A 57,671-nucleotide genomic window follows, 5' to 3' on the forward strand; every position below is an offset into this window, starting at 1 on the left:
CGGGGGGTGAGCGTCCGGTGCGGGTGCCGCTGTCCTTCGCCCAGCAGCGCCTGTGGCTGATCGACCGGATGGAAGGCCCCAGCGCCCTCTACAACCTGCCGCTCGTCCTGCGCGTGGCAGGGGAGTTGGACACGGCCGCGCTGGAGCTGGCCCTCGGTGACGTGGTGGCCCGGCACGAGAGCCTGCGCACGCTGATCGCCGAGGAGGACGGCACCCCGTACCAGCGGATCCTGCCCGCCGAGCAGGCCCGCGTCCGGGTCGAGCTGCTGCCGCCCGGCACCGAGCCGGCGAGCTGCACGGCCCGCCCCTTCGACCTGGCCGCCGACCTTCCCGTCCGCGCCCACGTCATCCCGGCCGGGTCCGGGGAGCACCTGTTCGCCCTCGTCCTGCACCACATCGCCGGGGACGGCTGGTCGATGGGCCCGCTGCTGCGCGACCTCGCCACGGCCTACGCGGCCCGCACCGGCGGCACGGCCCCGCAGTGGGCGCCGCTGCCCGTCCAGTACGCCGACTACGCGCTCTGGCAGCGCGAGCTGCTCGGCGAGGAGGAGGACGGGGAGAGCCTGCTCTCCCGCCAGCTCGCCCACTGGCGCGAGGCGCTGGCCGGCCTGCCCGAGGAGCTGTCCCTGCCCGTGGACCGGCCGCGCCGCGCGGCCGCCTCCCACCGCGGCGAGCGGGTCGTCGTGCCCTACGGCGCGGAACTCCACCGCGCCCTCGGCGAGTTGTCGCGCGAGCACCGGGTGACGATGTTCATGACGGTGCAGGCGGCCCTCGCCGCGCTGCTCACCCGCCTCGGCGCGGGCACCGACATCCCGATCGGCTCGGTGGTGGCCGGGCGCTGCGACGAGGCGCTGGACGACCTGGTCGGGTTCTTCGTCAACACCCTGGTGCTGCGCACCGACACTTCCCCTCGCTCCGCTGGGGATACCCCTACCGGCTCCCCGAGCTTCACCGAGCTGCTGGCCCGCGTCCGGGAGACCCAACTCGACGCCCACGCCCACCAGGACGTGCCCTTCGAGCGCCTGGTGGAGGAGCTGAACCCGGCCCGCTCGCTGGCCCGCCACCCGCTCTTCCAGGTGGCACTGCTGCTGGAGGGCCAGGGCGACCGCGCGCCGCTCGCCCCGGCCGGCCTGGACGCCTCCGTGGAGTCCTCCGCCGGGACGGTCGCCAAGTTCGACCTGAGCGTGGGCCTCGGCGAGTCCTTCGACGCGGACGGCGCGCCCGCAGGCCTGGAGTGCGCGATCGACTTCGCCACCGACCTCTTCGACCGGGAGACGGTCGAGGCCGTCGCCGTCCGCTTCGGCCGGCTGCTGGCGGCGGTGGCTGCCCGGCCCGAGCTGCCGATCGGCCGGATCGAGCTGCTGTCGGCCCAGGAGCTGGCCGCGCTCCCGACCGCCGGCGGCGCCCTGCCGGACGAGGTCCCGCTGCTGCCGGCCGCCTTCGCGGCCCAGGCCGCCCGCACCCCGGAGGCCGTCGCCCTGGTCTGCGGCGACACCGTGCTGACCTTCGCCGAGCTGAACGCCCGGGCCAACCGGCTCGCCCACCACCTGATCGGGGAGGGCGTCGGCCCGGAGTCGGTGGTCGCCCTCGCCCTGCCGCGCTCGGCCAGGAGCGTCATCGCGATCCTGGCCGTCCTCAAGGCCGGCGGCGCCTACCTGCCGCTGGACGCCGACCACCCGGCCGACCGCACCGCCGACACCCTCGCCGACGCGGCCCCCGCCCTCGTCCTCACCGACGGCGGCTGGCCGAAGCCGGAGGCGCTGGCCGGCGTGCCCACCCTGGACGTCGCCGAGGCGACCGGACCGGACACCGACCCGGCGCCGCGTGCCTCGGCCGACAACGCCGCCTACCTGATCTACACCTCCGGCTCCACCGGCCGCCCCAAGGGCGTCGTGGTGCCGCACGGGAGCATCGCCGCCCTGCTGGCCGCCCACCGCGGCGGGCTGATCGCCACCGCCGAGGCCGCGCACGGCCGACTGCGGGTCGCGCTCACCGCCTCGCTGTCCTTCGACGGATCACTGCAGAGCCTGCTGTGGCTGTTCGCCGGGCACGAGCTGCACCTGATCGGCGACGAGCTGCGCCGCGACCCGGCCGCCCTGGTCCGGCACGTACGCGCGGCGGGCATCGGCGCCATGGACGTCACCCCGTCCTACGCCGAGCAACTCCTCGCGGAGGGCCTGCTGGAGGAGACCGCCCCGCCGGTGCTGGTGCTCGGCGGCGAAGCCGTCGGGCAGCAGCTCTGGACCGCCCTGCGCGAGGCGCCGGACACCGCCGCCCACAACCTGTACGGCCCGACCGAGGCCACCGTCTACACCCTCGGCCGGCCCGTCGACGCCGCGGAGCGCCCGGGGCTCGGCGGCCCGATCGCCGGCGTGCGGGCGTACGTGCTGGACGAGTACCTCAACCCCGTCCCGGTGGGTGTGCCGGGGGAGCTGTACCTGGCCGGCGCCGGTCTGGCCCGCGGCTACCTGGGCCGTCCCGGCCTGACGGCGGAGCGCTTCGTGGCCTGCCCCTTCCAGCCGGGTGTGAGGATGTACCGCACCGGGGACCTGGTGCGCCGCACCCGCGACGGCGGCATGGAGTACCTCGGCCGCACCGACCACCAGGTGAAGATCCGCGGCTTCCGCATCGAACTCGGCGAGATCGAGCACGTGCTGACGCTCCACCCGCAGGTGGGCGCCGCCGCCGTCCTGCCCGACGCGGACGGGCTGCGCCTGGTCGCCTACGTGGTCACCGACGGCCCGCTCGACCCCGTCGAACTGCGCGCCTTCGCCGCCGGCCACCTGCCCGGCTACATGCTGCCCGCCGCCGTCGTCCCGCTGCCCGCGCTGCCCCTCACCGGCAGCGGCAAGCTCGACCGGACGGCGCTGCCCGCACCGGACTTCGGACAGCTCGCCGGCGGCCGTGCCGCCCGGACGCCGCAGGAGGAGCTCCTCTGCGCGCTGTTCGCCGAGACCCTCGGCCTGGAGGGCGTCGGCATCGACGACGACTTCTTCGACCTCGGCGGCCACTCCCTGCTCGCCATGAAGCTGCTCGCCCGGGTCCGCACCACCCTCGGCGCGGACCCCGGCATGCGGGCGCTGTTCGAGGCGCCCACCGTGGCCGGGCTCGCCCGGCGGCTCGACCACGGCCCGGCGGCCGACGCGCTGGACGTCCTGCTGCCGCTGCGCACCGGCGGCGACCGGGCCCCGCTGTTCTGCGTCCACCCTGCGGCCGGCATCAGCTGGGTCTACTCCGGGCTGCTGCGCCACCTCGGCCCCGAGCAGCCGGTGTACGGCCTCCAGGCCCGCGGCCTGCGCGGCGACGCACCGGCGAGCGTCGCCGAGATCGCCGAGGACTACGTGCGGCAGATCCGCGCGGTGCGTCCCGACGGCCCGTACCACCTGCTGGGGTGGTCCTTCGGCGCGGTGGTCGCGCAGGAGATGGCCGTGCGGCTGCGGGCCGAGGGCGCCGAGGTCGGCCTGCTGGCCCTGCTCGACGGCGCCCCGGCGGCCCGCAGCGCCGACGCACCGCCCGTCGAAGCCGCCGACACCCTCGCGGAGTTGCTGCACTCGCTCGGCTACGACCCGGCGGACGGACGGGGCCTCGCCGGTCTGCGGGCCGTGCTCGGGGAAGCCGTGGCCGTGCTGCCGGAGGTCTTCGACCGGCACCGCAAGCTGATGGCCGAGCACGTGCCCGACCGCTACCGGGGGGATGCCGTCTTCTTCGGGGCGACCACCGGCAAGCCCGCCGACTGGCCGTACGAGCAGACCTGGCGGCCGTACCTGGACGGCCGGATCGAGAGCCACCGCCTCGCCTGCGCCCACGGCGAGCTGACCCAGCCGGAACCCCTCGCACGGATCGCCGCCGTGCTGGCCGAGAAGCTTGGAGCGTGACCCGCGATGACCACCACCGTCCCGATCGAGTCACCGGCGCCGCCGGAGCGGCCGCGCAGCCGGTGGGGCCTGTGGGCCCAAGGGGACTTCCGCCGGCTCTGGATCGGTGAGACCACCAGCACCCTCGGCACGGCCGTCGGGAGCGTGGCGCTGTCCCTGGTGGCCGTGGTCACCCTGGGCGCCGGCCCCTTCGCGGTGGGCGTGATCAACGCCGCCGCCTGGCTGCCCTGGCTGTTCCTCGGCCTGCCGGCCGGTGCCTGGGTGGACCGCTGGCCCCGGCTGCGGGTGATGCTGGTCTGCGACCTGCTGCTGCTCGTCCTCTTCGGCAGCGTCCCGGTGGCCGCCTGGCTGGGGGCGCTCTCCCTCGCCCAGCTGGTGGTGGTCGCTCTGCTGACCGGGGCGGTGAAGGTGTTCTTCTCCACCGCCTATGGGGCGGTGCTGCCCACCCTGGTGGCGAAGGCCGACCTGCTGGAGGCCAACGTCAAGCTGCGCTCCGGGGCCTCGGCGGCGGACATCGCCGGCCCGGGAGTGGCCGGTCTGCTCGCGCAGGCCTTCGGTGCCGCCAGCGGGATGCTCGCGGACTCGCTCACCTACCTGGTGTCGGCGCTCTGCCTGCGGCGGATCAGGACGGAGGAACGCCCCCCGCCGGTGTCCGAGCGGCGCGGCATCCCGCGCGAGATCGGCGAGGGCGTCCGGTTCCTGCTGCGCGATCCCTACCTGCGCACGCTGGCCTGCTTCGCGGCGGTCGGCAACCTGGGACTGAACGGCATCCAGGCGGTGCAGACGGTCTTCCTGGTGCGCAGCGTGGGGGTCGAACCGGGCGCGGTGGGCGCGGTGTTCGCGCTGGTGAGCGTCGGCGGGCTGGCCGGTGCGGTGCTGGCCGGGCGGATCGCCCGCCGGCTGGGCACCGCGCGCGGGCTGCTGGTCTGCGAGCTGGTGGTCGCGCCCTTCATCCTGCTGCTGCCGCTGGCGGGCGAGCGGCTGCCGCTCGTGGTCAGCGCGCTCGCCTGGGCGGTCGCGGTCTGCGGCGTGGTGGCGGGCAACGTCCTGGCCGGCAGCTTCTCCCAGGCCTACTGCCCGCCCGGGATGATCGGCCGGATCCGGGCCAGCTCCGCGACCCTCAACTACAGCGCGATCCCCGTGGGCGCCCTGCTCGGCGGCTACCTCGGCGAGGTGATCGGCGCCCGCAGCACCATCTGGCTGATGGCGGGCGTGCTGCTCTCGGCCGGCGGGGTGCTGCTGGCCAGCCCGCTGCGCGGCCTGCGCGACTTCCCGACCCGGCCGTCGGCCCCCGTCGCCTGACCGCCCCGCCCCGCCCGCGCCACCTCCCGACCCGCCCTCACCCGGAGGACCCCGATGACCCGCACCGCCCGCCCGCGCCACTACCTGATGTGCCGTCCGACCCACTTCGACGTCACGTACGCGATCAACCCGTGGATGGACCCCGCCAAGCCGGTGGACACCGACCTCGCGGTCACCCAGTGGGAGCGGCTGTACGCCCTCTACGGCGAGCTCGGCCACCGGGTCGACCTGATCGACCCGCTGCCCGGCCTGCCCGACATGGTGTACGCGGCCAACGGCGCCACCGTGGTGGACGGCAAGGTGCTCGGCGCGCGCTTCCGCAACGCCGAGCGGGCCGCGGAGGGCCCGGCCTACCTGGAGTGGTTCCGCGCCCGGGGCTTCGAGACGCGCGATCCGGAGCACGTCAACGAGGGCGAGGGGGACCTGCTGCTGACCGCGGGCTTCGTGCTGGCCGGGCGGGGCTTCCGCAGCGTGGCCGACGGGCACGCGGAGGCCCAGGAGTTCTTCGGGCGGCCCGTGGTCGGCCTGGAGCTGGTCGACCCGCGCTACTACCACCTGGACACCGCGCTCGCCGTGCTCGACGGCGACGAGATCATGTACAACCCGGAGGCCTTCTCGGCCGGCAGCCGTGCCGTCCTGCGCCGGCTGTTCCCGGACGCCCTTCTGGTGGACGGCGCCGACGCGGCGGTGTTCGGCCTCAACGCGGTGAGCGACGGCCTGCACGTGGTGCTGCCGGAGGCGGCCGTCGGCCTGGCCGTGCGGTTGCGGGAGCGCGGCTTCCGGCCGATCGGGATGGACCTCAGCGAGCTGCTCAAGGGCGGCGGCAGCGTGAAGTGCTGCACCCTGGAGATCCGTTCGGCGCCCTGAGCGGGCGGCGCCGAGCACCGGTGACCACCGGTGCTCGGCTGTAGATCGGCCGTTGAACGCGCCCGGCCAGACTGGTGCCACACCACGACGGAACCCCTTCCCACCGGGGAAGCGAGCCGAGGGAGCACCAGAGATGACGCAGCGTCCGGCCACCGCCCGCACCCGCCTCCGGATGTTCACGGTCGGCCTCGGGGCGGTCGTCGCCCTGGGCACCGGCCTGTCCGCCACGGTCGCCGTGGCGCAGACTGCCGACACCGGCGCGGCGACGGTGGTGAGCGGCGGCGCGACGCCGACGCCCACCCCGACCCCCACCCCCACCGCGACCGGCGGCACCGGCGACTGGAACAGCACCGGCTCCTGAGCACACCGGCTCCTGAGCGCACCGGCTCCTGAGCGCACCGGCTCCTGAGCACACTGGAACCGACAGCAGGATCGATTCCTCAGCAGCCCGAGGACAACCGGTCGGCGGCCCGCCACCCGTCCGGGACCGACCGGGCCGAAGCGGCCGAACCCTCCCCCCGGGGCAGCAGCCCCGCCACCTCCCGCGCCTCCGGCAGCCCCAGCCGGACGAAGATCCGATGGGCCTCCCGCAGCCGGCCGTACGCCTCGGCCTCGCGCCCGAGGTCGGCCAGCGTCCGGCCCAGCACCACCAGCGCGTGGCCCTGGTCCCGCTCGGCACCCAGCTCCTCGCACAGCTCCAGCGCCTGCCCGGCGTGCTCCAGCGCCTTGTTCGTCCGGCCCAGCGACCGCAGACTGTCCGCCATCCGGTAGCGGGCGTGCGCGGCCCGGGCCCGCAGACCGGCCGCCGAGGCCACCGCCAGGCACTCGCCGAACCAGGTGACCGCCTCCTCGTGCCGCTCCAGCCCGTGCAGCGCCAGCCCCAGCACGTACAGCGTGTACGCCCGGCCCGGATCGTCGTGCCGGGTCCGCAGCTCGGCCAGCACCTCGTGGCAGATCGGTACCGCCTCGGCGGCCCGCCCGCTGCGCACCCGGGCCAGCGCGGCGTTGACCGTCGTCACCAGCGCCCCGGAGCGGTGGCCGAGTTCGCGGGCCAGCGCCAGCGCCTCGTCGTAGTGCTCGACGGCCTCGTCGTAGCGGCTGAGGAACTGGCAGACCAGGCCGAGGTCGTTCAGGGCCTGGCGCAGGATCACCGTGTCGCCCGCCGAGCGGGAGGCGGCCACCGCCAGCCGGGAGGCCGCCTCCGCCTCCTCCAGCCGGGTGGCGGCCAGCGCGACGTTGCCGCGCAGGAAGTGCGCCCGACCAGCTGCCCGGTGGTCGGCGCGTCGGACCGCGGCCGAGGCCAGGGCCTCCGCGGTGGTGGCCAGCCGGCGGCTGGGCGGGGCGAGGAGGAACGGGGTGAGCGCGATCAGCAGGTCGATCGCGGCGCGCAGCGGCTCCGGTGCCGCCCCTTCGGCCGGAGCCGACGGTGCGGTGGCGTCGTCGTCCGTGACCGTCCAGCCCGCCACCTGCGCGGCCAGCGCGATCGCCCCGGAGCCCTCCGCCTCGGCCCAGGCCCGCGCCCCGTCCGGGCCGTCCAGGGGGACGCCCGCGCTGCGGGCCGGCCCGAGCGCCCCGGCCGCCGGATCCCCGGGGACGGCGTGCTGGAAGGCCGTGCACGCGGTGGCCAGCAGGTGGTCCAGCATCCGGTCGCGGGCCGCCACGGCCGCGCCGGGATCGTCCGGACGGCGCCGGGCGAACGCGCGCAACAGGTCGTGGAAGCGGTAGCGGCCGGGGAAGGGCGACTCCATCATCGCCACGTCCACCAGGGCCTCCAGCAGGTCCTCGGCGTCGTACTCGTCCAGGTCCAGCAGGGCGGCCGCGGCCTGCAGCCCGAGGTCCGGGCCGTCCACCGAGGCGGCCAGCCGGAACGCCCGGGCCTGGGCGGGCGTCAACTGGCGGTAGCTCAGCTCGAAGGCGGCCGCCACCTCCAGGTCGCCGATGCGCAGCTCGTCGATCCGCCGGCGCTCGACCGCCAGCCGGCGGCCCAGCGTCTGCACCGTCCAGCTCGGCCGGGCGGCCAGCCTGGCCGCCACGATCCGGACCGCGAGCGGGAGGTGGCCGCAGACGAGCAGCAGCTCCCGGGCGGCCTCCGCCTCGGCGGCCAGCCGCTCGGCGCCGATGGTGCGGCCCAGCAGTTCGAGCGCCTCCTCGGGTTCGAAGACGCCGAGGTCGGCCTGGACGGTCGCGGGCAGGCCGGACAGCCGGGTGCGGCTGGTGGTGAGGACGGCGCAGCCGACCGCGCCCGGCAGCAGCGGTCTGATCTGCGCGGTGTCGTGGACGTTGTCGAGCACCAGCAGCAGCCGCCGGCCGTCCACCACCGAGCGGAACAGCGCCGAGCGGGCGTCCAGCCCGTCCGGCACCGCGTCGGCCGGCACGCCGAGCGCGACCAGGAAGCCGCTGAGCACCGCCTCCGGATCGGCCGGAGTGGCGTCGGCGCCCCGCAGGTCGACGTAGAGCTGCCCGTCCGGGTAGGCCTCGCGGACCCGGTGGGCGACGTGCAGGGCCAGCGCGGTCTTGCCGACCCCGCCCATGCCGACCACGGTCGCGATCACCAGCGCCTGCTGGCCCGGCGTGCCGAGGGCCCCGCCCAGCCGCTCCACCAGCACCGTCCGGCCGGTGAAGTCGGCCGCGTCGGGCGGAAGCTGGGCCGGTCTCGGGGTCGGTGCGGCGGCCCCGGCCGGGACGGTGGCGGGCACGTCCGGCACCGCGGGTCCGGCGGGCGGGTCCGGCGACTCGACCCCGGGCACGGCCGGCTCCGCACTGCCGGCGAGGAGCGCGACGGACGGCGTCGGAGCGGCGAGCGACGGGTCGCCCTCCAGGATGCGCTGGTGCAGCAGGTCCAGCTCCGCCCCGGGCGCCACCCCCAGTTCGGCCAGGAACAGCTGGCGCGCGCCCCGGAACACCGCCAGCGCGTCCGCCTGCCGCCCGGCCTGGTACAGCGCGCGCATCAGCAGCCCGTACGCCCGTTCGTGCAGCGGGTGCTCGGTGGTCAGCGAGGTCAGCTCCGGAATGCACCGGGAGTAGCGCCCCAGCGCCAGGTCCAGGGCGATCCGCTCCTCCAGCAGGGTCAGCCGCAGTTCCTGGAGCCGCTGGCGCTGCCGCTGCGCGAACGGACCGGGGATGCCGGCCAGCGGCTCGCCCTGCCACAACTCCAGCGCCTGGTTCAGCAGGTCGCGCGCCTGCTGCGGCTCTCCGGCGGCCGCCGTGCGCTCGGCCTGCGCGGCCAGCTCCTCCGCCTGCGCCGCGTCCACCGCGTGCTTGGGCAGCACCAGCCGGTAGCCGTCCCCGACCGAGGTCAGCACGGCCGGCGCGTCCGGCTCCTCGCCGTGCAGGACCTTGCGCCACCGCCAGGCGTAGGTGCGCACCGTCGTCATCGCGGTGCCCGGCGGCTCCTCACCCCACAGGGCGTCGATCAGATCGGTGGCGCTCGCACCGTGGCCGGGCCGGAGCAGCAGCACCGCCAGCATGGCCTGCTGCTGGGGGCTGCCCACCTTCAGCACGGTCACGCCGCGCTGCGCCCGCATCAGACCCAGGACCGAGAACCGGAAATCATCCATTCCTGCACCTGCCCGCCTCATGTGCTCGCCCCCGCCCGCGCACGTGCCGCCCCCCGAATTGATGAGCCCCTATCAACCCACGGCACCCGGTGGGATGTCGAGGGATCGTCGACCCGGCGGTGATCCGGTGTTGATCGGCCGTCACCACAATCGGTGGTGTGGCGCCCGCAGTCGGCCCGGCACCAACCGTCGGACCCGCCACGTCCCCGGCCGCCCGGCCGCCGTCCGGGCGACCACCACGGCTCACGGAGGCGGACGCCCATGAACACCGACCTGCTCCACCGGCTGCTCGACGTCGACCCGGTCGCCGGACCGGTCGAACTGCTCCACCGTGCCCGCGGCGAGCGCCACCTCCCGTACCTGGTGCTCGCCGCGCTCGCCCGGGACGGCGTCCGGATGGGCGAGCACGCCCGGGCCGAGCTGCGGCGCGCCCGCGACCGGGCCGACTGTTACGCCGGGATCGCCCGCGAGCTCGCCGACGCCACCGGGGTCCGCCCGATCCGCGACCTGCCACTGGCCGGCTACTACCCGCCCGACCTGCCCCGGCCGCTGGGCGGGCTCAGTCTCGTCAGCCCCACCGAGGCCACGCTCTGGCAGGCGGTCAACCGGCTGGTCACCGACCACCCGGTGGAGTCCGTGGAGGTCACCCTGCTCGGCGAGCGGCCCCGGCACACCACCGTCACCCTGCGCTGGCCGGCCGAGGACCCGCTGCTCGACCCGTGGTACCAGGTACGGGTCGCGACCGCCGCGCTCACCGGCGACCTCGCCACCGTCCCGGTCCGCCCCTACCTGGCCGCCGACGACCACGTGGAGTGCCTGATCGCCCTCGCCGAGGAGGGGCTCGGGCGCGCCTTCCTCGCGGGCGACGTGATCGACGTGGCCCACCTCGCCGGGCAGCCCTTCGAACCCGTCGAGACCGCCGCGGTGGTCGCCGCCTACCGGCTCGCCCCGGAGGCCGCGGCCCTCCTCGACCTCGCCGCCGAGCACGTGTCGCTGGGCTCCCTGCGGGACGTGCGCACCGTCCTGGAAGCCGAGGTCGCGCCCGAACTCCGCCGCCGCCGGACCCTCGCCCACCCGCTCCGGCCCCGCCACGGCACCCTGTTGCGCCGCACCGTCATCCGGCACCGCTGGGACGAGGCCCTGCTGCTGCCGGCCGGCGCCGCCACCCTGCTGCTCACCCCGGTCGCCGACTACCTGCTCGGCCCGGAGGGCACCCGGCCGACGGCGCCCGAACGCACCGCCGCCCTCGCCGCCCTGCGAGCCTGGGACGAGACCGCCCCCGGCAGCCCGGACCCGGCCCGGTGCACCGGCCTGTCGGAGCCGCGCCACCGCTGAGCGACCGCAGGCGTGGGTGGGGGGCTTGGCGGCCGGCCCGGGGAATCTTGTATGGTTCCTGGCGAATCATCCAGAGGGGTGGAGGGACCGGCCCTACGAAGCCCCGGCAACTCCCCGGTCGACCCGGCGTCCGAAGTACGCGCCGTGCCGTCCGGGATCAGTGCCAACTCCGGCCTGTCGCCACTGTGGCGCGGGAAAGATGAGGAGACACGGTGCTCTCTGTGCTGTCCTTCGCCCGGGCGCTTCCCGCCCCGGCGCTTTCGCGTACCCGTCTCGTGCCCGGCGCAGGCAATCGGCCGACTTCTGCGGCCCGTCCTCGCTGACCACCCCCGGCTCCCCGCCAGGAGCCGCCGTGAGCAGCGCCCACCCGCTGCTCCCGGGCCTTGAGACTGGAGTACCCCACCCATGGAGAACACGAGCGGCGTCGGCGTGCTCGACAAGGTCACCTCGATCCTCGGCATCCTGGAGGCCGGTCCCGCCACCCTGGGCGGCCTCGTCGCCGCCACCGGCATGGCGCGGCCCACCGCCTACCGGCTGGCCGTCGCCCTTGAGCACCACCGCCTGGTCACCAGGGACATGCAGGGCCGGTTCATGCTCGGCCCCCGGCTCGGCGAGCTCTCGGCGGCCGCCGGCGAGGACCGGCTGCTGGCCGCGGCCGGATCGGTCCTCACCCAGCTCCGGGACGTCACCGGCGAGAGTGCCCAGCTCTACCGCCGGCAGGGCGAGGTCCGGATCTGCGTGGCCGCCGCCGAACGTCTCACCGGCCTGCGCGACACGGTTCCGGTGGGGATCACCCTCCCCATGAAGGTCGGCTCCGCCGCCCAGGTCCTGCTGGCCTGGGAGGAGCCCGAGCGCCTCCACCGCGGGCTGCAGGGCGCCCGGTTCACCGCCACTGCCCTGAGTGGCGTACGGCGCCGCGGCTGGGCCCAGTCCGTCGGCGAGCGCGAGCTCGGGGTCGCGTCCGTCTCCGCGCCGGTCCGCGGCCAGTCCAACCGGGTCGTGGCCGCCGTCTCGGTCTCCGGACCGATCGAACGGCTCACCCGCCACCCCGGCGCCCACCTCGCCCAGGCCGTCGTCGAGGCGGCCCACCGTCTCACCGAGGCCCTGCGCCACCCGTGACCGACCCGCCCTCTCGGGGCGCACCTCCGCTGCCCCGGGCTCAGGCCCGGGGCAGCAGGACGGTGCGGGAGGGGCGGGGTATCCGGCTGATCACCGCGCCGATCAGGGTGCCGATCGACACCCCGAACACCGCCGACACGGCTGTCAGCACGGACTGCGCGCCGTTGCCGACCTCGATCTGTGCGGTGTTCAGCAGACCGAAGGAGCCCGGCACCACGATCCAGAACGCCGGGAGGTAGAGCACCTGCCAGAGCGGACCGCCCGGCAGCCAGTGCACCAGCGTGGCCGTGGCCGCGGCGGTGACCGCGCCGGCCAGGCCGCCGATCGCCGCGCCGTGCGCCGACCCCACCACCACCTGGACCGTGACGCTCGCCGCGATCACCACGACGATCCACGGCACGGCCGAGGGCGGGGTGTGGACGTTGACCACCACCCCCGCGACCGCGAGCGCCAGCCCCAGGGCGATCACCCACCAGCTGGGCTTGGCCACCTGCACGTTGGCCAGCGCGGCGGCCGGCATGCCGGCCGCGGTCGCGGCCGCGGCCACCCCGGCGAGGAACAGCGCCAACTGCACCGCGCCGGACACCAGCCGGGCCGTACCCGCGCTGGCCGCACCCGCGGCGATCTCCGACAGCCCGGTGACGAGCAGCCCGCCCGGCAGCAGGATCGCCAGCGTGGCCACGATGGTCCGCAGCGGACCGTCCAGCAGCGAGGCCCGGGCGAGCAGGAGGACCAGCAGCGCGACCAGGAACCCGGCCGTGACGGGCAGCAGCGGCCGCAGGTACGGCAGCCGCCGGGCGAGCACGGTCAGCCCCACGACGATCAGCGAGCCGAGCCCGGCCGCCAGCACGTTCGCCGCCGCCGGCTGCAGGAAGAGGCAGACCCCCACCCCGACCGGCAGCGCCCCCAGGTCCGCCACCCACGCGGGCCGGCGGGCCGGTGCCCGCCGGATCCCCTCCAGCTCGGCGAGCGCCCGTGGCCCGTCGAGCTCGCCCGCCCGCAGCCGGTGCACCAGGTGGAGGACGTCGGCCGTCTGCTCGAACCGCAGGGCGGCGCCGACCGGCTGGAACCGGGTGGCCTCGTCCGCCCCCAGGGCGACGAACAGCCCGTTGGTCAGCGCGGCGACCCGCACGTCCGGAGCCCCCATCGACCGTCCCAGTCCGCGGAGTTCCTCCTCGACGTCATGGACGGGCAGGCCACCGCCCAGCAGGGCTTCGCCCAGTTCGAGCAGCAGACGGCGGAGCGGGTCGGGCGGGGCTTCGGTGCCCCTGACCAGGAGAGACGTGCTTGGCATGGCAGGTATCGTCCCATCCCGCCCGATTCGGTCCGACTGTGCCCCGGTCTGTTCGGTTTCCCGCCGCGCGCACGCCGTCCGCCGGCGACGGCCGGCCCGGGACACGAGCGCGTGTCCCGGGCCGGCATCCGACCCCCGGCCAGTAGCATCCCTTCAAACCTCTTGGGGATGCTTTCCGGCGAATCGGCGACGGTTCGACCGCACGCAGGAACACCGTCCGCCGGCGTTGGGGGAGATGTGACCGTCGTCGCCGCCGTGGCCCGCTCCACCCGGGTCCGGCCGCTCTCCGCCGCCGACCTGCTGGCGGAGGCGGTCGCCCGGGCCGGGCTCTGGGAGCGGCTCGCCGAACGGGCGCACGGCGACCCGGGGACGGTCGCGGTGCTGTTGACACCGGGCACCTCCGCGTACGGCGATCCGGCGACCGCGGTCAGCGCCGCCCTGGTGGAGCACCTGATCGACCTGCTGCACGACCGCGGCTACCGCGACGCCACCGTCGGAGCCGCCCGCTGCGGCCCGGACACCTGGCTGGCCGGCCCCGGGCTCCCCGAAGCCTGCCGCCGACTCGGCTACGGCGGGCGCACCCCGCAGGGCAACGCCTACCGCGTCGTGGACCTGTCGGAGGAGGTCGGGCCGGCCGGGTTCCCCGACTCCTCCGTGCTGCACGGCAGCGGCCTGGCGCGCAGGTGGCTGGACGCGGGCTTCCGGATCAACATCGCGAAGAACAGCACCCACCCGGAGTTCGGCTACGCCCTGTGCCTGGCCAACCTGTTCGGCGTGCTCCCGCAGGACGACAAGCACCACCACTACCGCGCCCGACGGGACGGCGCCGAAGTCGTCGTGGACCTGCTGCGCTCCCACCCGCCGGACTTCCACCTCATCGACGCCGTGGTGAGCAGCCACGGGTGCGCCGGATCGCACGTCGGCAGGCCCCTGCGGACGGATACGGTGATCGCCGCACCGGACGGCGCGCTGGCGGACCTGGTCGGCGCGCTGCTCATGGGCGTCGACCCCGTCTCGTCGCCGCTCAACGCGCGGGTGCTCAGCGACCGGGGCCTGCCGGACGCCTACCGGATCGACGGCGACCTGACGCCCTACCAGGGCTGGCGCAACCCGCCGAGATCGCTGGTCGAGGCGGTGCGCCGACTCGCTCCCGACGGGCGGGCCCACCGGCTGTTCAGCGTCGCCGCCTGGCACGTGGCCCCGGGCACGGCCGAGGTCACCGACCCGGCCCTCGCCCGGCTCTCCCGGCTCCTCACCTCGCTGATCCGCGCCGCGGACGCGAACCCGGCCGCCGCCGCCGCCCTGTGCACGGTGGTCGGCGCGGCGGCGTCGGCCTCCTCCACCGTCCGCGCCTGGCGGACCGGGAACGCCAAGGACGGCCTCCGGCGCCGGGACGTCTCCCTCGCGGTCGACCCGGACGCCTACACCCACGAGGACTACGACCGGATCACCGACCTCCTGCGGCCACTGGAGACGGTGATCGACGCGCTGCCCGCGGACGCCTGGCAGATGCGGTGGCAGCATGTGGGCCACTCGATCCTGTTCGGCTGCGAACGCACCGTCAACGCGCCGTACCGGGAGTTCGTCCGGCGGGTCGACATCAGCCGGTCCATCAGCTACATGACCGACTACCTCGGCGGACGGGTCCACGTGGTGTCCCGCGACGCCCAGGGGCGGCCCACCCGCCAGATCGAACGCAACCTGTACCTGGCACAGCCGAACTACCTCTCGTACTACGGCGGTCCGCCCATCGACGTCTGCAAGCTGGAGTCGGTGGACTACGGGGAACAGCGGCAGCGGATCTCCTGGCGGACCGTCCGCAGCCCGAACGGGTCCGCCGAGTACGACGACGGCTCGGTGACCTTCCTCCCGGCGGACGGCGGCGGCCGCACCCGGATCGTGATCCGGGTGCGCCAGCGCTTCACCCTCCCGCTGACCTGGCAGGTGATCCGCCCCGACACCCGGCCCAAACTCAGGGACCCGCTGGTGCAGGACTCCTACCAGCGCTTCTTCATCCGCACCCTCGACAACTTCGAGGCGCAGTACGAGGGGCGCCCCTACCGGATCGGCCGGCCCTGGGAGGAGTCCGACGACCTGGAGGCCGCCGAGCTGCCCACCCAGCGGCTGACCGAGGCCGCCCGGATGCTGCGCACCGTCGCCTCGCAGGCCCTGACCGTGCCGACACCGCCGGGACGGCTGGGGCCGGACGGCTTCTGGCACGTCGCGCCCGGCGACCTCCCGACCCGCTCCCCCCTGCTGGAGGAGTTCCGCGAGTCGCTGCGCCCGGCGGTGGCCGGCTTCTGGCAGGGACTGCGCGAGGCCGCGGCCCGGGACCGGCGGTCGAGGCGGGCCCTGTGAGGGCGTGCGTGACCGGTGCCAGCGGGCTCGTCGGGTCCCAGGTGGTGCGTACGCTGCACGACGCCGGCCAGGAGGTGCGGGCGCTGGTGCGCCGCAGCAGCGACCTGCGGCCGCTGCACGGCCTGGACGTGCCCCTGGTCAACGCCGACCTGCGCGACCCGCTCAGCCTGCCGCCGGCGTTCGAGGGCTGCGACACGGTGTTCCACTGCGCCGCCCTGTTCGCCTACTGGGACACCAGCCGGGAGGAACTGGCCAGGGCCAACGTGGAGGGCACCTGCGAGGTGCTGCGGGCGGCGGCGCAGGCGGGGGTCCGGCGGGTGGTGCTGACCTCGTCGTCCATCACCTGCGGATCGTCGGGCGGACCGGTGGCCCGGGACGAGCAGTGGCTGCCCGGAGAGGAGTACCTGCCGGACTACTTCGTCACCAAACTGGAGCAGGAACGGACGGCCTTCGCCCTGGGCACCGACCTCGGCCTGGAGGTGGTGGCGGCCTGCCCGACCATCGTGGTCGGCGGCCCCGACTGGCGGCTGGTGCCCAGCAACGCGCTGATCACCCGGTACCTGGCCGATCCGCTGCGCACCACCTATCCGGGCGGCTGCAACATCGTCTCCGTCCGGGACGTCGCGGCCGGCCACGTGCTGCTCGCCGAGCGGGGCGTGCCCGGGGAGCGCTACCTGCTCGGCGGCGAGAACTGGGCCTGGCGGACCATCCACCAGACCGTCTCCGAGCTGTGCGGCACCCGTGGACCGTGGGCCACCGCCAGTCACACGGGTGCGTACCTGGCGGCGACGCTGGGGGAGATCCGCGCGGTGCTGACCGCACGGGCCCCGGCGACCACCCGGGCGGAGGCCCGGACGATGGGGCGTTTCTACTGGTACCGGCACGACAAGGCGGCGGACCTCGGCTACCGGCCGAGGCCCGCGCGCCAGGCGCTGGTCGAGGCGCTGGGCTGGCTGGTGACCAGCCCGCACCTGTCGGACCGGGTCAGGTCCGGGCTGCGGCCGCATCCGGAGGTGACGAGCGCGCGGGAGCTGCTTCCCCGCCCGCTGGAGGACGGGGGCCCGGCGCCGCGCTGACCCTCACTGCTTCGGGCTCCCGGTGCGGGGCTTACCGGCGGGCTTCCCGTCCGTTCCGTCGCCGTCGCCGGTGTCGTCACCGGTGTCGTCACCGTCCGTGGCGTCGGCGCCGTCTCCCCACGCGGTCCTGCTGAGGTGGTCCCGAAGGCGCTGCTCGTGCTCTCGGGTGACCTCTGCCATCCGCCGGGCGTAGTCGATGCCGAGCCCGCTCAGCTCCAGGGCGAACCTCAGGTCCTCGTCGGCGACGAACTTGCAGTACTCGCTGTAGACCTTCCCCCAGGCGAGCCTGCCGGTGGCCAGCCCGGCCGTCAGCTCCGCCCAGTCGCCCCACATCGTGGTCTGGAGCTCGGCGATCGTGGCCGCGGTGGACCGGAGGTGTTCCCAGCCCGCTCGAAGTTCGTCGTTCAGCTGTTCGGGGGTCTCGGGGCTCATGGCCACTCCTCAGGTCGGGTTTCCGGTAAGGACCGGCTGCGGGCTCAGCAGCGTGCTGTGGTGGAACCCCAGACGGGGATCGGTCCAGACGGGCAGCTCGGGCAGGTGGGTGCGCAGCTCCGGCATCTCGACTCGCAGCCGCACGGTGTTGGCCGGGTAGTCGTACACGGTGATCGTGTTGAGCCCCCGGTTGGCGGTGAACAGCAGGGACTGGTCGGCGGAGAGCTGGCAGGCGTAGATCCCGTCGATGAGCGTGCCGCGGGTGACCCGCAGGGCGCCGATGAAATGCTTGCTGCTCGGGCCGGGCGAGCCCCGGGTGAAGGCGTCGGTGACCTGCCGCGCGGCCTGCCGGGCGGAGCGCAACTGGGCAGCCAGGCGCGGGCGTTCGTCGATCACGCGGTACGAGGCGAAGTCGGCGAGGTCGATCATGACGATGGTGCCGCTGCCGCCGTTGCAGTAGATCAGTTCGCGGTCCGAGACGCAGACGTCCGAGTTGATGTGCGCGGGGACGTTCTGTCCGCAGGCCCAGTGGCGCAGGATCTGCCCGGTCTCGGCGTCGATCTCGTACACGTACTCCTTGAAGTAGGCCATGGCCCACTCGTGCCAGTCCCGGCCCTCCTGCGGCAGCACCCGGAAGGACAGCGCGTAGAACCGGTCGTCGCTCGGGTGGCAGGCCACGTGCCAGCAGGTCGTCGGCAGCCGCACCCGCCGGGCGACGCGCTTCTCCAGGTCGAAGACGCCGACCTCGGCCGCCTCGCCGCGGCCCGGGTGGTCCATGCCGCCGTAGACGACGTACCGGCCGGAGGCGGTGCGCTTCATGGCGTGAGGGAGTTTCAGCAGGTGGTCGCCGATGCGCTGGGCCTCGGTCGGGCGGTCGAGGTCCAGCAGCCACAGGCCGTCACCGATCGCGGTGACGCCGTGGGTACCGTCCAGCCACACCATGTGGGTGCTGCTCTTGATGGCCGCGTCGGGGGGTTCGAACCGCAGGGTGGAGACCCGCTCGCTCTCGTCCAATGACTGGACGTCGTAGAAGAGGAGCTGCTGCCCGGCGTTGCCGAGGAACCCGAACCTTCGGTCGGGGGTGATGCTGACGGCGTGGCCGCCGGAGACGCCGTCGTAGTACCGCACCCGGTAGGCGTACTCGCCGGTGTCCGGGTTGTAGCGGAAGACGCAGACGCCGGCCGCCCCCTCCAGGCCGTTCATGCCGTTCCCGTCCAGGGCGATGTGGAAGGCGTAGGGGTAGGTGCCCATCTGGTTCCTGACCTCCACTGATCATCGTACGAGGGGTGCGGTTTGATCGCATGCCGTCCGTGCGGAGCAAAATTGGGAAGTTTGCTGACGAACTTCTCTGGTCCGGGCGCGCACCGATTGTGACACGGTGGCTGTTTGCGGAGCTGCTGCGTCGGCTTGATAGGCCATCGCGTCGGAGTGCGTATGCGACTCGTGTGTGTGAGCCTGGAGTCGACGGCCTCGTAGTCGAGCTGTCACGCGCCGTGGCGACACCTCGCCCGGTTGCGGAAATTCCTCACGGAAAGGCGGGGTGATCCCCATGCCCGGAGACCCGGCGAAGAAGGTCATCGTCACGCAGGAGAGCGGCCCTGTCGGCTCCGCCGGCGGTGGTTCCGGCGGAAAGTCCGTCAAGGGGTTCCATATCTTCACTGTTTCGATCCACGTGGAGCCGACGGAAGGTGAATACAAGCCGGGGCAGGTGCATTACGCCTTCACCGTCCCGACCGGCTGGAAGTGGGTCGAGTGGGGGAACCACTACTACTACAACGACGAGACGTACCAGACGACCCCGGCCAAGCCCCTCGACGTGCAGGTCGACGGCAAGGTGCTGTCCTTCGATCTCGACACCCATCTGAACTCGACCACCTCGGACGGTACCCGCCTGGCCTTCACCGTGATGGTCGAGCCGGTCAGCGGGACCAAGCCCGGTACGTACAGTGACGGGCTCGCGGTCGTCGGCAAGAGCGGCCAGCAACTGCTCCCGGTGCAGGCCACACTCTGGGGCATCACCACCCAGTAGTCCGCGGGATCGCCGACGGCGGTGCGGATCCGGGACGGATCCGGGACGGATCCGCACCGCCGAGGCGTGTGCGGTCTGGTGGGGGCCGCTACGGGCGGACGGTGAGCACCAGCTTTCCCGTGACCCGGCCCGTCTCGCCCTCGGCGTGGGCCCGGGCGGCCCCGGCGAGCGGGTACGTGCCGGAGACATGCGCGCGCAACTGCCCGGACTCGGCGAGCGAGGCGATCGCGGCCATGCCCGCCTGGTCGTGCTCGACCAGCAGGGTCTTCGCCGTCACTCCCAGCTCGGCGGCGCGTTCGGCCAGTCCGTCGAGGTCCACGGGCAGGATCGACACCAGGACGCCGCCGGGCCGGAGCGTCTCCAGGGAGCGCAGCCGGTCCTCCCCGCCGAGCGGGTCGAGGACCACGTCGACGTCGCGGGCCTCCTTCACGAAGTCGGCGGTGCGGTAGTCGATGACCTCGTCCGCGCCCAGGCCGCGGACGAAGTCGTGCTTGGCGGCGGACGCCGTGCCGATGACGTACGCGCCGCGCGCCTTGGCGATCTGCACGGCGACGTGCCCCACGCCGCCGGCCGCCGCGTGCACCAGCACCCGCTGCCCCGGCTGGACCCGGGCGGTGTCGACGAGGGCCTGCCAGGCGGTGAGCGCCACCAGCGGAAGGGCGCCGGCCTCGGTGTGGCTCAGTGCGGCGGGCTTGGGCACGAAGGCCCGGGCGGGACCGGTGACGTACTCGGCGTGCGAACCGGCGCCGTACGGGTACGGCAGCATGCCGAACACCTCGTCGCCCGGCACGAAGAGCGAGACGCCGAGGCCGACCGCCTCGACGACGCCGGAGACGTCCCAGCCGAGCGTGAACGGGGGCTGTCCGAGGAAGATCTCGCGTTCGCGGTGCTTCCAGTCGGTGGGGTTGACCCCGGCGGCGTGGACGGCCACGAGGATCTCGCCGACGCCGGGTGCGGGGCGTTCGACCTCGGCCTCGTGGAGGACGTCCGGGTCGCCGAAGGTGGTCTGGGTGATGGCTCGCATCGTGTTCGTGGTCATGGATCAAGCGTGCGGCCCCGGCCCTGACCTGGGAAATGGCAGGATTGCCAAAGACCGATAGGATCGTGCCATGCCTGCGATGGAACCCCGCGGCCCCGGTGACCGGCCGCCGCACCGCGTCGTCGTCCTCGCCCTGGACGGCGTGTACCCCTTCGAACTGGGCATCCCCAACCGGGTCTTCCCCGGGGTGCCGGGGGCGTACGAGGTGGTGACGTGTGCGGCGACGGACGATCGGACGGTCGCCACCGACGCCGACTTCACGATCACCGTCGGGCACGGGCCCGAGGCGCTGGAGGGCGCCGACACGGTCGTCATCCCGCCCTACGCCCTGCACCGCGTCACCGCCGACCTGCCGGAGCCGGACCGCGCGGCCCTCGCCCGGATCCGCCCCGGCGCCCGCATCGTCTCCATCTGCACCGGCGCGTTCGCGCTGGCCGCCGCCGGTCTGCTCGACGGGCGGCGCGCCACCACGCACTGGGCCCTGGCGCCCGCCTTCCGCCGGATGTTCCCCCACGTCGCCCTGGACGCCGACGTGTTGTTCATCGACGACGGCGACGTGCTCACCTCGGCGGGCGCCGCGTCCGGGCTCGACGTGTGCCTGCACGTGGTGCGCTCCGACCACGGCAGCGCCGTCGCCAACCAGGTCGCCCGGCACTGCGTGGTGCCGCCCTGGCGCGAGGGCGGCCAGGCCCAGTACATCGAACAGCCGGTGCCCCCGGAGGGAGCCAACGGCACCGCCGCGACCCAGGCCTGGGCGCTGGAACACCTCGACCGCCCGCTCGCGCTAAGGGAGTTGGCCGCGCACGCCCGCATGAGCCCGCGCACCTTCGCCCGCCGCTTCCAGGAGGAGACGGGCACCAGCCCGGGCCGCTGGCTGATCCAGCAGCGGGTGCACCGCGCCCGCCACCTGCTGGAGACCAGCGACCTGCCGGTCGACCGGATCGCCGCGGAGATCGGCTTCGCCACCGGCGCCTCCCTGCGCCAGCACCTGCACGCCGCCATCGGGGTGTCGCCCCAGGCGTACCGGAACACGTTCCGGGGCCGGAGCGGGGTACCCGAGCGGCTCTGAGCGTGTCACCGGCCGGACCTGGCGCAGCGTCAGCAGTGACAGCACACGTCCAGTACCACGGTCTCCGGGGCGAGGGCATCCAAGTAGGCGTTGGCTTCCGGCAGGTAGCCGTCGTCGCGCTTGTCGATCCACCTTCCGTCGAGCCGCAGCAACGCGTAGCCGGGCACCGCGTTGGCGCGGGCCTGCGCAAGGTTCTCGGCCCGGTCCGCGGTGAACCGGAACGGCCACGCCGATGGCGCGTCGCCGCCGGCCACCCACGCGTCGTGCCGCTCCCCGGCCAGCCGCTCGTGCGCGGCGCGCAGCGCCTCGAAGTCCAGCAGCCCGCGCGGGCCGCCGTCGCACCGGCCAGGGAGGTCGCCGAGCAGGTCGCGATCCTGGGGCAGTTCTCCGTAGTCGTGCTTGACCAGCCGCGGGTCCCCGGCGGCGTCCGGCCGGTGCAGCAGGCGCGGGCCTTCGATGCGCAGAGACAGGCCGTCCCACTCGCCTTGAGGGTTGTGGGTGCGGAGGAAGTACCCGCGTCCGGCGTCGTCGACGTAGAGGTAGCCGCCGTCGCCGGGGGCATTCCCGGTCGTGGAGTTCATCAGGTCGGCGATCTCGGCCCAGCTGAGGTCTTCCCGGTTCGGGAGGAGGCCGCGTTCTCTGTTCGCCTGCACCCAGTACACGCTGTTCGGGTCTGCCGGCTCATAGTCCCGGTAGGGGGGCACTTCGAGTTCGGTGTTGTACGGCGCGAGGGCGGCGACCATGGCCTTGCGGTACTGCTCGGGCGGCATCGGCGGCAGGACGACGAGCATGTCGTACTTCGACATCGGATTTCCCTCTCCGTTCGTTGACCCGCCACATCCTGTCGAACGGTGGTGCACCGGTGCATCCGGGTTTCGGCCCGGCCAGGCGTGGAGCTGATCCGGGGCACTCCTTTCGGGCGACTCCCCTGTGGAGTCGGCCTGAGGCGATGCCACCGAGCCGTGCTGCGCAGGAAGTCGGTGGGGCCGACTTCCTGCGCGCGAGGTTCAGGTGTGGGTGGCGGCTTGGGCGCGGCAGTGGGTGAGGGCGTAGGTGATGCGGGTGTCGGGGTTGGGGGTGGTGGTGAGGAGTTCGCCGGCGGTGGTGAGGGTGGTCCAGTAGCGGGCGGGGTCGCCGGTGCGGGGGAGGGGCTGGGCGGCGGCGAGGGAGAGGTAGGCGGTGGTGAGGTTGCCGGTGGTGAACCAGCGGCTCAGGCCGTGCTGGTGGCCGGGGCGGATGCCGCCCATGGCGTCGATGGCGGTCAGGAAGTGGTCGACGATGGCGAGTTCGGTGTCGGTGAGGGAGGCGGGGATGTCGAAGACGCCGAGGGCTTCGAGGAGTTCGCCGGTGTCGGTTTCGGAGTTCGGGCGGGGGTTGGCGAGGAGGGCGTCGTAGCAGTCGTTGAGGCGGCGGGTGGTTTCGGCGAGGGGGATGGTGAGGGCGAGGCAGACGGCTCGGGCGGAGGGGAGGGGCTTGTGGGTGCGGCGGGCGAGGAGGGCGTAGGTGGCGGCGGGGGTGGTGCCGCGGGAGAGGGCGTGGCGGGCGAGGGTGGCGAGGTGCATGGGTGGGGTGGCTTTCAGACGGTGACGATGGAGGAAGAAGGGGCGACGAGGGCCCAGACAAACTTGCCGATCCCGCCGGGTCGGGAGGTGCAGCCCCAGCGTTCGGCGAGTTCATTGATGAGGAAGAGCCCGCGTCCGTGCTCGTCGTCCGGCGCAGCGGCCCGGAGGGACGGACGGCCGCTGCCGGCGTCGTGGACCTCCAGCCGGAGGCGCGAGTTGACGAGGGCGAAGCGGATCTCGATGTGGCGGTCGTCGGGGGCGTCGGAGTGCTGGACGGCGTTGGCGAACAGTTCGCCGAGGAGGAGTTCGGCGGTGTCGGTGTAGCGGTCGCCGGCAGGGAGGCCCGCGAGGTAGGCGCGAAGCAGGTACCGGGCCAGGGGCGTGGATTCGGTCCGCGAGTCGAGGCGCGCGACGAACGTACGGGGGCGGCGGGCAGTGAGCATGGGGGAGTACCTCAGGGGACGGGAGGGGGCGTACGAAGGGAGCGCGCAATCACGCTACGCATGCAGATGATCGCGTTCCGGTATCAATGATCGGCCTGCGGAGGTACGGTGATGGCCGAAATCGGGTACCAGGCACACGCGGTACGTCAGGGGGTCGGGCATGGCACACCGGCGACTCAAGAGCGAAGTGACGGCCAGTTCGGCGCGGATCTTCGGTGAAGAGCTGCGGTTCTACCGGGAGATGGCCGGCTACACGCAGGAGCAGTTGGCGAAGCTGCTGCACTGCACCAGGCCGAACATCACAAGGTACGAGTCAGGCCAGAGGCGCATGCCGCCGGACATGGTCGTGCAGGCCGACGTGTTGCTCGACACGGGCGGGTCGCTGAAGCGGCTCTGGGACCGGGTGGACTGGAGCGCGGGGGTCGAGCACCCGGATTGGTTCCAGACTCATGCCGACGCGGAGTCCGAAGCACTTGGTGCCCGCGTCTACCAGTGCGGCTATATGCATGGCTTGCTGCAGTGCCGGGAGTATGCGCGGGCGCTGTTTGCCGCTGGTAATTCGACGGCGCTCATCGAGGAGCGAACGGCAGCACGATTGGCTCGACAACAGCGGTTCCTCGTGCAGGACGGCCCGTTGCTCCTGGCTGTTCTCGACGAGAGCACGATTCGAACGGTCATCGGCGGGCCTGAGGTGATGCGCCGCCAGATGGAGCACCTGCTGACCATCTCGGAACTGTCGAACGTGATCATTGAGATTGCACCGTTCGCGGATCGCAGGACGGTCATCCCTACGTCGATGGTTCTACTGGAGATGCCTGATGGGCAGAACTACGTCTACTCGGAGAGCTTGGATCGAGGGCATCCGAGCAATGATCCGGAAGTCGTCGCCGCGCACCGGCGCGCCTATGATCGGCTTCGCAGCGAGGTACTCTCAGGGAGTAACTCGCTTGCGCTGATCCGTGATGCGCTGGAAGGGTACAAGGATGACGCGGAACGAGCTCGCCAGAGCCGTCTGGCGGAAGAGCAGCTACAGCGCTCCCAACGGCGGCGACTGCATCGAAGTGGCCCCCGGATTCCCCGGCCTCGTCCCCGTGCGTGACTCCAAGGACCCCAACGGCCCGGCCTTCGTCTTCCCGGCCGCCGCATGGGACTCCTTCATCGCCGCGATCCGGGAAGACGAGTTCCCGGTCAAGGGCTGACCGGGCTTCGACGGCACGAGGGACGGCCGGATGCGGAACGAGCGCCCGGCCGGGGTTCCGGCCGGGCGCTCGTTGGTCATCCGTTGTGTTCGGCGGCCCGGGTCCGGGCCCAGGCGATGAACTCGTCGACGACCGGGTAGCTCGTTTCGACCTGGCCGACCAGCTCTTCGAGTTCGGCCGGTGTGGCCTCGTCGACCCGGAGGATCATCCGGGCCCAGCCGGGCGGCCGGCCGCGGTGGAACTCGAAGCTGGGACTGCAGATCTCCGTGAACAGTGCGTCACGGTCGAGCAGCCGCCGCATGGTCGGAAGGGTGTGCTCCCGAAGGACCTCCGCCATGGCCTGGCCGGCGGCATCGGGGTCGATCCGTCCGCCGTACGCCCAGTTCGGGTTGAGCGGATTCACGTTGTCGGGCTCGTAGGCGGCCTGCTCCGGTGGAATCACGCCCCACTGCACGATGGCGGCCGACGCGTCCGGAGCCTTCTTCCTGGCGGACTCCCAGCTCTTGCGGTAGCTCCACGCCCAGGAGGCGGCCGGCACGACGTACGCCTTGACGGTGAACACCTCCATCGCCGGATCGAGGCGTCGGGCCCGGAACTCCAGCAGCGCGTGGTCGCCGTTGTCCGCAGCCAGGCGGTACACCAGGCCCTTGCGGGTCAGACCGGCCTCCTTTGCCACGGGCGCCACGTGCTGTCGGGTCCACGCGTCAAGAGACACCATCTCTCTTCCTCCGTTCGGAATTGTCATGCTGCCAGGTCGAACAGCGCCTGCGTCACGGCCACGGTCGTCGCCGTCCCCGCAGCGGCTCCGGCCTCCACCGGGGCACCTGCCACGACTCCCGCGATGACGAGGACCCCGGCCGGGATCAACAGCGGCGCCATGCTCACCCCGCTGTCGGCCAGCGGCGTGGTCCCCAGACCCGGCTGGTGTGCGGTGCCAGGGTACTTGCCGGGCGCCGGGCCGGGAGTGGCGGTGGGCACCCGTGCGGCCTGCGACTGCTGCGCCGTACCGGAAGCGGGCATGTGCTGCTTCATCTTCTGATTGTCCGGCTTCCCGTAGATCACCGCACCCTCCGCCGGGCCGACCACGATGTTGCCGTCGGGCACGTCGTAGGGGCCGGCGATAGTCCACCCGAGGACCGCCTGCTTGCCGTCCTCCTGCAGCTTCTTCACGTACCACTCGGCCTCCGGCACGGCCTTGGACGCCTCACCGGCGGACTTGACCTCCCACACGTAGTAGACGTCGCTCTTGGGGTCGTGGCCGAGGATGTCGACGAAGCCGTTGTTGCAGTCCGTCAGCGAGGGGTCGTCCATGCACTTCTTGGTGGCCCGGGGAACCGGGGCGCCCTGCAGGACCTCGAACTTGTTCGCCCCCATCTTGGAGGCCTGCTTCTTGATCTCCCCGGCGGCGACCTCCTGCGCGTTGTTGTGCGCGCTCGTCCTGTCCATCGGGTGCTTGATCCCGAGTTCCTTCTTGGTCGCCCGGATGGCCTTCAGGAGCGCCGTGATGGAGTTGAACAGGCCCTCAAGGATGTTGCGCCCGGTCGGGTCGCTGAGGGTCAGCGGGTTGTTGTCGCCGTAGGTGTACGCGGCCAGCGACTGCGGGTCGGTCGTGGTCATCACCGGGTCGACGCTGATGAACCGTCCGGTGGCCGGGTCGTACTCGCGGGCGCCGAGGTGGGTGAGCCCGGTGGTGTCGCTGGTGCCGCCGAGGAAGCCCCGGGTGCCGGCCCAGGTGGACGGGGCGGTGCCGCGCATGCCACCGAAGGGGTTGGTGCGGCGCTGGGCGACGGCGCCGGTGGTGGCGTCGACGCCGACTTCGGCGGTGCCGTGGTGGTCGGCGACCTGGAAGGTCACCCGGTTGTCGTCGGTGCGGACGGCCGTGGCACCGCCCAGCGCGTAGTAGCGGGTGGCGGTGGGCTTCGCCGCGCCCTTGACGAGGTTGAGCTCGGTGCCGCCGAGGTACAGGGTCCAGTTCTCGGCGGCGGGGTTGGCGGAGTCGACGGTGTGGCCGAGCAGGCGGTTGCCGCCGGCGTCGTAGAGGTAGTCGGTGCTCCGGGTGGCGGTCGTGGCGGAGCCGCTCGTGGTCGTGACGGTGTCGACGACCTTGCCGAGCCGGCCCTCCACGTCCCAGGTCAGGGCCTGGTCGCTGGTCTGGTTGCCGGACGGCTTGAGGTGCCGGCCCGTGGTGTTGCCGGCGTCGTCGTAGTCGTAGCCCTCCGAAACGGGGGTGCCGTTGGCACCGGTGACGGTGCTGGTGCCGGTCAGGGTGTGCGGGCGGGCCTCGGTGGCGGCGGGGTAGGTGTAGGTGGTGGTGGCGTCCTGGGCGGTGTTGCCGGTGGCGTCGTGTCGGGTCTCGGTGGCCCGGGTGCCGTTGGTGTTGTAGGTCCAGCTGGTCCAGTACGGGGCCGGGCCTCCGAGGGCGGCGCCGTTCGGGCTGTCCGGGCAACCGGTGCCGTTCGGGGTGAACGCCTCGGTCAGGCGGGCCAGGTAGTCGTACCGGAAGCACTGCCGGTCGGTGCCGGAGCGCGAGGTGTCCGTGACCGAGGTGACGTTGCCGGCCTGGTCGTAGGTGTAGGCGGCGGCGCGGAGGGCTCCGGTGACGCCGTACTGGTCGGTGCGGCTGGAGGCGAGGCGCTGGGTGCCCCACTCGTAGGCGTTGGTGACGTACAGCTCCTTGCCGGCGGTGCCGTTGCTGAGGGTGGACTGCAACGGCTTGCCGGTGAGGCTGAAGGTCTGGTTGGTCAGGTACTTGCCGATGCCTTCGACGGCGGTCTGCCGGCGCAGCGCGTCGTAGGTGAACGAGACGGACTCCGCGGGCAGGTTGCCGGCCGCCGGGTAGGTCATGCTCTGCGGTAGGCCGTCGAGACGGTAGATGCTCCCGCTGATGTAGCTGCCGGCGAGGGCCTCCTGACCCGGGACGGACGGGACGGTGACGGTCGTCCGGTTGGCCCGGCCGAGGGTGTCGAAGAGCGAGTAGGCGGTCTTGTACTGGTAGGTGGTGCCGCCGACGGTGCTGTAGCGGGTGCTGGAGGACAGCACGCCCTTGTTGCCGGACGGGTCCCACGCCTGCGAGGTCAGCAGCGGACCGGTGGCCGAGCCCTCACGGGTCTCGATCAGGCGGCTGAGGTTGTCGTAGACGCTGGCGATCGTCTTGCCGCGGCCGTCGGTGGTGCTGGTCAGCTCGCCGCGGCTGCCGTACGCCTTGACGGTGGTTCCGCTGTCCGGGTCGACCGCCTTGGTCTGCCGGCCGAGCTGGTCGTAGAGCCAGGTCCAGGCCGTTCCGGACGGGTCGGTCAGCTTGGTGAGGTTGCCCGCCGGGTCGTAGCCGTAGCTGGTCGCGTCGTAGGCGCCGGTCGGGGTCGCCGACTTGTACTGGCGCAGCTCGGTGGTGTGGCCGGCCGCATCGGAGATGGTGGTGGTCGGGGTGCCGCCGGTGGGCGGGGTGATGGTGACCCGGTCGCCGCCGTACTCGGTGAGCGTGCTGGAGAGCGGGGTGCCGACGCCGTTGCCGGCGAGGGCCGTGACGCTGACGACCCGCCCGAGGCCGTCGTAGGCGGTGGCGGTCTGGCTCTCCACCCCGGTGGTGTCGTCGACGTTGCGCAGCGTCGTCGAGGGCGCGCCGGTGGCGTAGTACGGGGCGTAGGCGAGGGCGGCCTGGCCGCGGTCGTCGTAGAAGGTGTCGGTCAGCACGCGGCCGCCGTTGTCCGCCGGGTCCTGGGTCTGCCGCACGCGGGCGAAGCCGTCGTAGAGCGTGTACCCGGTCTGCTGGGTTCCGTCGCTGTTCAGCGTCTTGGCGGAGATCGCGATGATCTTGCCGTCCGTGACAGCGTACTCGAACTCGTGGTTGGGGCTCTGCCCGGTGCCCTTCGAGCGGTTGGGCTGCCAGACCTTGAGGGTGCGGCCGAGCGCGTCGTACTGGATGTCGGTGCGGCGGTTGTTGGCGTCGACGGTGTCGTTCGTCAGGCCGCGCACCGGCTCGTACTCGGTGGTGCTGACCTGGGTGGTGGTGGCGTCGCCGGCCTTGGCGGGCGGGCTGGTCACCACGGACTTGGCGGGCCGGCCGGTGGCCGGGGTGTAGGCCGTGGTGGTGGTCCGGGCGTCCGGCGAGGCCGAAGTGACCGGCCCGGTGGCGCCGGTGGTGTCGTAGATCGTGGTGGAGGCCAGGTTGGTGGAGGTCAGCGTACGTCCGTAGACGTCGTACGTGAACGCGTTGTCCAGGTAGGTCGCGCTGTTGCCGGTCTGCGACTTGAGCGATTGCGCGAGCGTGACGTCACCCTTGGTGGGCGCGGCGCCGTACGCCTGACCGTCGTAGCGCACCCGCTTGTCGGACAGGACGGCGGAGGTGCCGTCGGCCTGCGTCTGCCGGCTGACGTCGCTTCCGCAGCCGACGGCCACGGTCTCGACCCGCATGATGCTGGACAGCAGCCAGGCCGCGGTGTTGTCGGCGTAGGTGGTGCGGGTGCACTTGTCGTCGCCCGCGACCGCCACGTCGCCGAGGTCCTCCACCACCGTGGAGCGGCCGTAGTCGTCGCGGGTGGTGTTGCTCCTGGTCTCGCGCCAGGTGTTGCCCGCGCCCTTGTCGAGCGAGGTGAAGGCGCGGGTGACGGCGATGCCGGTGATGTTGGCGGTGGTGGTGCCCCAGTCGCGGACCCGCTTGGCGGTCTCCTTCTTCCAGGGGGTGTTGACGGTCTTGCCGAGGACCGCGCCGCCGGGCTTGTCGTACTGCTCGGTGCGGTACTCGAAGCCCGCCCAGGCGTTGTCGTCGGTGATCGTGGTGCCCTGACCGTCGTCGACGGTGACGGTGCGCTTCTTGGTCTTGTCGGCGGGGTCGGAGCGGTCGCCGTCCATGCCGCGCAGGTAGTAGTGGTCGGACTGGGTGGACATGGCGGCGACGCCGCCGGTCTGCACCCGGGTGCGGGCGTAGCCGCGCCACTGGGACCAGGTCTTGAGCTTGTCCTTGGTCAGGCCGTCCTCGTCGTCGAAGTGCCAGGCCGCGTCGCCGAGGTAGCTGTAGCGGGTGACCATGTCGGGTGCGCCGCCGGTGCGGTCCGTGCCGATGACCGACTCGACGACGTACTTGTTGAACCACTCCGTGGTCACCGGGCTCTCCAGCGAGGCCTGGTACATCTGCGGGAAGCAGCGGGTGGTGTTGTTCTGCGGGGTCGGCAGGGCGTTCCAGTCACAGGCCGGCGCCGAGTAGTTGACGTCGATCTGGCCGCCGAACTCGTCGGTGACGGTGCCCAGGCGCTGCTTGATGAACGGCATGCGGCCGTCGCCGACCTTGTCGAGCCGGTTCGCCAGCTGCTTGTAGGCAAAGGTGGTCTTCGGCAGCGAGACGGGCGGGGTGGCGGAGGTGCCGGTGTGCTGGATCGAGTCCAGCAGGAGCTGGTAGTCGAAGTCGGCGGTGCCCCACTTGTGCTTCAGGTCCCAGGTGTCGATGGCAGCGTAGCTGCCGTCGGCCTGCAGGGTCTTGGCGACGACCTGGGTGAGCCGGGTGCGGGTGAAGTAGGTGGGGGAGTACTTGCCGGTGCAGTCGGTGCCGTCGGCGCAGTTCTGGTCCCACGGAGTGTCGTACCAGTACTGCCGGTTGGCGTCGATCTTCGCCGGATCGCACACGCCGGCCGCGGTCTCCAGGCAGCGCTCGGCGGTGCCGAACTCGACCCGGCCCATCGGCTTGACGGTGGCCGAGTAGAGGTCGCTCTGCTGCTGGCCGTACTCGATGTGGTCCAGGCGCCCGCCGCGTATGTAGGGCGTGCGGTCGGTGGCCTTCAGGTTGCGGCCGTAGTTGTTGGTCTCGGGCGTGTACCAGTAGGTGATGTCGTTGCCGTGGGCGTCGACCACCAGGTCCAGGTTCCACCGCCAGCCCTGCTGGCACCAGGACGAGGCGAAGTCCGCGCCGTTGCACGGCTCGCCGGCGTTGTTGCCGTAGACCGGCACGGTGTAGACCGACTTGGTCTCCGGCTTGCCCGCCGACCAGTTCGGCAGGCGGTTGTAGCCGAAGTAGTAGTTGGTGCCGTCGGGCGTGGTGGCGCGGAAGTACTCGCCGTCGTTGTCGCCGTTGCCCCGGGCGGTGTCGCGAACGCGCACGATCCTCGTCGCGTCGTCGTTCTTGATCCGCCACTCGTCACCGGAGACCGGGATCAGCTCACCGGAGTGCCCGGCGAAGCTGATGGTGGCGTTGTCGGTGCCCCAGCAGAGGTCGCCCGGGCTGGCGGTGCCGGTCTTGGGCGCGCCGTCGTCGGCGCACGCCTTGTAGCTGCGCTCGACGAAGCCGGGCGACAGGTCGAAGCCGTCCCCGACCCAGGACGCCTGGTTGTTGCTGTTGGCCGTCCGGCCGTCGATCACGCCGGAGTTGTAGGACAGGCCGACCTTCGGCGTCAGACCGCCCGGCATCGCGGTCAGCGGCATGTCGTAGGACCAGGTGAACGACCCGCTGTTCAGCGCGGTCGACCAGCTCGACGCACTGGACAGCGGCGTCGCCTTGTAGTCGCCGCTCGGCCCGGCCGTCCCGGCGGTGGCGGCCAGCACCATCGCTCCCGGCACGGACTGCAGGCGCATCGACCCGGCCGGGGCCGTGGTCAGCGCGTCCGCGGCAACGGTCTGCTTCGCCACGTCGTTGCCGCCCGGCAGCGGGGTCTGCACCCGGCACTCGGGCAGGTCGGGCGTGGTGAGCGCGCACTCGGGCAGGCGGACCAGCTTCAGGCGCGAGCCGAAGCCGGAGCCGGCGGCCTGGGCGAAGGACGAGTAGTCGACGGCCAGGCCGCTGTTCTCGTCGGCGCCGGAGACGGTCAGCAGCACACCGTTGATCCCGGCCTTGGCGGCAGCGTCCTGGCCGAGCAGCTCGACCTTCGCCTTGCCCGCTGCGCCCGAGGACGAGAGGGCGACCGGCAGCTGGCCGGCCTTGACCGCCTTGCCCTTCTCGGCGGGGACGTCGACGGTGGCACTGCCCGCACCGGGCAGGGCGCCGTGCTTGCCGTCGGCCTTGCTGACGGTGGTGTCGGCCTTGCGGTCCTTGGTCTTCGCGTCCGAGCCCTTGACCGGCTTCTCGGGTGAGACCGCGGAGGGCTTGGTGTACGGTTCCGCGGCCGCCGCGACGGCGGCCAGCGGCAGTGCCGGCAGCAGTGACCCGACCAGCGTGCCCGCGATGACCGCGGACACTCTGGTGAGGGTCGGCTGCAGCACCGACCTCTTCCTGCTCATGGGGGAACAACTCCTCGAAAGGGAAAGGGACATGGCAGACCACGGGCCGGGCGGCAGATGGCCGCCCGGCCCGCGGAAAGGATGGGGATCAGACTCCGGTGGAGGTGTCCAGCTCGACGTTGAAGTTGGCGAGCTTGCCGATCTGCGCGGGGCTCAGCACGCCCTGGTAGAGCCAGACGTCGTCCAGCTCACCGGAGAAGTACTCGCCCCAGGCGCCGGACTCCTTGTTCCGGCCGAACTGCACGCCGCCCGTGGCCTCGTAGGGCTGCGGGACGCCGGCGGCCCAGGAGATGTGCGGGGTGCATCCGGTGGAGTTGTCCGGGCAGCCCTGGTTCTCCACCTGGCCGTTCACGTACAGGGCGAGCCGGTCCGAGAAGGCGTCGTAGCTGACCGCCAGGTGGGTCCAGTTCTCCATGACGGAGATGGCCGAGGTGTGCGCCGTCCTGGTGCGCGTCCCGCCGGTGTTGGCATCGGTGTCGCGCACCTCGGCCTCCCACTGGCCGTACGGCTGGCCGTTGGTGTCGTTGCCCATCGGCACCCAGCGCACGGTGACGGCGCTGTTGTTGGCGCCGGCAATGGACAGGACGGTCATCTTCCGGGTCGGGACGCCCGCGGTGTTCGCCCAGCCGGCCAGGGTGAAGCTCTGGCCGGTGTGCAGCGGGACGGAGCCGGTGGCCGCGTAGCCGGTGGAGCCGTCCAGCAGCAGGGTGCCGGGGACGGGCAGCACGCCGCCGTCGGCCTTGATCGAGGCGCCGCCGCCGAGCTGGGCGCCGGCCTTGGCCGGGCCCTCGTCCGGGGTGACGGCCGGGGTGCCGGTGGCCGAGGCGAGCTTCCAGCGGCCGGCCAGCTGCGGGCGCTGCTGCACCATGGCGCCGGCCTCGGGGCCGGTGACGACGCGGTCGTAGATCCGCACGTCGTCGATGTCGCCGCCGAAGAACTCGCCGTTGGCGCCCTCGCGGCTGACGGCACCGATCTGGATCGGGCCGGGGTTGGCCCACGGCGCGTTCTGGGTGTAGTCGGACTCGCCGACGAGGAAGCCGTTGATGTAGAAGCGCAGCTTCTTGGCGGCGGTGTCGGAGACGCCCAGCAGGTGGGTCCACTCGCCGGTGGTGCCGGCGAAGCAGGGCACACCGTTGATCTGGGTGCCCGGGGTGCAGTCGGGCTGCCAGGTGCGGACCAGGGTGTCGGCGGAGGTGTCCTCCTTGTAGCGGCCGAAGGCCCAGCGCTGCCAGTAGGCGGAGTAGTACAGCGAGAACTCGCTGTTGTGCTGGCCGATCTGGGAGATGGCGATCTTCGCGGTGCCGTCGCCGGGCGCCGGCGCGGGCAGCTTCACCCAGGCGGAGACCGAGAAGTCCCGGCTGCCGTCGACCTGCGGGCGGCTGGTGCGCAGGTAGTCGTCCACGCCGTCCAGGTGGATCGCCTTGTCGGCGATGCCGGGGCGGCCGAGCGCGACGCCGTTGTAGGCGGTCAGGTTGTCGGCCTCGGCGGTGCCGACCGGCTTGGCGTTGTTGCCGTCCAGGTGCCAGACCGCCTTGGCGGGGCGGCCGGTGGCGAGCTGCTTGTCGGCGGCGACGGCGGCGACGTCGGCCGTGCTCAGGGAGCGGTCCCAGACCCTGACCTCGTCGATGGCGCCGGGCCAGTTGTCGACCCACTGCCCCTTCCAACGGGTGCGGCCGATCTCCAGCGGGCCGTGTCCGTCCCAGACCGCGTTCGCGGTGGCCGACTTGGCGAGGGTGCCGTTGACGTACAGCTGGATGGTGTGCGCGTCCGCGTTCCAGACGCCGGTCAGATGGGTCCACGCGCCGGTCGTCGCGGGGTCGGTGGACTGCAGGCCGATCGTGCTCGCGTCCTGGTTACCGGCCGCGGTCTGGACCTTGAAGCCCCACTTGGGGACGCCGGCGACGTTCTCGATGCCGAGGTGGAAGGCGTAGTAGTCCGGGCCGCCCTGGCTGACCGCCGCACGGGTTCCGGTGGTGCCGTCGAACCGGACCCAGGAGGAGACGGTGAAGCTGCGGGTGGTGTCCAGCACCGCGCCTTGGGTCTCGGCGTAGCCGTTGGCGGTGCCGTCGAGGGCGAGGGCTTCGTTGAGGTGGCCCGGTGCCCCCGGGGTGGCGCCGGAGCCGAGGGTGGTGTCGAAGCTGCCGCCGCTGCCGGTGAGACTGGTGCCGCTGGGGTCGTCCATCGACCAGCCGGTGCGCTGGGGCTGCCCGGAGAGCACGTTGAAGTAGTACGTCTCGGGCTGCGAGGCGTTGCCCGCGCCGTCGACGGCCCGGGCGGAGAGGAAGTGCACTCCGGCGGTCTGCGGCTGGATGCGCACGGTCTGGCCGGCGCCGCCGCTGGTGGCGACCTCGTTCGCCGCGGACGGCGAGGTGTCGAGGCCCCACTGGTACTTGACCACGTCGGTGGCGGCCGACTTCATGGTGAAGTAGCCGTTCCTGCCGACGCCGTCGGTCCACGGCAGTACGGCGGTGGCGTCCTTGGAGCCCGGGTAGGCGTCCGAGGTGATCGCGGGCCCGTCCGGTGCGGAGGTGTCGACGATGAAGTAGCAGCCGGTCGGGTCACCGTCGGAGGACCACGGCCCCCACTGCGCGCCGTCCCAGGCACGGGCCTCCCAGTCGAGCTGGAGGTTCTGCGGCAGGCCGGTCGGCAGTGGCCAGGAGAAGATCGAGCCGGAGGCCTTGAAGGTGTCCCACCCCGGTGCGGCGTCCTCCGAACCGGTGGACCACCAGCGCCGGCGCAGGCCGGTGCCGTCGTCCCAGCCGACCGCGAACTGGACGCCGATGGCCTCGCCGTCCGGGTCGGTGGCCCGGGTGGTGACCTGCGGCATCTTGTTGATCTTGATGCCCGGGTACTGGCAGACCGAGCCCGGCGACATCGTCATGTCGGACATCGGGATCTGGTTGGGCCGCAGGTTGTAGTTCACCGACAGGTAGGCGTCGTCGGTGAAGCGCTTCCAGGCGAGGGTGTCGCCCTCGTTCTGGGCCTTCAGGCCGAAGGAGATGGTCGGCCAGCCCCAGTTGGCGGCGTCCTGGACGAGGTTCCGCACCGCGCCGGTCTCGCCGTACTCCAGCCAGCCGCCGGGGCAGTTGCCGCTCCAGCCCTTGGCGGTGTTGATGGTCTGCAGGTAACGGCCCCAGAACCCGGAGGCGTTCTGGCCGTTCCAGTTCAGGCCGGGGGAGATGTAGCCGGTGTTCCAGAGCTCGACGGGCCGGGCGTCGCAGGAGTACGACCAGCTCTCGTAGGTGCCGAAGGTGGCGCTGAGGATCTGCTTGCCGACGAACGGGTTGGATACCTGGAAGAACGCCCGCTTGACGTCGGTCGGCGCGCACCGCGAGGTGTCGCCGCAGTAGCCGACGCCCCAGTCGTGGACGTAGCTGCTGTTGTACGTGAAGTGCCAGTAGGCCTGGTTCGGGTAGGTGCGCGAGACGCCCGCCCAGTCGCCGGCGTGCGGGGTGTTCCACGCCGGGTCGATCATCACCGGGTAGACGGTGTCCGGGGCGTCCAGCATGGCCTGGTCGGGGGACAGCACCAGGCCGTCCTTGGGCAGGTCGACCTTGAGCCGGGTCATCTTGGCGCCCTCGCCGGGCAGGTCGCCGTAGCCGGCGGCGGCGGGGTCGTCCTGGCCGGCGGCGGGAGCGTTCTGCGCGGGGGCGGCGGCCTCGGCCTGCGGAGCCGCCTGCGGGGCGGCCTTGAGAGCCTTGGGGGCGGCGGCCGGGGCGCTCGGCGTGGCAGTGGCCGGCTTGGAGGAGTCCCACATGACCGGGACGGGCGCCTCGAAGACGGTGCCGCCGCCGGACGGGTCCTTCGCGGAGAGGGTGCCGTCCGCCTCCTGGCTGAACGTCAGGCCGTTGCCGTGCAGGCCGAGCCGGAGCTGGTCCAGCTCGGGGTTCTTCGCGGCTTCGGCGGTGTGCACCACGATGACCTGGGTGAAGCCGGTCTTGGTGGCGGACAGCCGCAGGTCCACGTCCGGCAGGATCGACGCGTACTCGGCGGTCGCGCCGTTGACCGTCGGCTTGGGCAGCGGCTTCGGCCAGCTGAGCTTCAGCTCCTTGCCGGCCCGGGCCATCGTGACCAGCGGCGCGCTGCCGCCGCCGGAGAACTGCAGGTCGGCGGTGGAGCCCTTGGGGGCGACGGCGCCGCCGGGCAGGGACTGCAGCGTCGGGTCGAGCTCCACCCAGGCGCCGTTCTTGCGCACCCGCCTGGGCTGGACGTAGGTGGTGGTCTTCAGCTTGCCGTCGGGCTGGGCGACGGTGTCGCTGGTCTCGCTGCGCTTGGCGAGCACCTCGACGGGCTTGCCGGTGCGGGCGGCCTCGTGGACGGCCAGGCTCTCGGCGGTGTCCTGGGCATCCGTCACGCCGGGCGGAGGTGTCCCTCCGGTGGCGGCGGCGGCCGGCACCACCGCGGTCGCGGCCAGCGCGACCGCGGCGAGTGCCGCGGCGAGCAGGCTGCCCGACCGTCTTGCTGATGTTCTCACTGTGCGTAAGCTCCGACTCGGATATATGGGCGAAGTGCGAGCGGATCTTCATGGACACCTAAACGAAGTGTCAAAGGTCCATGAGAAAGCGGTGAGGAGGCATTTCCTTGTCGACGTATCGTCAGATCGGGAGTAGTCCAGGTAAAACCGGATAAAATGCCTGATGGTCTGTGATGGAAAACACGCCATGAGGGGGGCCTCGGGGTCGGTTCCGGCCCCGGCCGGTGGTGGCGAACGGTGACCGAGAGCGGTCGGCGCGAGGCCGGGGCGGGCAATGAACGCCGCGCCTCCGGGACGTCGGTGCTGGTCACCGGGGGTGTCGCGGGCGGGGGCGGCTCGGCCGGGGTGGCGGCGCGGATTGCGGCGAGCCACTGTTGTGCCCCGAGTACGGGACGCCGGGGGAGGGGTGCGCGGTTCCCGCGGTTCCGAGCCCGGCCGACACGCGTGCGGCGGCGTAAAAGCCGGTGCCCCGCACACGAGTTGTGTGCGGGGCCCGGTTTCGCGGATCGGACATCCGTCACTGCGTGACCGTCGCGAAGGCCGTCACCGCGCGGCTTTCACCATGCGGCTTTCACCGCGCGGCCGTCACTCTCCGTGAAGTGCCGACTTGTGGCTCTCGACCTGCACCGACCCGGGCAGGGCGATGAGTTCGGGCTTGAACAGGGGCTGGGTGTCCATCGCGGGCTCCCAGGTCGCCAGCTTCTCGTCCTGGGGGACCTCGATCCGCCGGTCCGCGGCGAGGTCGTCGACCACCTTCAGCAGCAGCCGCACGCCGAGCGGCGCCAGGTGGTCGCGCCACAGGCTCTGCGCGGTCGAGCCCGGGGGCACGAGCAGGTGCTCCTGGGCGGCGAGCGGGCCGCCGTCGGTGCGCTCGGTCAGGTGGTAGACGCTCCCGCCCGTCACCTTGTCGCCGTCGCGGATCGTCCACCGGATCGCGTCCCGGCCTCGGTGCAGCGGCAGCAGGCTGGGGTGGTAGCCGATGGTGGCGATGCCGGCCCTGGCGCGGGTCCGGCGGCCGAGGAAGGCGTGCGAGTGCGCCGCGACGATGACGTCCACCCCGTCCGGGATGTGCATCGCGCGCAGTTCGGCCGAGTCCGTCCAGGGGATGTCCCGGGGGAACGCCCAGGCGCGCAGGCGGTCCCAGGACATCGCGTCACTCTCGTCGGACTTGCCCTTGCGCAGCCGGGGCGCGGCCGCACCGGCGATCTTGTGCCCCTTGTCCAGGAGGGCTTCCGCGACCTGCACCGCGAACGCCCCTTGTCCTGACATGTAGATGTTCATCCGCACTCCTTCAGTCCGGAGTGGTCGGGCTCGAAGCGCACCGGCATGGTGGAGAACCCGGTCAGGAAGTTGGACCGGATCGGCAGTGCCTCGTCCGTCTGCTCGAACCCGAGGGTGAAGTCCCGCAGGGACTTGAGGAGTTCGGCGATCTCCACCTTGGCCAGGTACGAGCCGACGCAGAAGTGGGGGCCGTAGCCGAAGGCCAGGTGCTTGTTGGGGGTGCGGCCGAGGTCGAACACCTCGGGCCGCGCGAAGACCCGTTCGTCCCGGTTGCCGGAGGCGTGCCAGAGCGTGACGATCTCGCCCGGCCGCAGCCGTACGCCGTGCAGTTCGGTCTCCCGTTCGACGCTGCGCCCGAAGTGCATCGTGGGCGACGCCCAGCGCAGCACCTCGTCCACGGCGGTCTCGACCGCGACCTCGCCGTGCTTGAGCCGCCGCCACTGCTCGGGCTGGGCCGCGAGCGTGCGGACGCAGTCGATCATCGTCAGCCGGCTGGTCTCGTCGCCGCCGATGATCAGGCTGTAGCAGTTCAGCACGACGTCCTCGTCGGACAGCGGCACACCGTCGATGGAGCTGCCGATCAGCATGCTGATCACGTCGTCGCCCGGCGACTCGCGCCGCTCCTCGACGATGTCCATGAAGTACATCAGGATCTCGTTGCGGGCCATCTCGGAGTCGACCTCGTCGACGTCCTCGTCGTCGGCCGACAGCGCGGTCTTGGTCAGGCTGAGCAGGTAGTCCCGGTCCCGTTCGGGCACGCCGAGCAGGTTCGAGATCGTGGTCATCGGGATCCGGCTGGCGATCTGCTCCGCGAAGTCGCAGCCGCCGGACTCGACGGCCTCGCGGATCCACTGCCGGGTGTTGACCCGGACCGTCTGCGCGACCTCGTCGAGCACCCTCGGTGAGAGCACCCGCTGGAGGATCTTGCGCAGCTCCAGGTGCCGGGGCCCGTCGGTGACGGCCAGCATCCGGCCGGCCCCGGCGTCGCCGCCCTCCAGGAGGGTGACGAGCACGTTGCCGCGCTCGGACGTGAAGTTCACGTTGTCCCGGTAGGTGGCCATGATGTCGTCGTAGCGGGAGAGCACCCAGAAGCCGCGACGGCCGCCGACCGGCGGGTTCCAGTGCATCGGCGCGGTGTCCCGCAGGGTGCGCCAGAACCCGTCGAGGTCGTGGTCCGCGAAGGTGGCCGGGTCGCCCAGGTCCACGGTGTCCAGTGCCGGTGTGCTCATGCTCACCAGTCCGTACGCCAGAACCGGCGGGGCTGGAACGGGTAGGTGGGCAGCGGCACGCGGCGGCTGGCCTCCCCGAGATGCAGGGCGTCGAAGTCCACCTGCCGGCCGGTCACCCAGGCGGCGGCCAGGTCGGACAGCGCCCGCGCGTCCCGGCCGGACGGCACGATCCCGTTGTCGTTGACCGAGAAGGCACCCGGGTCCGTCTGCGGGGCGGCGGCGGTCGTGGTGGCCGGGCCGCGGGCGTCGTCGGCCAGCGCCGCGATCAGCTCCTCGCGGCTGCGGACCACGGCCGCCCACCGGCGGGCCATCACCTTGCGGCCGAGGTTGAGGGTGAAGCAGATGTCGTCCAGGCGCAGGCCGGGGTCGGCCTCCAGCCACTCCCGGAGCCGGGTGCGCTGACGGGTCAGCGCGTCGTCGTCCAGGGCGGACAGGGTGGCCAGCCGCGGCCTGCCCGCGTCCTCGGGGTCGCGCTCGGCGACGGCCGGCGCCTCCTCCAGCAGCAGGTGCGCGTTGTAGCCGCCGCCGCCGATCGAGGTGATGCCGGCGCGGCGGATGCCGGCCTCCGGATCCCAGTCCGCGCCTTCGATCTGCGGCACGAAGGGGGTGCTGGGGAAGTCGAGGTCCTGGTTGACCTCCGTGAGGTTGATCGTCGCCGGGAGCGTCTTGTGGTACAGGGCCAGTGCGGCCTTGATCGCACCGAAGCCGCCCGACACCACACCGCCGTGGCCGACGTTGCCCTTGACCCCGCCGATCGAGGTGGTCGCGGTCTGCTTCCCGAAGGCCATGGTCGCCGCGTGCACTTCGAGCTCGTCGGTCATCGGCAGGCCGAGACCGTTGGCCTCGTACATGGAGACGGTGTCCGGGGCGACGCCGCCCACCTCCATGGCGGCGGCGATGCACGCGCTCAGCCGCTCGGGCTGGGCCAGGCCGTACGCCATCGCGCTGACGCCGTTGTTGTTGACGGCCGAGCCCCTGACCACGGCGTAGACGTGGTCGCGGTCGGCGACGGCCCGGCCCAGCGGCTTCAGCAGCAGGGTGACGACACCGCTGGACAGCGCCGTGCCGGTGCCGTTGGCGTCGAACGGACGGCAGTGGCCGTCCTTCGACAGGATGCGGTTCTCCTCCCACAGGTGACCGCGGGGGTGCGGCAGGCGGACCATCGCGCCGCCGGCGATCGCCATGTCGCTCTGGCCGAGCAGGAGCGACTGACAGGCCAGGTGCACCGCGTAGTGGAAGCCCGCACAGGCGGTGGCGACGGTGACGGCCTCGCCGGTGAGCCCCATGTAGTACAGCGCGTTGGAGGTCATGGTGTCCGGCGACCACGCCAGGCTGGCCTCGATCGCCTCGGGGCCGACCGACACCCGGTCCGGCGGGGAGCTGTAGAGCGCGGCGGTCTGCGGGTTGTTGGCGCCGTACATGCCGATCTCGGAGTTGAGCCGGTCCGGGTCGTAGCCGCCGTCCTCCAGCGATTCCCACGCGCTCTCCAGGAACAGCCGGTTCTCCGGGGTCATCGCGGCCGCCATCCGGTCACTGATGCCGAACACCGACGGGTCGAACTTGTCGTACGTGTCGAGCACGCCGCAGGCCCGCACGTAGAACGGGCTGTGGATCAGGGTCTCGTCGACGTGGATGTCGTCCTTGGCCAGGAAGGACACGGTCTCCCGGCCGTTGACGAGGACGTCCCAGAACTGTTCCTTGGTGCGGGCTCCGGGAGCCCGTAGGGACATGCCGATGACGGCCACGTCACCCGGGTCGTAGTCCTGCTCGGGGCTGTCGGTCATGGGAAGGCTCCTGCTTCGGTTCGAGTAGGGGGAGACTCAGGGGCTCAGCGGCCGGTGGCGCCGCCGCGGCCGCGCAGCGCGGCACGGCGGGCGCCGGCGCGCTGGCGGGCCGACTGGACCACCTCGGGGGTGGCGCCGCTGTCGTCGTCGAGCCAGCGGGCGAGGGAGGCGATGTCGCGGAAGCTGAAGAGGTCGGGCACCCGGACGCGGCGGTCGAAGCGCCGGGTCATCAGCCGGGCGAGGCGGACGAGCAGCAGCGAGTCGCCGCCGAGGTCGTAGAAGGCGGACTGCACGTCGATGGTGGACGGTTCGAGGTCGAGCAGCTGGCCCCAGATCTCCGAGAGCGCGATCTCGGTCGGCGTACTGGCGGCCGTCAGCGGCCCGTCGGTGTCGGCGGCCGGCGGCTCGGGCAGCGCGTTGCGGTCGAGCTTGCCGCCCGGCCCCAGCGGGAGGGCGGCCAGGAAGACGAGCGTCGCGGGCACCATGTAGTCGGGCAGTTCGACGGCGAGCCTGCCGGTGATGGCGCTCTGGAGCGCGGGGTCCAGCCGGGGCCCGTCCTGCGGCGCGTCGTCGCCCGCGGGCACGACGTAGCCGACCAGCCGGTTGCCCTGGACGACGGCGGCGGCCTCCCGGACCTCGGGGCAGCCGGTCAGCCGGGCCTCGACCTCCTCCAGCTCGATCCGGTAGCCGCGCAGCTTGACCTGGTGGTCGGAGCGGCCGAGGAACCGGAGTTCGCCGTCCTCGGTGAACTGGACGACGTCCCCGGTGCGGTACATCCGCTCGCCGCTGCGGAACGGGTCCGGCACGAACCGCTCGGCCGTGGTGCTCGGCCGGTTGACGTAGCCGTGCGCGAGGCCGACGCCGCCGAGGTAGAGCTCGCCGGACTCGCCGGGCGGGAGCGGCCGCAGGTTCTCGTCGAGCACGTAGACCAGGTCGGTGGTGGTCGGCGGGCCGATGGTCGGCTCGTCGGTCCCGTGCTCGGGCACCAGCCCGAACGAGCAGAAGACGGTGCCCTCGGTGGGGCCGTAGGCGTTGAACACCCGGGTGGCGCCGGTCTCCCGGTAGGCCCGGTCCACCAGCTTGCGGCGCAGCGCCTCGCCGCCGAACACGATGGAGCGCACGTTCGGGGGCAGGGCGCCGGCGTCGAGCAGGCCGTTCATGACCGAGGGGACGACGCTCAGATGGGTGATCCGGTCCACGTACCGGCTCTCCGGCAGGTGCACGGCGCTCTCGACGAGCACGACGGCGCCGCCGCGGCACAGCGCGTTGAAGATCTCCATCACGGACAGGTCGAAGCAGACCGAGCTCGCCGCCGAGACTCCGCTCAGGTCGCAGCCCTCCAGGACGCGGTCCATCTCGGAGAGCATCGCCACCGCGCCGGCGTGCCGGACGGCCACGCCCTTGGGCCTGCCGGTGGAGCCCGAGGTGTAGATGACGTACGCGGTGTCCTCGGGCACGACCGCCACGGGCTTCGCGCCGGGCTCGGTCGTCACGCCCTCCCCGAGCACGACCACGGTCGGGCCGGTCGGGCAACTGGCCCGGGACGCGGGCGTGGTGAGCAGCAGTCGGGTCCCGCTGTCCTGGACCATGAAGGTCAGCCGGTCGGCGGGGTAGTTCGGGTCCAGCGGCAGGTAGCAGGAGCCGGAGCGCAGGGCCGCCAGGACGGCGACGAGCAGGTCGGGGGTGCGCTCGACGCAGATGCCGACGGGGACGCCGGGGCCCGCGCCGTCGGCGACCAGCCGCTCGGCCAGCACCCGGGACCGCTCGTTCAGTTCGCCGTAGGTCAGGACGCCGGCGTCGGAGTAGACGGCGGTCGCGTCGGGGTTCTTGACCGCCTGGGCGATGAACTCGGAGTGCAGGGTCTCGGTCAACGGTCCGTCTCCTTGGGAAGGCCGGTCGACGCGATGTCGCCGAGGGCCAGGTCGGGTCGGGCGATCGAGTCGAAGAGCACGGTGCGGTACAGCGCGAGCAGTGCCGTCACGGTCTGCCTTTCCAGGTAGCTCGGTTTGAACTGGACGTGGCCGGCCACCCTGCCGTCGATGTCGGCCATTGAGATCTCGAGGTCGAACTTGGCGAGGTGCCTGCGCACCTGAAGCGGTTCGAGCGGCAGTGCGCCGTCCGGTGTGAGGGTCTCGCCGACGCCGTGGAAGAGCTTGACGGAGCGGGGGAACGCCTCCGAGGACAGCCAGTTCACCACCACGTCGAACCACGGGGAGCGGCCCTCGGCCCGCGGCGGCTTCAGCTGGGAGGCCAGCAGGTCGAGGGGGTAGTTCATGTGCTCCAGGAGGCCGAGCGAGAAGGCGTGGACCTCGTGCAGCAGCTCGCGGAAGCTGCGGTCGGCGGCGGGGTTCGCGCGTACCAGCACGGTGTTGAGGTAGTAGCCGATGGCGGACTCCCAGCCGGGTTCGGCCCGTTGGGCGATGGCGGTGGCCAGCACCGAGTCCTCGGTCCCGGCCGCGCGGTTGAGCGTGGCGAAGAACCCGGCCAGCACGACGGTGCTGACCGACACGCCCTCGCGCACCGCGAACTCGCGCAGCAGGCGCGTCTCCTCGGCGCTCCAGCGGAACGCGATGTCGCGGCCCTCGTAGGTGACGCCCGGCGGCCGCTCCTTCGTGGAGAGGTCGAGGTGGGCGGGCGGGTCGGCCAGCTTCCGCGACCACCAGTCCAGGGCCGCTTCGGCCGCCGGTCCGGCCAGCCACTGCCGCTCCCACTCGACGAACTCGGTGTACGGGGCGACCGGCGCGCTGCGGGCGGGGTCGGCGCCCTCGTAGTACTCCTGGAGTTCGCGGATCATGACGTCGGCCGAGGCCGCGTCCGACGCGATGTGGTGGACGAGCACCAGCAGGTAGTGGTCCGCCGGCCCGCGCCTCATGAGGACGATCCGCACGAGCGGCCCGTTGTCCATGTCGAGCGGCTCGTGCCCGTACTGGGCCAGTTCCTCGCGGGCCTGTTCGTCGTCCAGGTCGGAGGTGTCCACCACGAGGAACTCGTACACCGGTTCGTCCAGGATGACCTGGTACGGGCTGCCGCCGGCCTCCACGAAGACGGTGCGCAGCGCGGGGTGCCGGTCCAGCACGGCCCGGACGGCGCGCTCCAGCGCGTCCTCGTCGACCGCGGTCCGGATCCGGGCGGTCACCATGAAGTTGTAGGGCACGGCGTCCGGCGCGACCATCTGCATGAACCAGAGCGAGGCCTGGCCGTGCGAGGCCGGCGCCACCTGGAGGCCGAGGCCCTCGGCCCGGAGCTGGTCCATCGCCGGTGCGTCGGTGGCCTCCAGCAGCCCGCGCGCGTCCAGTTCCTCGACCAGCTCCTCGGCGTCCAGTTCGGACAGGTCCTCCAGGAACGACCGGATCGGCTCGGCCCCGGGGGCCGGGGCGGGCCGGGCCGCCGTCACCGGTGCCGGGGGTGCCTGGGTGGCCGCCGCGGACGCGGCCGGTCCACCGGTGATCTCGACGAAGTGGCCGACGACCTCGGAGATGGAGCGGCCGTCCAGGAACACCACCGGCGACACCCGGTGCCCGAACAGCGCCTGCATCTTGTTGACGAGGCGGATCGCCAGCATCGAGTCGAGGCCGAAGTCCCGCAGGCCGGCGGCCGTGTCGAACCTGCTCACCGGCACGCCCAGCGCGTCGGCGAGTTCGGCGAGGACGACCTCCGCCACCGGCCGGTCCGCCGCCGGCTGCGTCTGCGCCGGAGCGGCCGCGGCCACGGGCACGGGTACGGGCACGGCTTCGACGGGCGCCGGGGCCGGCGCGGGTTCGCGGCGGGGCTCGGTGTCGATCCAGTAGCGCTCCTTCTGCCATGGGACGAGCGGGGTCTCCACGACCTCGACGTCGTCGGCGAACAGCGGGTCGAAGGTCAGCGGCAGGCCCCTGACGTACAGCGAGGCGGCTGCGCCCAGCAGGCAGCGGACGTCGCTCTCCTCGCGCCGCAGGGAGTTGACCGCGTGCACCTGGACACCGCGGGACAGCCCGATCTCCTCGACCGCGCCGCGCAGCGTCTCGTGCGGGCCGATCTCGATGAAGGTGGAGACGCCCCGGTCGACCAGCGCACCGATCGTCTCGGCGAACCGGACCTGGTTGCGCAGGTTGTGCACCCAGTAGTCGACGTCGGCGACCGGGTCCACCGTGTCGGCCAGCGCCGTGGAGTGGAAGGGGATGCCCGGCGTCAGCGGGGTGATGCCCTCGATGCTCTCGCGCAGCGGCTGGATCAGCGGGTCCATGCCGGGGCTGTGCACCGGCCGTTCGACCCGGATCCTCCGGACCGAGATCCCGTCGCGCCGGAGGTCCGCCTCCAGGGCGTCGACGGCCTCGGGCGAGCCGGAGACCGCCGCGCTGGTGGGGCTGTTGACCACGGCGATGGCGGCGTGCTGCGCGTAGGGGGCGAGCCGCGGCTGCAGTTCCTCCTCCGGCAGGTCGACCGAGATCATGGCGCCCTCGTCGGCCTTGCGCTCCAGCAGGTGCGAGCGGGCGACCACGACGCGGGCGGCGTCCTCCAGGGACAGCGCCCCGGCGACGCAGGCGGCCGCGACCTCGCCCAGGCTGTGCCCGACGACGGCCGTCGGCTCGACGCCCAGTTCGAGCCAGACCTTCGCCAGCGAGACCTGGAGGGCGAACAGCACCGGCTGCTGGAAGTCCATCTCCTCGTACCTGGCCTCCTCCGCCGGGGCGGAGAGGTGGTCGAGCACCGAGAAGCCGCCGGCCGCGCGCACGGCGGCGTCGCAGGCGTTCATCCAGGTGCGGAAGCCGGCGTGCGAGCGCAGCAGCTCCCGGCCCATGCCGACCCACTGGGTGCCGCCGCCGGAGAACACCAGCGCCACCCGCCGGTCGGTGTTGCCGGAGACCGTGCCGGTGACGACGTCGGGGTGCGACTGGCCGGCGGCGACCCGGGCGAGCCCGTCCAGGACGTCCTGCCGGTTGCGGGCGAACAGCGCGATCCGGTGGCTGTGATGGGTGCGCCTGGCGGCGAGGGTGTAGGCGAGGTCGGAGACCCGCAGGCCCGGGTCGCGCTCGACGTGGTTGGACAGCTCGCGGCAGGTGTCGGCCAGCGCGCCCGTGGTGCGGGCCGTGACGGGCACGAGGTGCACCTGCTCGTCGGCCGCGGCGTCGCCCGGGCTCGGCGCGACGTGCCGTCCCCGGTCGCCGGCCAGGAACGGGTGGGCCGCGACGGGGAGCCCGGCGGTGTACAGGGCGCCGAGCGAGCCGAGCAGGGTCGAGGCTTCGTCGGCGCCGCGCCGGAGCGAGGGCAGGGTGGCCGCCGGCAGGATCTCCGACACCGACTTGAGCAGGACGGGGTGCGGGCTGAGCTCGATCACCGCGTCGATGTCGTGGTCGCGCAGGTTCGTCAGGGCGTCGACCACCCGGATCTCGCGGCGCAGGTTGTCCGCCCAGTAGTCCGGCCCGAGCTCCGCGCCGTCGACGGGTTCGCCGGTGACCGTCGAGATCATCGGGATGCGGGTGGTCCGCGGCCGGATGCCCTCCAGTTCGACCTTCAGCGGGGCGAGGACGTGGTCGACCAGCGAGGAGTGCGGGGCGTGGCCCATCCGCACCCGGTGGTTGGTGACGCCCGCTTCGGTCAGCCGCCGGACGAGGTCGTCGATCTCCTGCGGTGTGCCGGTGACCAGGGTGGAGTTCAGGCCGTTGTAGCCGGAGACGGTGAGCCCGCCGGTCAGATGGGGCCGGACCTCGTCCGCGGGGGTCATCACCACGATGCCCTCGCCGCGTCCCACGGCCAGCTGCTGGAGGAGCCGGCCGTGGTGGGCGGCCAGGCGGGAGGCGTCGTCGAAGTCGAGTGCGCCGGCGATGTGGGAGGCGGCGAACTCGCCGACGCTCTGTCCCAGGACGACGTCCGGTTCCACCCCCAGCGAGCGCCAGGTCTCGGCCAGCGCGACCTGGATGGAGAACAGCAGCGGCTGGAAGACGTCCATGTCGTCGAGGCGGCCCTCGGGGGACAGCAGCTGCTCGACGAGCGAGAAGCCCAGCAGCTCCCGCATCCGCCGGTCGGACGTCATCATGGACCGGCGGAACACGGGCAGGCCGGCGAGCAGTTGCCGGCCCATGCCCACCCACTGCGAGCCGTTGCCCGAGAACAGGAACGCCACCCGCGGCCTGCCGTCGGTCTTCTTCCCGACGCTCAGTCCGGGGGCGGTCGTACCGCCGCCGAACGCGTCGAGGGCGGTGCGGAGTTCGGCCATGTCGCGGGCGGTGGCCGCGAGCCGGAACGGGCCGTCGCCGGGCGTCCGGCGGCAGAGCGCGCGCAGGTCGGTCCCGTCGCGCAGCGCCAGGGCCTGCTCGGCCAGCGCCTCGGGGGAGTCCGCGGCCAGCAGGAGGAGCGAGGACTCGGGGCGCGGCAGTTCCTCGACGGCCACGTGACAGATCGCGCCGCCGAACCCGAACGAGCTGACGCCACCGCGACGGGCGTCGGACCGCCGCGGCCACGGCGTCAGCCGGTCCTGGACGGTCAGGTTGTACTCGTCGAACATGATCTGCGGGTTCGGCGCGCTGTAGTGCAGGCTCGGCGGCAGCACACCGTTGCGCATCGACATCGCGAGCTTGACCAGGCCGACGATGCCGGCGGCCGCCTCCAGGTGCCCGACGTTGGACTTGACGGAGCCGAGCCGCAGCGGCTCCGCTCGGTCGCCTCCCAGGACCGCGCCGATGGCGTTGGCCTCGATCGGGTCGCCGAGCGGCGTCGCGGAGCCGTGGCACTCGACGTAGTCCACGAGGTGCGGTGCGATGCCCGCCCGCTGGTACGCGGTGCGGAGCATCTTCTCCTGCGCCTGGGGGTTGGGCGCCGTCATGCCGTTGCTCAGACCGTCGTTGTTGGAGGAGCTGCCCTTGATCAGGCAGTACACCGGCAGGTCGCGCTCCAGCGCCACGCTCAGCGGGGCGAGCACGACCACGCCGGCGCCCTCACCGCGGACGTAGCCGTTGGCGCGGGCGTCGAACGACTTGCAGCGGCCGTCCGGGGCGAGTGCGCCCATCTGGTCCATGGCGGTGTAGTAGTCGGAGACGAAGCTCAGGTTCACGCCACCGGCCAGCACCAGGTCGCTCTCGCCCAGCCAGATCGACTGGCATCCCACGTGCACCGACACCAGCGATCCGGCGCAGGCGGCGTCGATGGCCATGCTCGGCCCTTGGAGGCCGAGGATGTAGGAGACGCGGTTGGCGATGATCCCGTCGTGCATGCCGGTCGCGGTGTGCGGAGTGATCTGGCTGTCGGGGCCGCGGTAGTGCGCCAGGGCGGCGTAGTCGCCCCAGCAGGAGGCCATGAACACGCCGGTGTCGCTGCCGACGAGGCTGTGCGGGGCGATGCCCGCGTCCTCCAGGGCCTCCCAGGACAACTCCAGGACCAGGCGCTGCTGCGGGTCCATCTGGACGGCTTCGCGGGGCGAGATGCCGAAGAACAGCGGATCGAACCGGTCGATGCCGTCGATGAACCCGCCCCAGCGCACCCGGTCGTTCAGGAGCTCGCGGCGCGCGGCCGGCACCGGCCCGACGGCGTCGCCGCCCTCGACCAGCAGCCGCCAGAACGAGGACGGGTCCGGTCCTCCGGGGAACCGGCAGCCGATGCCCACGATCGCGACGGGCTCGTGCGAGGGCCTGCGGCGCTCGGTGCTCGGGGCGGGCTCCGCGGCACGCGGACCGTCGACGAGGGCGCGGGCCAGCCCGTCGACGGTCGGGTACTGCCACATCCAGGTGGCCGGGACCTGCCAGCCGAGGAACTCGGACAGGGAGGCCGCGAGGTTCACCGACTTCAACGAGTCCAGCCCGTACCGGTGCATCGGCGCCCAGCGGTCCACCGAGTTCGCGGACAGGTCCATCAGCTCGGCAAAACGGGATAGCAGGAACTCCGTTACGGCGGATATGTCTCGCGCTGCGCGCTCTTGGGGCATGGTGACTCCCTCAGCAGGGCGGATGGAAAGGACGGTGGGGATTCACGACTGACCGGCGGGGGGGGGGGGTGGGTCCATGTCCAGGCAGCCGAAAAGGGGCGGGTCAAGGCGTGGAAGGACCTCTCGCCGCACCGATTGTTGTGGTGGATACGGGCGGCGTGAGGACGGGATCGGCGTTTTCGGTCTCCGCGTCCGGAGCGAACGGGAAATCCGGTGAAGCGGGCGGGAACCACGGTTCGGGTGACGCCGTTTCACCCTGCCGGCACGGCTCGTTCCCGCTGCCGGCGACGAGCCCCTCGATGATTGGTTCTGCGCGTCGCTCCCGTCAAGGACCGGGAGGCCGTACCCGGTGCGCGCTCGCAGCCTTCTTCGGCAGTTCGGGGCGGGGGTGCACGCGGCCGATGTCGTAGTCGAACCGTCCCCGGGCGGCCTGGGTGCGCGCCTGGGACGGCAGGCGTCCGGCCGGCGAAATCTCGGGCCTGGACATGCCATAAATGGGCTTGCGGTCGGGCAACGCTGCTCCTCTCGTGGCAGGAAGAAGGGCTCGAAGCGCCGACCGCGCGACGCGGCGAGGCAGGGTGAGGGTCAGGGGCTTCGGGGTTGTTCGAGTGATCGCACGTCGGCGGCTCACCAGTCAGCGGCTCACTGTGGAATTCTCACCGGCGTATGCGGCCCCTGCCGATCGGCCTGCCGGGCAATTCCGCTGCTGGGAATTGCGCAGTGCTGGTCTCTTTCATCCGCCCGTGGTGCGGAGGGGTGTATCGACTACGAGTCCATCGACTACAGGATTGCGTACTTCGAGGGCCGGTTGAAGCGGTGGCGGGATTTGATCGCCAAAGTGTCCGATTCGATCTCCTCGGGGGGCGGCGGACGTATGGAATCCCCGGCCCTGCGGCCGGAATCAGCCGTCCCGCCCGCGGCGGTCCGCACCCGGGGTGAAGGCGTCCCGGCTCGGTGGTGCCTTGCCCGCTGCCGTCGGGCCTCGGTCGATGGTGGGCGAATGACTCCGCGGAGCGCGCAACTGCCGGTATCATGCGCGCTGGGCGGGGTGGACAGCGGATGAGCGACCAATGCAAGCTGACCGCATGGCAGTTGATAAACTTGATGCAGCATCAGACAATGCCGACAGCTCCTTAGCCGGACGTTTCCCGCAGCGCTGCGTGCCGTCCACCCGGCTGTGGCGAAGCGGCCCCCCTGGCCGGGCACTCGCCGGCCGCGACCTCGCGGGCGGGCCCGCATGACCGACACCGCGATCGAGCCGGTCAGCCGGCCGGGGCTGGCGCTCGGAGTGCTGGCCGGGGCGCTCGCACTGGACGTGAGCGGTCTCGGGGTGCTCAATGCCGCCCTGCCGTCCGTCGGAGAGCGCTTCCAGCTCGACGAAACCACGCTCCAGTGGGTCATGACCGCCTACGCCGTCACCTTCGCCGGCTTCCTGCTGGTGGGTGGCCGGCTGGCCGATGTGCTCGGGCGGCGGCGGGTGTTCGAGGTCGGTGTCGCCCTGTTCACCGTGTCCGCGCTGGTCGGGGCGATGGCTCCGAACACCGCGACGCTGCTGGGGGCGCGCGCCGTCCAGGGCATCGGCGCCGCCCTGTCCGGGCCGGCCGCGCTGGCCCTGCTCACCGACACGTTCCCGGCCGGTCCGGCGCGCAACCGGGCCTTCGGGGTGTACGCGGCCGTCGGCGCTGCGAGCTTCAGCGGCGGGGTCCTGCTGGGCGGCGTCCTGACCGAGTTCTTCGGCTGGCGTTCGGTGCTGTGGTTCTCGGTGCTGCTGGGGCTCGGCGTGCTGGCCGCGACGCGCATCGGACTGCCCGACGGTGCCGGGCACCGCGGCCGGCTGGACCTGCCCGGCGCGATCACGGGCACGCTCGGCCTCACCCTGCTCGTCGTCGGCGTGAGCACCGGCGGCGCGACGGCGTGGATCATCCTCTGCGCCGCGGTGGTCTCCCTGGTGCTGTTCGTCGTGCGGGAGCACCGCACCGCCGACCCGGTGCTTCCGCTCGGCCTCTTCCGGATCGGCTCGGTCCGGGAGGCGAGCCTGGCGGCGTTCCTCCAGTACATGGGCTCGGTCGGGATGCTGTTCTTCGCGCCGCTGTATCTGCAGGGCATGCTGCACTACTCGCCCTTCGAGTCCGGTGTCGCGCTGGTGCCCATGTCCCTGGCCGTGTTCCTCACCGCCAACTTCGCCACCGGCCGTCTGCTGGCCACGTACTCCCCGCGAACGCTGATGGCCGTCGGCCTCGTCCTGATCGGTGTGGGCACGGGGCTGTGGCTGGGCACACCGCAGGACGGCAGCTACGTGCTGCACGTGCTGCCCGGTCTGGTGGTCAGCGGCATCGGCCAGGGGCTGAACTTCCCCTCGATGACGTCCGCCGGCCTCTCCGGTGTCCCGGAGCGGCAGCACGCCGTCGCCGGCGCGGTGAACGTCGTGACGCAGCAGATCGGCGCCAGTGCGGGCGTGGCGGTGATGGTGCTGGTCGCGGCGACCAGCGGGGACCAGCTCGCCGGCTACCACCTCGCCTACGTCACCGCCGCCGTCGCGTGCGTCCTGGGCGCGGTGGTCATCGCCGTGCGGCGGCAGGCCTGAGCGTCCCGGCCGGCCGGGGCTGTTTGCCGAGAGGTACCGGTGTGCGGTTCGCCGCGCACCGGTACCACGCCGTGGCGGCCCGAACCGTTCGAGGTGTCCGTCGGTCGTGCGGGCGGTGCGGCGCGGTGGCCGATGCGCGCGGCCGTGGCCGGCGGGCGTGCCCGGTTGCCCGGGGTCAGGCGCTCGCGTCCGTGGAGGAGCGCACCACCAGCTGCGGCGCGAAGCGCTCCACGCGCTCCGTCCTTTCGCGGGAGGGGGCCTGAAGGAGCGTCAGGGCGCGTTCGGCCATGGCGGTGAGCGGGTGGCGGATGGAGGTGATGGGCGGGTCGAGGAGTTCGAGCATCTCGGTGTCGTCGAAGCCGGTGACGGCGATCCGGCCGGGGACGGGGACCGCCGAGCGCTGCAGGGTGCTGACCAGCCCCACCGCGAGGACGTCCGCGCCGCAGACGACGGCGTCGATCCCGGTGTGCCGTTCGGCGATGCGGCGGCCCGCGGTGCGGCCGGCGTCGGTGGTGAAGCTGGGCAGCAGGACGGTGGTGGCGTCGGCGCCGCGGGCCTCGGTGAAGGCGGCGAGGCGTTCCGCGCCGGAGGAGGAGGCCTGGTCGGCGGCGACCAGGGCGATCCGGTGGCGGCCGAGGCCTTCGAGGTGGTCGAGGAGCAGTCGCATCGCGGCGGTGTTGTCGAGGGTGACGGCGACGGTGCCGGAGCCGGTGGCCCAGCGGTCGAAGAGGACGACGGGGGTGCGCTTGGCGGCGGCCCGGACGGCGGGGCCGGACGCACCGGCGGAGACGGGGACGACGAGCAGGCCGTCGACGCGGCCGCCGAGCAGGGTCTCGATCTGCTCGGCCTCGACGGCGGTGTCGTTGGCGGCGTCGGAGACCACCAACTGCCCGCCCGCGGCGCGGACTTGTTGGGCGATGGCGTCGGCGAGCTGGACGAAGTAGGGGTTGGCGAGCGAGGGGACGACCACGCCGATGGTGCCCGTGGTGCCGGTGCGCAGCGCCCGGGCGGAGTGGTTGGTGCGGTAGCCGAGGCGCTGGGCGGCCTCCTCGACGCGGTGGGCGAGTTCGGGGTCGACGTTGCGCGGGGTGCCGGCCAGGACGCGTGAGGCGGTCGCGCGGGAGACGCCGGCGGCCGCGGCCACGTCGAGGAGTCGGGGCGCTGTCACGTGGGCGGTCCTTCGCGGTCGGAATCGGGCTCGGCTGAGCTGGCGGAATGCGCAGCACGAGGGTACTTGACGGTTTCCGGGGGCTGGTCCACAGTGTGGGAGATCGATCTCCCAAGGAGTGCAGATGCCGCCCATCACCGTCGTCGGTTCGGTCAACCGCGACCTCGTCCTGACCGTCGGGGACCTGCCGCGCCCCGGTGAGACCGTGCTCGCGCGGGGCTTCGTGGAGGGCGTCGGCGGCAAGGGTGCCAACCAGGCCGTCGCGGCGGCCCGGCTCGGGTCGCGGGTGCGCCTGGTCGCCCGGGTCGGTGCGGACGCCGGCCCCATCCTGCGGGCGCTCGCCGCCGAAGGGGTGGACGTCGAGGCGGTGCGCCCGGAGCCGGAGAGCACCACCGGGATCGCCTCGGTGGTGGTCGACCGGGCCGGCGAGAACACCATCGTGGTCAACCCCGGCGCCAACGCCGCGCTGTCGGTCGCGGACCTGCCGGAGCGGCTGGCCCGGTCGGCGGGCGAGGTGGTCCTGGTGCAGCACGAGATCGCCGCCGAGGTGGTCGCCGCCGCCGTGCTGCGGGCCCGGGAGCAGGGCGGCACGGTCGTCCTCAACCCGGCCCCGGCCCGGCCGGTCGCCCCGGAGGTGCTGTCCGCCGTCGACGTCCTCGTCCCCAACCTCGGCGAACTCGCCACCCTGCTCGGCGCGGAGCCTCCCGCCGGCCCGGACGGGGCGCGTGAGCTGCTGGAACAGGCCGCGCTGCCCTGCCGGGCCGTCGTGGTGACGCTCGGCGCGGACGGGGCGCTGATCAAACAGCCCGGCCGCCCCGCCGTGCACCTGCCGGCCCCCGTCGTGGACGCCGTCGACACCGTCGGCGCCGGCGACACCTTCTGCGGAGCCCTCGCCGACTCCCTCGCCCGGGGCGCCGACCTGCCGGCCGCCGCCCGCCGCGCCGTCCGTGCGGCCTCGCTGGCCGTGACCGGTCTCGGCGCCCAGTCCTCCATGCCGTCCGCGGCACAGCTCGACGCGGCCGCCGTCCCCGACGCTCCCGCGGTTCCCGCCGCGTCCTGACGTACCCGGTTCCCCGACGCTCCCGCGGTTCCCGCCGCGTCCTGACGTACCCGGTTCCCCGGCGCCGAGACGGACCCCGGCCCCCGGCGCCCTGACATACCCCGGTTCCCCGGCGTCCTGACGTACTTTCGGTTCCCCGGCGTCCTGACGCACCTTCGGCTTCCCCACCTCCCCCCGCACCATCGGTTCAACGGAGAACACCCATGCGCAACCTCAAGCTCGGACTGTTCGAGAACGCCCAGACCAACGCGAGCGGCACCGCCACCTGGCGCCACCCCGACAGCCGCCGGCACCTGTTCGACACCCTCGGGTACTGGCGCGAGATCGCGCAGATCTGCGAGGACGCCAAGCTTGACTTCCTGTTCCTGGCCGACGCCTGGGGCTGGTCGGAGATCAACGGGGTGCGCCCGCCGATCGCCACCGAGGAGACCCTGGACCTGCCGCGCCTGGACCCGTTCGTGATCGCCTCGGCGCTGCTGGCCGGCACCACCGACCTGGGACTGGTGGTGACCGGCTCGGTGCTGGTGGAGCCGCCGTACGCGTTCGCCCGCCGGCTGGCCACTCTGGACCAGCTGTCCGGCGGCCGGCTCGGCTGGAACATCGTGACCACGGGCACGGCCGACACCGCGGTCAAGGCCTTCGGCATGGACATGGTGGCGCACGACGACCGGTACAAGATGGCCGAGGACTTCCTCGACCTGGTCTACAAGTACTGGGAGGGCGCCTGGGAGCCGGACGCCCTGGAGAAGGACAAGGACGGCCGGTTCGCCGACCCGGCCAAGGTGCACCTGGTCGAGCACGAGGGCCCGTACTTCCGCTCGCACGGCTACGGCAACACCGCCCGTTCCCCGCAGGGCACCCCGGTGCTGTTCCAGGCCGGCGCCTCCCCGGCCGGGCGCCGGGTCGGCGGGCGGCACGGGGAGTGCATGTTCGTCGGCAGCGGCTCGGTGCAGCAGCTCGCCGGGCACACCGCGGCGATCCGCGAGGAGGCCGTACGGGCGGGCCGCCGCGCCGACGAGGTCAAGGTGATGTCGGCGTTCTCCTGCGTGGTCGGTGCCACCACCGCGGACGCCGAACGCCGTTGGCAGCGTGTCCTGGACGCCCAGCGCCCGGAGGTCACCGTCGCCAGCTACGCCATGTTCACCGGCCTCGACCTGTCCTCGTACGCGCCGGACACCCCGATGTCGGAGCTGTCCACCGAGATGTCGCAGACCCAGGTCGCCCGGTTCGCCGGCCAGACCGTCGGCGACGTCCTCGCCGACTGGCACACCCACGGCGTCGGCGCCCGTCCGGTGGTCGGCACCGCCGAGGAGATCGCCGACGAGATCTGTGCCCTGGCGGAGGGCGCCGACCTGGACGGCTTCCTGCTCTCCCCGACCGTGCAGCCGGCCTCCACCACGGAGTTCGTCGAGTCGGTGCTGCCGATCCTGCGCGCCCGCGGCGTCTTCCGCGGCGAGTACGCGGCCGGCGAGTCGCTGCGCGAGCGGCTCACCGGCGCGTCCGACCGGGCGCTGCCGGCCAGCCACCCGGCCGCGCAGTACCGGCACTGAACCACCCCACTCGCGACGAGAGGACGGCGACGACCATGGTCACTCCCGCCCACCATCCGAACCCGCCCGCCGTGCCCGCGGAACCGAACGCGGTCGTACCGAACGCGGTCGTACCGAACACGGCGGAGCGGAACAGGGAGCAGCCCGACACGGCGGAGCTCAACGCCGCGGCGCTGCGCCAGGCGTTCGGGGCCTACCCCACCGGGGTGGTCGCGCTCGGGGCGCTGCGCGACGGCGAACCGGTCGGGCTCGCGGTGAGCTCCTTCGTGTCGATCTCGCTGGAGCCGCCGATGGTCGCGGTCAGCGTGGCCCGCACCTCGACCACCTGGCCGAGGCTGACGGAGGCGCCGGTCCTGGGGCTGAGCGTGCTCAGCCGTGGCCAGGGCGCGCTCTGCCGACGGCTCGCCTCCCGCGAGGGCGACCGCTTCGGCGGCGCGGGGTGGCAGGTGACGCCGGACGGCGCGGTGCTGATCCACGACGCGGCGCTGTGGCAGACCGCCCGGGTGAACGCGGTGTACGACGGCGGCGACCACGAGATCGTCCTGATGGAGCTGCTCACCGTCGAGCTGTTCCCCGGGGTGGAGCCGCTGGTGTTCCACACCAGCCAGTTCCGTGAGCTCACCCCCCATGGCTGACGCCCCGACGGCCCCCCTGTCCGGCACCGTGGTGCACGGTGCCGGCCGGGGGCGGGGGCTGGGCTTCCCCACCGCCAACATCGCCTCCGACCCCGGTACGTCCGTCCCACCGCCCGCGATCTACAGCGGCTGGCTGGCCCGCCGCGCGACCGGCACCGTGCACCGCGCGACGATCAGCATCGGCACCAACCCCACCTTCTGCGACACCTCCGAGATCCACACCGAGGTGTACTGCCACGACGCCCCGGGCGACCTGTACGGCGAGCGCGTCGAGCTGTGGTTCGTCGCCCGGATCCGGGACACCGAGAGGTTCGCCTCCGTCGACGAGCTGCTGCTCGCCGCCCGGGAGGACGTCCGCCGCTCGGAGGCCCTGCTGGACTCCGAGCACGGACGGCACGTCCTCACCGCCCTCTCCTGATCCACCGGTGCCGCCCTTCCCCTCCTGATCCACCGGCACCACCACGCTTCACCTGCCGGCGCGCACACCCGCCCCCCCTCGCGACCGCGCGCGCCCCGCGCCCCGAGCCCGGTCGGCCCCGCCCCCCCCCGCTTCGGCGGGGCCGACCGTCCCTTCCCCCACCTCGCTCCGCACGAACAAAGGTGTGAGTCATGAGCGCGTTCCACTGGCTGAACGAGCAGTTCGACTTCTTCGGCCTCCCCGTCTACTGGTCCGACTTCCTGGGCAACATCCTGGCGCTCGCCACCGTCTGGCTGGCCCTGCGGCGCTCGCTGGTGGCCTGGCCGGTGCAGATCCTCGGCTCGGTGCTGCTGCTGATCGCCAGCCTGAACGTGCACCTCGGCGGCAACGCCGCCCGACAGATCGTCATCATCGTCTCGGCCTCCTGGGGCTGGGCGACCTGGAAGCGCAGCCGGGAGCAGGAAGGCACCATCAACGTCCGCTGGGCGTCCGGGCGGGAACGCGCGGTGCTGATGGCCGCGATGGTGCTGGGGACGGCCGCGTTCGGCGCGGTGCTGAAGGGGACGGACGCCTCGTTCTACCCCGGGGCGCCGTGGTGGATGGTCCTCGCGGACGCCTGGATCTTCGTCGGCTCGATCCTCGCCATGTACAGCCAGGCCCGCCGCCACGTGGAGTTCTGGTTCGTCTGGCTGGCCGTCGACCTGGTGGGCGTGCCGCTCGCGGTCCACTCCGAGCTGTACTTCTCCGGCATCGTCTACGGGATCTTCTTCGTGATGGTGCTGCTCGGCATCCGCGACTGGGCGTCCCGCAGCAGACCGCAGGAGATCGCCTCGCCGCTGGAGCCCGCCGTCCTGGTCGAGGGCCGGGACGACGCCCGCCCGGGCGGCAGCCCTGCTTCCCGGATCGGGGCGAGCGACTGACGGACAGTCAGTTCGACCGCATCGCACTCCGCCCGCGGGCCGGTCCCCTTCTCCGGGGCCCGGCCCGCGCCGGCGGGCGCCTGTGAGGCGGGCGGCCGTGGTCTCCGCGGTCCGCAGCTCCGACGGTCCCGGCAGCAGAATCCGCACGCCGCTCCCGTGCTCCCGTCCCTCCTCGGCTCCCGGGCCCGCACTGTGCCGGGCCGGTGCCGGGGCGCGCCGGCCGACGTCCTGTCGAAGGAGGCGGGTGGCGCCCGTGACGGGCGACACGGTGTTCACGGAACTCGCCCGGGCGGTGGGGGAGATGTTTACCGTACGGCCGCGTGCCGCCGTTCCGAAACACGCCGGCGAAGGCCGGATGGTGTCCGGGATTTTGACATCCCACTGAAATTCATACAGTCTTCTCCGCATGTCTGACCGTCACCCGATCGAGTGCGCCGCCATCGAGCTGGCGCTGATCGGCGTGGCCGCGCACTGCGTTTCCGACAATCTCTGTCGCTGAATCCGCCTGTCCCGACGCGTTTGCGGTGATCGCCGCGTCGGGGCGTCGCCCCTTCCTGCGGGCGCGGTGCCGCTCACTCTTCCCAAGGCCTCACTGTCGCCCGCCTTCCTCCGTGCACAATCGGTAGCGAAAGGCCCCCTTTCCGATGTCTCGAACCACCTTCACCCCTCGCCGCCTCGCCGCGGCGACCGTCACCGTCGCCCTGGTCGTCGGAGTGGCGGCGTGCGGACCGAAGGCCGACGGCGGTGGAAGCGCCGACAAGGGCGCCGCGCCGCAGCAGGGCGGCACCCTCACCGTCCTCAACCAGAACCCGCAGGACCAGTTCGACCCCGCACGGCTCTACACCTCCGGCGGCGGGAACGTCCCCTCGCTGGTCTTCCGCACCCTCACCACCCGCAACCGGGCCGACGGCGCGGCCG

Annotated in this window: 37 protein-coding genes, 1 pseudogene and 1 riboswitch (1 of these 39 running past the window's edge); of the genes and pseudogenes, 20 read left to right on the forward strand and 18 right to left on the reverse strand. The window is 72.7% G+C overall.

Translation table 11 applies throughout. The annotated features are described in order from the left end of the window. Positions 1-17: 17 nt before the first annotated feature. The 4 genes and pseudogenes from AB0O11_RS25760 to AB0O11_RS25775 all read left to right on the forward strand — a co-directional run bounded on the left by AB0O11_RS25760 (position 18) and on the right by AB0O11_RS25775 (position 6,405). Positions 18-3,875, forward strand: coding sequence for an amino acid adenylation domain-containing protein (locus AB0O11_RS25760; RefSeq protein ID WP_363391481.1), 3,858 nt, complete (start codon positions 18-20; stop codon positions 3,873-3,875). A gap of 6 nt (positions 3,876-3,881) precedes the next feature. Then, entirely contained in the window at positions 3,882-5,177 is a 1,296-nt protein-coding gene (locus AB0O11_RS25765) for an MFS transporter (RefSeq protein ID WP_363391484.1), read from the forward strand. Positions 5,178-5,219: 42 nt separating this feature from the next. Next, positions 5,220-6,044: pseudogene (gene ddaH, locus AB0O11_RS25770) on the forward strand (dimethylargininase); the annotation flags it as partial. Between the two features lie 133 nt (positions 6,045-6,177). Then, entirely contained in the window at positions 6,178-6,405 is a 228-nt protein-coding gene (locus AB0O11_RS25775) for a hypothetical protein (RefSeq protein WP_363391487.1), read from the forward strand. Between the two features lie 79 nt (positions 6,406-6,484). Here the strand turns inward: AB0O11_RS25775 and AB0O11_RS25780 are convergent, their stop codons facing one another. Continuing rightward, positions 6,485-9,601 carry a BTAD domain-containing putative transcriptional regulator gene (locus AB0O11_RS25780; protein WP_363391490.1) on the reverse strand — a complete coding sequence of 1,039 codons (3,117 nt, stop codon included), beginning with the start codon at positions 9,599-9,601 and terminating at the stop codon, positions 6,485-6,487. A gap of 261 nt (positions 9,602-9,862) precedes the next feature. Here AB0O11_RS25780 and AB0O11_RS25785 point away from each other — a divergent pair, with 261 nt between their 5' ends. Together AB0O11_RS25785 and AB0O11_RS25790 are read left to right on the forward strand one after the other, a co-directional pair. Then, on the forward strand, positions 9,863-10,936 hold the full coding sequence (locus AB0O11_RS25785; RefSeq protein ID WP_363391492.1) for a hypothetical protein: 1,074 nt from the start codon (positions 9,863-9,865) through the stop codon (positions 10,934-10,936). Between the two features lie 63 nt (positions 10,937-10,999). After that, positions 11,000-11,142, forward strand: a riboswitch (SAM riboswitch). Between the two features lie 199 nt (positions 11,143-11,341). Continuing rightward, a complete protein-coding gene (locus AB0O11_RS25790; RefSeq protein WP_363391494.1) occupies positions 11,342-12,055 on the forward strand; it encodes an IclR family transcriptional regulator in 714 nt (237 codons plus the stop codon). A 40-nt stretch (positions 12,056-12,095) separates the two neighbouring features. Here AB0O11_RS25790 and AB0O11_RS25795 read toward each other — a convergent pair whose 3' ends face one another. Then, positions 12,096-13,349, reverse strand: a complete 1,254-nt coding sequence (locus AB0O11_RS25795; RefSeq protein ID WP_363391496.1) for a threonine/serine exporter family protein — start codon at positions 13,347-13,349, stop codon at positions 12,096-12,098. Between the two features lie 237 nt (positions 13,350-13,586). On the opposite strand from AB0O11_RS25795, the gene AB0O11_RS25800 reads away from it, so the two are divergent. Both AB0O11_RS25800 and AB0O11_RS25805 read left to right on the forward strand, forming a co-directional pair. After that, positions 13,587-15,707, forward strand: a complete 2,121-nt coding sequence (locus tag AB0O11_RS25800) for a DUF362 domain-containing protein (RefSeq protein ID WP_363391498.1) — start codon at positions 13,587-13,589, stop codon at positions 15,705-15,707. A gap of 8 nt (positions 15,708-15,715) precedes the next feature. Further along, the gene (locus tag AB0O11_RS25805) at positions 15,716-16,783 is read left to right on the forward strand and encodes an NAD-dependent epimerase/dehydratase family protein (protein ID WP_363391500.1); all 1,068 of its coding nucleotides are present in this window, start codon (positions 15,716-15,718) and stop codon (positions 16,781-16,783) included. A gap of 3 nt (positions 16,784-16,786) precedes the next feature. On the opposite strand, the gene AB0O11_RS25810 is transcribed toward AB0O11_RS25805, so the two are convergent. Then, positions 16,787-17,215: a hypothetical protein gene (locus AB0O11_RS25810; RefSeq protein WP_363391503.1), complete on the reverse strand. Its 429-nt coding sequence runs from the start codon at positions 17,213-17,215 to the stop codon at positions 16,787-16,789. Positions 17,216-17,224: 9 nt separating this feature from the next. Then, positions 17,225-18,466: a hypothetical protein gene (locus tag AB0O11_RS25815; protein ID WP_363391505.1), complete on the reverse strand. Its 1,242-nt coding sequence runs from the start codon at positions 18,464-18,466 to the stop codon at positions 17,225-17,227. A 289-nt stretch (positions 18,467-18,755) separates the two neighbouring features. On the opposite strand from AB0O11_RS25815, the gene AB0O11_RS25820 reads away from it, so the two are divergent. After that, on the forward strand, positions 18,756-19,244 hold the full coding sequence (locus AB0O11_RS25820; RefSeq protein ID WP_363391508.1) for a hypothetical protein: 489 nt from the start codon (positions 18,756-18,758) through the stop codon (positions 19,242-19,244). An 88-nt stretch (positions 19,245-19,332) separates the two neighbouring features. On the opposite strand, the gene AB0O11_RS25825 is transcribed toward AB0O11_RS25820, so the two are convergent. Further along, positions 19,333-20,283: an NADP-dependent oxidoreductase gene (locus tag AB0O11_RS25825; RefSeq protein WP_363391511.1), complete on the reverse strand. Its 951-nt coding sequence runs from the start codon at positions 20,281-20,283 to the stop codon at positions 19,333-19,335. A gap of 70 nt (positions 20,284-20,353) precedes the next feature. On the opposite strand from AB0O11_RS25825, the gene AB0O11_RS25830 reads away from it, so the two are divergent. After that, positions 20,354-21,352, forward strand: a complete 999-nt coding sequence (locus AB0O11_RS25830; protein WP_363391514.1) for a helix-turn-helix domain-containing protein — start codon at positions 20,354-20,356, stop codon at positions 21,350-21,352. Positions 21,353-21,381: 29 nt separating this feature from the next. On the opposite strand, the gene AB0O11_RS25835 is transcribed toward AB0O11_RS25830, so the two are convergent. The 3 genes from AB0O11_RS25835 to AB0O11_RS25845 form a co-directional block, all read right to left on the reverse strand. Continuing rightward, on the reverse strand, positions 21,382-22,158 hold the full coding sequence (locus tag AB0O11_RS25835; protein ID WP_363391517.1) for a hypothetical protein: 777 nt from the start codon (positions 22,156-22,158) through the stop codon (positions 21,382-21,384). Positions 22,159-22,359: 201 nt separating this feature from the next. Beyond that, the gene (locus AB0O11_RS25840) at positions 22,360-22,914 is read right to left on the reverse strand and encodes a hypothetical protein (RefSeq protein WP_363391520.1); all 555 of its coding nucleotides are present in this window, start codon (positions 22,912-22,914) and stop codon (positions 22,360-22,362) included. Between the two features lie 14 nt (positions 22,915-22,928). Further along, positions 22,929-23,357 (reverse strand): ATP-binding protein, encoded by a 429-nt coding sequence (locus AB0O11_RS25845; protein WP_363391523.1) that lies wholly within the window; start codon positions 23,355-23,357, stop codon positions 22,929-22,931. 160 nt (positions 23,358-23,517) lie between these two features. Between AB0O11_RS25845 and AB0O11_RS25850 the strand changes: the two genes are divergently transcribed. Together AB0O11_RS25850 and AB0O11_RS25855 are read left to right on the forward strand one after the other, a co-directional pair. Beyond that, complete coding sequence (locus AB0O11_RS25850) at positions 23,518-24,456, forward strand: helix-turn-helix transcriptional regulator (protein WP_363391526.1); 939 nt, start codon at positions 23,518-23,520, stop codon at positions 24,454-24,456. Beyond that, complete coding sequence (locus AB0O11_RS25855; RefSeq protein ID WP_363391528.1) at positions 24,419-24,556, forward strand: DUF397 domain-containing protein; 138 nt, start codon at positions 24,419-24,421, stop codon at positions 24,554-24,556. Before AB0O11_RS25850 ends, AB0O11_RS25855 begins: the two co-directional genes overlap by 38 nt. A gap of 76 nt (positions 24,557-24,632) precedes the next feature. Here the strand turns inward: AB0O11_RS25855 and AB0O11_RS25860 are convergent, their stop codons facing one another. The 9 genes from AB0O11_RS25860 to AB0O11_RS25900 all read right to left on the reverse strand — a co-directional run bounded on the left by AB0O11_RS25860 (position 24,633) and on the right by AB0O11_RS25900 (position 48,905). After that, the gene (locus tag AB0O11_RS25860; protein WP_363391531.1) at positions 24,633-25,274 is read right to left on the reverse strand and encodes a hypothetical protein; all 642 of its coding nucleotides are present in this window, start codon (positions 25,272-25,274) and stop codon (positions 24,633-24,635) included. A gap of 23 nt (positions 25,275-25,297) precedes the next feature. Next, positions 25,298-31,756 carry an RHS repeat-associated core domain-containing protein gene (locus AB0O11_RS25865; protein WP_363391534.1) on the reverse strand — a complete coding sequence of 2,153 codons (6,459 nt, stop codon included), beginning with the start codon at positions 31,754-31,756 and terminating at the stop codon, positions 25,298-25,300. 88 nt (positions 31,757-31,844) lie between these two features. Continuing rightward, complete coding sequence (locus AB0O11_RS25870; protein WP_363391537.1) at positions 31,845-36,230, reverse strand: LamG-like jellyroll fold domain-containing protein; 4,386 nt, start codon at positions 36,228-36,230, stop codon at positions 31,845-31,847. Between the two features lie 585 nt (positions 36,231-36,815). Beyond that, a complete protein-coding gene (locus tag AB0O11_RS25875) occupies positions 36,816-37,511 on the reverse strand; it encodes a formyltransferase family protein (protein ID WP_363391540.1) in 696 nt (231 codons plus the stop codon). Further along, positions 37,508-38,746, reverse strand: a complete 1,239-nt coding sequence (locus tag AB0O11_RS25880) for a cytochrome P450 (RefSeq protein ID WP_363391543.1) — start codon at positions 38,744-38,746, stop codon at positions 37,508-37,510. Before AB0O11_RS25880 ends, AB0O11_RS25875 begins: the two co-directional genes overlap by 4 nt. After that, complete coding sequence (locus tag AB0O11_RS25885; RefSeq protein ID WP_363391546.1) at positions 38,743-40,524, reverse strand: type I polyketide synthase; 1,782 nt, start codon at positions 40,522-40,524, stop codon at positions 38,743-38,745. Before AB0O11_RS25885 ends, AB0O11_RS25880 begins: the two co-directional genes overlap by 4 nt. 44 nt (positions 40,525-40,568) lie before the next feature. After that, positions 40,569-42,395 (reverse strand): non-ribosomal peptide synthetase, encoded by a 1,827-nt coding sequence (locus AB0O11_RS25890; RefSeq protein WP_363391549.1) that lies wholly within the window; start codon positions 42,393-42,395, stop codon positions 40,569-40,571. Then, the gene (locus tag AB0O11_RS25895; RefSeq protein WP_363391552.1) at positions 42,392-48,418 is read right to left on the reverse strand and encodes an acyltransferase domain-containing protein; all 6,027 of its coding nucleotides are present in this window, start codon (positions 48,416-48,418) and stop codon (positions 42,392-42,394) included. Before AB0O11_RS25895 ends, AB0O11_RS25890 begins: the two co-directional genes overlap by 4 nt. A 325-nt stretch (positions 48,419-48,743) precedes the next feature. Next, complete coding sequence (locus AB0O11_RS25900; RefSeq protein WP_363391555.1) at positions 48,744-48,905, reverse strand: hypothetical protein; 162 nt, start codon at positions 48,903-48,905, stop codon at positions 48,744-48,746. Positions 48,906-49,655: 750 nt separating this feature from the next. Between AB0O11_RS25900 and AB0O11_RS25905 the strand changes: the two genes are divergently transcribed. Then, positions 49,656-51,002 carry an MFS transporter gene (locus AB0O11_RS25905; protein WP_363391558.1) on the forward strand — a complete coding sequence of 449 codons (1,347 nt, stop codon included), beginning with the start codon at positions 49,656-49,658 and terminating at the stop codon, positions 51,000-51,002. Between the two features lie 175 nt (positions 51,003-51,177). On the opposite strand, the gene AB0O11_RS25910 is transcribed toward AB0O11_RS25905, so the two are convergent. Then, the gene (locus AB0O11_RS25910; protein ID WP_363391560.1) at positions 51,178-52,170 is read right to left on the reverse strand and encodes a LacI family DNA-binding transcriptional regulator; all 993 of its coding nucleotides are present in this window, start codon (positions 52,168-52,170) and stop codon (positions 51,178-51,180) included. Positions 52,171-52,294: 124 nt separating this feature from the next. Here AB0O11_RS25910 and AB0O11_RS25915 point away from each other — a divergent pair, with 124 nt between their 5' ends. The 7 genes from AB0O11_RS25915 to AB0O11_RS25945 form a co-directional block, all read left to right on the forward strand. Then, positions 52,295-53,230 carry a ribokinase gene (locus AB0O11_RS25915; RefSeq protein ID WP_363391563.1) on the forward strand — a complete coding sequence of 312 codons (936 nt, stop codon included), beginning with the start codon at positions 52,295-52,297 and terminating at the stop codon, positions 53,228-53,230. Positions 53,231-53,433: 203 nt separating this feature from the next. Continuing rightward, on the forward strand, positions 53,434-54,780 hold the full coding sequence (locus AB0O11_RS25920) for an NtaA/DmoA family FMN-dependent monooxygenase (protein WP_363391565.1): 1,347 nt from the start codon (positions 53,434-53,436) through the stop codon (positions 54,778-54,780). Positions 54,781-54,815: 35 nt separating this feature from the next. After that, complete coding sequence (locus AB0O11_RS25925; RefSeq protein ID WP_363391568.1) at positions 54,816-55,415, forward strand: flavin reductase family protein; 600 nt, start codon at positions 54,816-54,818, stop codon at positions 55,413-55,415. Continuing rightward, complete coding sequence (locus tag AB0O11_RS25930) at positions 55,408-55,833, forward strand: riboflavin kinase (RefSeq protein ID WP_363391571.1); 426 nt, start codon at positions 55,408-55,410, stop codon at positions 55,831-55,833. The genes AB0O11_RS25925 and AB0O11_RS25930 overlap by 8 nt, the downstream gene beginning before the upstream one ends. A 191-nt stretch (positions 55,834-56,024) precedes the next feature. Further along, positions 56,025-56,753, forward strand: coding sequence for a nicotinamide mononucleotide transporter family protein (locus AB0O11_RS25935; RefSeq protein WP_363391574.1), 729 nt, complete (start codon positions 56,025-56,027; stop codon positions 56,751-56,753). Positions 56,754-57,159: 406 nt separating this feature from the next. Further along, on the forward strand, positions 57,160-57,252 hold the full coding sequence (locus tag AB0O11_RS25940; protein WP_317620150.1) for an Ms4533A family Cys-rich leader peptide: 93 nt from the start codon (positions 57,160-57,162) through the stop codon (positions 57,250-57,252). Positions 57,253-57,397: 145 nt separating this feature from the next. Then, a protein-coding gene (locus tag AB0O11_RS25945; protein ID WP_363391576.1) for an ABC transporter substrate-binding protein crosses the window boundary here: on the forward strand, positions 57,398-57,671 show its start. Its footprint extends 1,445 nt past the window's final position; 274 of the gene's 1,719 nt are visible here — the first part of the coding sequence; it begins with the start codon at positions 57,398-57,400; its stop codon lies beyond the right edge, outside the window.

Source organism: Kitasatospora sp. NPDC093102 (assembly GCF_040683915.1).
Lineage (GTDB): Bacteria > Actinomycetota > Actinomycetes > Streptomycetales > Streptomycetaceae > Kitasatospora.

Coding starts and splice junctions, on each gene's coding strand:
- AB0O11_RS25860 (WP_363391531.1), bottom strand. CDS start 25,274: ATGGTGTCTCTTGACGCGTGGACCCGACAGCACGTGGCGCCCGTGGCA.
- AB0O11_RS25815 (WP_363391505.1), bottom strand. CDS start 18,466: ATGGGCACCTACCCCTACGCCTTCCACATCGCCCTGGACGGGAACGGC.
- AB0O11_RS25895 (WP_363391552.1), bottom strand. CDS start 48,418: ATGCCCCAAGAGCGCGCAGCGCGAGACATATCCGCCGTAACGGAGTTC.
- AB0O11_RS25825 (WP_363391511.1), bottom strand. CDS start 20,283: ATGACCACGAACACGATGCGAGCCATCACCCAGACCACCTTCGGCGAC.
- AB0O11_RS25845 (WP_363391523.1), bottom strand. CDS start 23,357: ATGCTCACTGCCCGCCGCCCCCGTACGTTCGTCGCGCGCCTCGACTCG.
- AB0O11_RS25840 (WP_363391520.1), bottom strand. CDS start 22,914: ATGCACCTCGCCACCCTCGCCCGCCACGCCCTCTCCCGCGGCACCACC.
- AB0O11_RS25875 (WP_363391540.1), bottom strand. CDS start 37,511: ATGAACATCTACATGTCAGGACAAGGGGCGTTCGCGGTGCAGGTCGCG.
- AB0O11_RS25810 (WP_363391503.1), bottom strand. CDS start 17,215: ATGAGCCCCGAGACCCCCGAACAGCTGAACGACGAACTTCGAGCGGGC.
- AB0O11_RS25765 (WP_363391484.1), top strand. CDS start 3,882: ATGACCACCACCGTCCCGATCGAGTCACCGGCGCCGCCGGAGCGGCCG.
- AB0O11_RS25920 (WP_363391565.1), top strand. CDS start 53,434: ATGCGCAACCTCAAGCTCGGACTGTTCGAGAACGCCCAGACCAACGCG.
- AB0O11_RS25830 (WP_363391514.1), top strand. CDS start 20,354: ATGCCTGCGATGGAACCCCGCGGCCCCGGTGACCGGCCGCCGCACCGC.
- AB0O11_RS25775 (WP_363391487.1), top strand. CDS start 6,178: ATGACGCAGCGTCCGGCCACCGCCCGCACCCGCCTCCGGATGTTCACG.
- AB0O11_RS25780 (WP_363391490.1), bottom strand. CDS start 9,601: ATGGATGATTTCCGGTTCTCGGTCCTGGGTCTGATGCGGGCGCAGCGC.
- AB0O11_RS25835 (WP_363391517.1), bottom strand. CDS start 22,158: ATGTCGAAGTACGACATGCTCGTCGTCCTGCCGCCGATGCCGCCCGAG.
- AB0O11_RS25935 (WP_363391574.1), top strand. CDS start 56,025: ATGAGCGCGTTCCACTGGCTGAACGAGCAGTTCGACTTCTTCGGCCTC.
- AB0O11_RS25865 (WP_363391534.1), bottom strand. CDS start 31,756: ATGAGCAGGAAGAGGTCGGTGCTGCAGCCGACCCTCACCAGAGTGTCC.
- AB0O11_RS25900 (WP_363391555.1), bottom strand. CDS start 48,905: ATGTCCAGGCCCGAGATTTCGCCGGCCGGACGCCTGCCGTCCCAGGCG.
- AB0O11_RS25905 (WP_363391558.1), top strand. CDS start 49,656: ATGACCGACACCGCGATCGAGCCGGTCAGCCGGCCGGGGCTGGCGCTC.
- AB0O11_RS25785 (WP_363391492.1), top strand. CDS start 9,863: ATGAACACCGACCTGCTCCACCGGCTGCTCGACGTCGACCCGGTCGCC.
- AB0O11_RS25885 (WP_363391546.1), bottom strand. CDS start 40,524: ATGACCGACAGCCCCGAGCAGGACTACGACCCGGGTGACGTGGCCGTC.
- AB0O11_RS25940 (WP_317620150.1), top strand. CDS start 57,160: ATGTCTGACCGTCACCCGATCGAGTGCGCCGCCATCGAGCTGGCGCTG.
- AB0O11_RS25795 (WP_363391496.1), bottom strand. CDS start 13,349: ATGCCAAGCACGTCTCTCCTGGTCAGGGGCACCGAAGCCCCGCCCGAC.
- AB0O11_RS25930 (WP_363391571.1), top strand. CDS start 55,408: ATGGCTGACGCCCCGACGGCCCCCCTGTCCGGCACCGTGGTGCACGGT.
- AB0O11_RS25790 (WP_363391494.1), top strand. CDS start 11,342: ATGGAGAACACGAGCGGCGTCGGCGTGCTCGACAAGGTCACCTCGATC.
- AB0O11_RS25915 (WP_363391563.1), top strand. CDS start 52,295: ATGCCGCCCATCACCGTCGTCGGTTCGGTCAACCGCGACCTCGTCCTG.
- AB0O11_RS25925 (WP_363391568.1), top strand. CDS start 54,816: ATGGTCACTCCCGCCCACCATCCGAACCCGCCCGCCGTGCCCGCGGAA.
- AB0O11_RS25850 (WP_363391526.1), top strand. CDS start 23,518: ATGGCACACCGGCGACTCAAGAGCGAAGTGACGGCCAGTTCGGCGCGG.